The sequence below is a fragment of the Sivoneniella epilithica UHCC 1019 genome, from assembly GCF_040830845.1.
In the GTDB taxonomy this organism is placed as follows: domain Bacteria; phylum Cyanobacteriota; class Cyanobacteriia; order Leptolyngbyales; family Leptolyngbyaceae; genus ULC077BIN1.
The window spans coordinates 1-47,499 of record NZ_JBFPDP010000042.1 but is presented as its reverse complement, the minus strand read 5'-3'; the positions used below and the strand labels follow the sequence as shown (position 1 = coordinate 47,499).

Below are 47,499 nucleotides of genomic sequence, written 5' to 3'. Positions count from 1 at the left end.
ATTGCCATCAGCCAAAGAAGCCTACGATCGCCATTGACTATAATTTGCTGCCTTCGGCTTAACCCGAACTGACGTTAGTTCAGGTATAGCAAGAAGATCCGTCCGTAATGGGTTTTGCTGGAGTGTATCCATAACCGAACCACTGAGTTCAACCAAACTGTGGACAATTTTATACTACAAGTGTAGTCTGTGAATAGTCTTTGTAATACAAGAAACTACAAGCTTTCCATGATACGTCAACCCTCTCTAGCCTTACATCATGCCATGTCATGCCGACCCTGTCTGGGTTTAGGTAAGGCAATCCTGTTGTCAAGATTTGAGATGGATTGTGGCGACAACTACATCAGTGAAAGCAATGGGACAGCGTTTGTCCAGGGGTTCAATCAGTTTCAACACATTCAGAGCGGCAGGTGCAGGGTAATCCTATCACCAACCTAGGGTAAAGCATCATCACCTTTCCCAATCCCCCGCTTCTGTGACCAGAGGTGGGGGTTGTTTTTTGAGGAGTGAATTTTATGCAAACTCATCAGCCACGAATACTACAAAATCAGGTGGTGGTGTTTTCTAAGAACTATCTGCCCCTAGCACGAATCAACATTAAGCGGGCGATCGCGTTGTTGGTTACGGGTCAGGCAGAATCCCTGGAATTTAGCAGTACGCAACAGTGGGAAGTGCGATCGCCCAGCATCGTACTACAAGTTACCGAGCATATTCGCCTGACCAGTGGCAACCCAGGACGGCATTGGAAAGTGCCACCTGTCAACCGTCGGGAGGTCTTCCGCCGCGATAACCACACCTGCCAATACTGCGGCAGCACCAAGCATCTAACCCTGGATCATGTCATCCCTCGTTCAAAAAATGGCCCCCACAGTTGGGATAACGTGGTCACGGCTTGCGAAAAATGCAACTCAAAGAAAGGCGATCGCCTGCTGCATGAAATTGGCATGGTGCTACAAAGCAAGCCCAAAGCACCCATCCATCCGGCTGTTGCCTTCGCAGACCAGTTCTGGAAAGAGCAACAAAGCAGCGTTGAACCCTAAGCATCCAACTTCAGTTCTCTATCTCGCAAAAAAGTTGTAATACCCCCTTGACACTTCGTACTACAAATACTACATTTGTAGTACGAAGCGAAACACAAAGGAGCCAATCCAATGGGTACTCGGTCAATAGAGCGATTCAGTCATCTACCGAGGTCTTTAGAGTTCCCAGAGACTCCCAAACTAAAGGCTTTTGCCCGACTTGACAATAATCTATCCAATCGGGAAACCCAATTTCTGAATACAGCTAACCACAATCAGGCACTTCGCCACCTCAGGCAAACCTATCACCTGGAACGGCGCAGATTTCTCTAGTAGATTTTTCTAACTTTGGCTGACATCAAGCCACCCTGAACCTTGAAAACTGAATTGCCATTTGATTTCTAGGAAGCAAGAACTAGAGGAGGGAAGCAGGCATTTTACCGATGTCCTATTCTCTAGCTCTTTCCTTCCTCTCTTTTTGGGGGTGTAGCTTAGCTGGTTCAAAGCGATCGCCTGTCGAGCGAAAGATCGTGGGTTCAAATCCCATCATCCCCGTGAGAAGTTTTGGTGCCGTAGGCAAATTGGTAAAGCCACAGGACTTTCAATCTTGTGTTTGCGGGTACTGCTCCGCAGAAGCGAGCTACAACTCCCGTCAGCACTGCCTAATAAGTTTTGAGTTCTAAGTTTTGAGTTTTGAGTTGGCAATTCAAAACTTATCATTCAAAACTCTATCTCTTGGGTCGGCTCGCCTACTGGTGTGGGCAACGGTCTGTAAAACCGCCGCGATCGCGTTGCTGGTTCAATTCCAGCCCGACCTACCAAATTTTGGAGAGTAGCCCGATTAGGCGATCGGCGCTGTTTGCTAAACAGATGGAGTTTTGCGCTTGTGGTATCTCCTTCGGAGACGCTACGCGAACGAGTCCACTGCTCTCCGCCTTTGAAAACGTGGTGTAACTGGATAAACAACTCATCGAGTAGCCGGTTTTCGCCACTTTTTGCCACTTATGGAGGTTGTCCGGCATGGACGAGGAAAGCGTCTTGAAAACGCCTACGGGTTAAACCGCCAAGAGTTCGATTCTCTTAGCCTCCGCCTTTTGGGAATGTAGCTGAGATGGTTATAGCGTCAGGTTGTTGGCAAAGCCTGCCGAAGGCATAGACCTGAAGACGTGGGTTCAATTCCTGCCATTCCCATCCCCGTGATTGGGGTTTGTATTGCCTTGTAGCTCAGCGGTAGTAGCGATCGCCTGTTAAGCGAGAGGTCGTGGCTTCGATCCCCACCAAGGCAGCCATTTAATGGAAAGTACGCAAACAGGCAAAGCGACTTGACTTTGAATCAAGTGTTTGAAGGTTCGATTCCTTCCTTTCCAGTCGGGAGGCGTGAGATATCTCTGGGTCGAGATCTCTATCCTCCCGTTTCATTGAGTTTTGAGTTTTAAGTGTTGAATGTTGAGTTGAAAATTCAAAACTAAAAACTAAAAACTCTTTCCGGGTCGTTGGCAGAACGGTTATGCAGCCGCCTTTTAAGCGGAAAGATCAGGGTTCAACCCCCTGGCGACCCACCAATCTAAAATTCTTTGCCCCCGTGACGCAATTGGCAGACGTGGCTTGCTTAAACCAAGCATGGTACAGATACCCTGCGGGAAGCAATCTACGAGTCCTGTTAGGGATATGCGGAGATGGAGCAATAGTGGCTCGGAAGGTTCATACCCTTCACATCAGTGAGTGCAATTCTCACCTCCGTGACTCAATGCTGGTGTAGCTCAATTGGCAGAGCACCTGTTTTGTAAACAGTCGGTTGCAGGTTCGATTCCTGTCTCCAGCCCCATTGATCGCTCTCGTTGACTTCAGCGGCTACTTTCCTTTGAAAGTCACGAAATTAGGGATGCCACCGATGTAGTGATAGTTAGCCTCGCTCTTGCGGTCAGATTGCCAGGGCATATCCATCAGGAGGTTTGTAACAATGACAGTAATGACGATTACAGATGCTCTGGCAGAGTTGACGCTGTTAGAGAAACGAATTGAATCGGCGCAGACTCGCTTGGAAGATGGTGCGTTGATTGCGGTGGTTGAAGTGGGCAAAGTGCCAACGGGGTTTCGCTCTCGCGAGGAGCATACCACTCAGGCGCGGGCTGCGTTGCAACGAGTGGATGCCTTGATTGCTCGGAGACGGGCAATCAAACGAGTGATTGTCCTCTCAAATGCGTCAACTCGGGTCGCGGTTGCAGGTCAGGAGATGACGGTTGCTGAGGCGATCGAAATGAAGAATTTCATTGCTTACTATGAAGCTGTCTTGACCACAATGCATACGGCTTATCACCAAACGCGGCGACAATTTGAAGCAGCCCAGACCCGCGTTAAAGAGCGATTGGATAAATTGGCGCTGGAGGTGCTGGGTCGGCGAGAAGCGGTAACGTCGGAACAGTACCAAGCCCTAGCTGATGGCTTTATGGCACGAGAGGGCGTGGAGTTGCTTGACCCAGTGGGGTTGGCGGCAGAAGTGGAGCGGCGACAGACGTTTATCGAAGAGTTTAAGTCAACCGTGGATCGCGTTCTGTCGATTAGCAACGCTCGCACGATGGTTGAAGTGCCGGATTAAAATTGAAGGGCTGGTCACTCGAAAATTTCTAAATTTATGATTGGAGGAAGGACTAAATCCTTTACTCCAGGGATTTCTAGAACTTCAACGCTTAACGCTTAACGCTTAAGGCTCAAAGTTCAATTGTTAAACCTTAACTTCCAGTTGCGCTGTCAGTCCATCAGACGAAACGGCAACTGTCAACGGTTAAACCTTAATGATTAGCGATCGATCAAATCCAGGATTCCGGTTACAGGCATCATAAAGCCTTGAGATTCCCCACCTGGCTGAGTGGTCAGCCCTCTAAAATTTTTCTCTAAAACGGTTCATGGTTTGCTAAAACGCGGATGTGATGTAGCCGCTAGCATCTAACGTGCGGCACGTTGAGCGTTCGACTCTTGCCATTTGACCTTTTATTATGGGTTCGTAGCTCTAACTGGGAGAGCGCCTGTCTTGCACACAGGAGGCTGTAGGTTCAAAGCCCACCGAATCCACTGTGGCTGAAACCGAAGCGATCGAGGTGCTGGTCTGTGAAACCAGTGTTAGCGAGTTTGAGTCTCGTCAGCCACTCCAAACCCAGCTTCCACCAGAGGCGGATATAGTGACGCGCTGTGCTGATAACGCGGTCGTAGTAGGGGCAGTACCTGCCTGGTGGACTTCCACATCAGTGGAATTTTGGGGAGGTCGCCTAAATGGAATGGCAGCCGTAGAAACTGAACGTAACGGTTCTCACAAGGACGATCGGGAGCTAAAACTCTGGTGACGGGTTGCAGAGGCACTGAAAGGAATTAGTAGTCCGAGATGGGGGAAGTTCCCATTTGCCTACGGGTAGTAAGGAAGCGCGTTTCCTAAAAGTTACCGTCGATCGATGCGGGTTCGATTCCCGTCCTCTCCACTGTCTTGATGCCAACGAATCTGAAACGGATACTACAAACATTGGTTATGTAAGTTTGACATCACTAGAGGCTCAAGAGTATGTATGGGAGTGATAAGTAGGCTGAGTTTTTGGTTTAGTCAATCATCAGTTCAAATAGACGCATTTGTTATGTTGAATCGAATAGAAATTGTCCAAGGTGACATTACAAAACTTCAAGTAGATGCAATTGTTAACGCTGCCAATGACTCTCTTTTAGGAGGAGGTGGTGTAGATGGTGCTATTCACAAAGCCGCAGGTTCTGAACTTGTCCATGAATGTCGTCTACTGGGTGGTTGTAAAACAGGACAAGCCAAGGTCACTCGTGGCTATCGGTTACCTGCCAAGTGGATTATTCATACGGTTGGTCCCGTTTGGCGAGGAGGTTTAGAAGGTGAACCTGAATTACTTGGGTCTTGCTATAGATGTTCTTTGAAATTAGCTGTAGAGCGAGAAGCCAAAACCATTGCATTTCCCGCAATCAGTTGTGGCATTTATGGCTATCCTGTAGAGGCAGCAACCCAAGTCGCAATTATGGAAACAGTGAATTTTCTAAAAAGCGACGATGAAATAGAAAAAGTTATATTTGCCTGTTTCTCTGAAGCAATTTATCAGGCATATGTACAAGCATTGTCACCAGAGATTTAACAATCAGTTGCAGCGGGTAGTATTGAATCTTGGTGTCAATATCAAGGTTATTAACCACTGCTGAATAAGAACGTTATGTTTATCATTGATGTCGATATTACAAAAGGACATTTGATTCATTTTGAGTCAGCTTCCTAAAATCTAAATTCTCACTGACGAGAAACGGCTGAGCAACCGGATAAATACCAGCGCCAAGGAAGATCAACGCCTTGAGTTAAACCAATGCGAGTACTTTGAACCAAAGACAACTCGCCATCCTCTAACTGCTGCTGAAATTGAGAATGGCGATGCTCTAACCATAAAGCTTGACCTGGCTGGAGCGGAGTTCCATTCAAAGTTAGGTCGATTTTGAGCGCACGACAAAGCTTTCCTGGACCCGCTGCCACTCGATGCGGCTTGAGTTGGTGCATTGGATCAATCCAGGGAGGCATTGTTTCTAGCTGAAGCGCCCGAATCAAAACGGCGCTGGGAATATTTACCTGGTCTGTCACCACATTAAGGCAGTGATAAATGCCATAGATGAGATAGATATAGGTGATTCCAGGCTCACCAAACATAATCTGATTTCGAGCGGTGGCACGATGATAAGCGTGCATTGCTGGGTCGTTTAAGCCATAGGCTTCTGTCTCAACAATCAAGCCGCGCAAAAGTGTTTCATCTGGCATCTGACGAACGAGGGTGCAGCCAATCAAGTCCGGTGCAACTAAAGTCGAGTCTCGGTTTAACCAGTGAGCCTCAATAGGGGGTGGTAAATCAAATACTTCCACTAATTCCTTTAGGCGATAGATAGCCAGAGTTAAAACGCCACGAGCTTATCCTTATCCTAAATCCTTCTTTTTAAGGAGAAGGACTTACCCTCATCCTAAATCCTTCTCCCTAAGGAGAAGGACTTTGAATTTGAAGCCTTATTTAGGCTATCAATCTTGGCGATATAGCAACGGATAAAGAGGTTAGGACACAAGATCCTTGAGAGATAAGGAATAACGGATAGTTGTTGTCTTGATCTTTCCTTATACTGCTATATCTCTTCGGGCAGACGGCATGGATGGATTTCACCTTTTATCCTAAATCAGATAGCTTTTGCAGCCGATTTGTTGATGACACCCACTTTTTCGCCCTTGGTTCTAACGCTTAAACTCGATCGCGCTACGTTTGAACGGTTCAATCATCTCCGTCAGCAATATTTTCCACCCGCAAAAAACACTGTCCCGGCACATATCACGCTGTTTCATGCCTTACCCGGCGAACAAGAAGCTACTATTCAATGCGATCTGCAACAGTTTTGTGCGATCGCTCCGCCGCTCTTGCTTGAGTTTCCAAAATTGCGGTTTTTGGGTCGAGGTGTTGCCGTGGAAGTGGATTGTCCTAAGCTAGTTTCATTACATCAACAGTTTGCCCAAACTTGGAGCAACTGGTTAACTCAGCAAGATCGACAAGAGTATCGATCGCACCTGACGATTCAAAACAAAGCACCAGAAGCCGAAGCCCGTTTGCTCTATGAACAACTTACGGCTCGTTGGCAGCCTTGCCATGGATCGGGCGATGGGCTGCTTTTATGGCATTACGAAGGCGGACCATGGAGTTTAGCAAACGAATTTTTGTTTGCTGCCCCAGATACCACTTCATTGTCTTAAACAAGGTTGAATGGTGGCAATGACCGATTGGGCGATCGCATCCAGATCATAGCCACCTTCTAAGCCAAAGAGAATTTTGCGGGTGAGGTGCAAACAGTGTTGCGTCAAAAGGCTGTAATCCGCAGGCTTGAGGCACATTCCAGCCAGGGGATCAGCTTGAGTGGCATCGTAACCCGCACTAACGATCAGTAGATCGGGCTGGAAGTGGGTGAGAAACGGCATCACTTGTTGTTCAAAGGCGGATTGATATTGAGCGATCGCGCTGCCCGATCTCATCGGAATATTCAGCACATTGTTATAAGCTCCTCGTTCATCAGCGGCTCCGGTGCCGGGATATTGGGGCGATTCGTGCAGAGAGCAGTAAGCAATATCGCGACTGGTTTCGACGATCGCCTGAGTGCCATTGCCGTGATGCACATCCCAATCGAGAATCGCCACGCGATTGATACCCGTTTGCTGTAGCGCATAACATGCTGCGATCGCCGCGTTGGAAAACAGGCAAAACCCCATGCCGCGATCGCTGAGGGCATGATGACCGGGCGGACGGGCTAAGACAAACGCCGGATTTTCAGTGTTGATCACTTGATCGATGCCATCTCGCCACGCGCTAACGGCTAATAGAGCGACTTCGTAACTACGGGGTGAAACAGGAGTATCGCCATCTAAATAACCACCGCCGCGATCAGCGAGTTGCTGAACGGTGGTTATATAGCGCGAGGTATGCACTCGTTCAATCTCTGCCATGATTGGACGCTGGGCGATCGCGGTGGGAGTTTGCCAATCTAGCTGATTCGCCCAAGGTGCAGCCAACAGCGCATTTTTGATCGCAGTCAAACGCTCTGGCTTTTCGGGATGGAAATAGCCAGTTTCATGCAGCAAAAATTCGTCGGAATAAAGGACTGGCAGCATAGATGAATGGCGAGGGGCGAATGGGTGTATCTCTAGTTCTATTTGCTAGGCGGTTTTTAAGGGAATGATGCCTTGGTCAAAGACTTGATGATCGGTGGCGATCGCTTGAATCTTGATCCGATCTCTGAACACCTCAAAGGCTGTGAATCCATAGCGTGAGACGGAATATTCTGTCCAAGGCGATCGCCCTACGGGACGCAAATAGGCACCGCCATTTCCAGTAATTAAATAAGTCGTGCCGTTAATCGGGCGAGTGCGTTCATAGCTGTGCTCATGCCCATTAATATAAAGCTGAACGCCATATTTTTTGAAGAGTGGACTCAGATTTTCAATGAAGCCTTGAGTGTTGCCATACACGCCAGAAGAATAAATCGGGTGATGTCCATAAACAATTTTCCAGGTTGCATTACTGCGACTCAATTCTTTTTCTAGCCACGGCTGCTGGACACTCCAATCAACATTCACGTTCGTATCCAGTACAAAAAACTGTACGGCTTTATCTCGAAATGTGTAGTATCGTCCTGGCATATTAAAGCCGGGATATTGCACTTGGGGATCGCCATTGACGCTACGAATATCATGGTTTCCCAGACAGGCGCGGAAAATCACGCCATTTTTCAGCAAAGTTTGATAGGGTCGCTCGAAGGCACTATTAACCTTGCCTATGTCACCATTGTCATAGATGTTGTCGCCTGCTAAAACGGCTAGCTTGTAGGGACTTCGCTGATAGTAGCGGGTCATGGCGGCGGCAACTGCGGCTTGATTTTCGTTACTGCTGCCGCTATCCGCAGTGGCGACGAACCGGAGCAATAGGGGGTTGCGATTGGCTGGGGCGATCGCCCTGCTGGAGTCATTCAGGTTGGGGGCAGGCGCAGTATTGATCGAACTTAAAGCAGCTTTTCCTAACCCAACTGCCGCCGCTGCTCCACCCAAAATTAGAAGATTGCGTCGTTGCATATCAGCCTTTTGTCCCAATTAGAAAAGAATGATATTGCAGCGTAACACTGGGGAAAACATCCTGCAAAGTGCGATCGCTACAACATGCCTTTATGTCGATCGCCATCGCATCACGCCCCACCGGACATGCCCTGTGTTTCCTCTCGTTCAGGTTCTAAGAAGCCTTTTGTCATGCAATCCTCTAAAAGCTGCTGGACAAATTCCCACAATTCCGGCGCACCGATCGCAATCGGAGCCATTCGTTGGAGGACACGATCGCAGGTAATGCCGTTAGCTTTCCAAGTGCCGCCTTGAGTTTGCTGGTTATTCAGCAACGGTTGTAGGCGATCGAGAGAGCAAGCGAATACAGCATCGGCGGTTTGTTGGGCTTCAAATTCTTCCCAGAGCGATCGCAGGTCTGCGGCTTGATCGGCTGGCAACAAACCAAATAGGCGATCGGCGGCTTCAGTTTCGCGATCGCTCTTGCTGTCGTTGTGCTGGAGGTCATAACAAAAGGTGTCGCCTGCGTCGATTTCCACCAGATCATGCACCAGCAGCATTTTGATCACTCGCAGCACATCTACAGGCACTGGCGAATATTCTGCTAGCACGATCGCCATTAGGGCAATGTGCCAGGAATGTTCCGCGCTATTTTCGCGACGAGAGGCATCGGTGAGCAATGTTTGCCGCAGTACGGTTTTGAGTTTGTCTAGCTCGATCACAAACTGAATTTGTTGGGCGAGTCGAGCGGTATTGGTTCTGGGCAGATTATTCACGTATCTTCGCCAGGATAGGGCGTAAGGATTTCTACGCCGCCTTCCACCACGGCGATCGTGTGTTCTGCTTGGGCAGAGAGTTTGCGATCTCGAGTATAAGCAGTCCAGCCATCTTCTTCATCTAAATCAACTTCCCACGTGCCTTCATTAATCATCGGTTCAATGGTAAACACCATGCCGGGACGCAGCCGTAACCCTTTACCGCGATCGCCATAGTGCGGAATTTGTGGAGCGGTATGAAACACATTGCTAATGCCATGCCCAACAAAATCCTGAACTACGGAAAAGCCCTGAGCCTCCGCATATTCTTGAATCACTGCGCCAATATCGCCCACTCTCGCATTGGGTTTTACTGCGGCAATTCCCAGTCGCCGACATTCGTTGGTCACCTCAACTAGCTTTTTGGCAATGGGGGAGGGTTCGCCCACCAAAAACATTTTGGACGTGTCGCCGTGGTAGCCATCCACAATCAGCGTCACATCAATATTGAGAATATCCCCATTTCTTAAAATCTGCTTGGCATTGGGAATCCCGTGACAGACCACTTCGTTGACGCTTGTACAGATTGACCTTGGAAAGGCAGGGCGATCTTTGTCGCCGCCGTAGCCAAGGGGCGCACTTTTCGCGCCATGTGCCTGAGTCCAGCGTTCGGCTTCGTCGTTTAGTTCCAGGGTGCTAATGCCCGGTTTGACAAAGGCGTTGAGGTGATGCAAGAGTTGACCTGCCAAATGCCCTGCTCGGCGCATTTTGTCAATTTCTCGGCTAGATAAAAGAGTAATAAGTTCGCGTGCCATAGACTTTATTTTATCGGGAAAGGTTCATTCTTGCGGAATTTTGGCGGAAACTATGAAAACAGACTGAAGTGGCATTGAGTAGAATATTTTAAGCAACGGTTGTTCCCGCCAAAGGTGAGGTATTGAAGTGGATGAACTGAGGACGGCGTTAGAGTTAGCAACGGATGAAGAATTGCAGGATTTGACGGAGATTCTTTTTCGCCCAAAGTTCAATCCACTGGATTATCTCAGGAAGGCAGATCCATTGGATATTCAAAGCCGCGATCGCGATGGCTGGCTAGATGCGCTGGAGGATCGGTTTCGCTATCTGGCAGCAGATGGGCTGACGGTGATTAGTCAAAAGACCAGTCAACTGAGCTATCGCCAAATTTTGATTCAGGTTTGCCGTCATTTGCGGTTGCCTTACAAAATGTCGATGTCTACGGTGGATTTAGAAGCAGAAGTGTTTCTAGGTTTATTAGAACGGGCATGGAAGCAGTTGCCAGCGGCAGAGAAAGGGGAGTTTACTATTCAGCTTAAACACTCGCTGACAAAGTCGCAACTGTTGCCCCAGTTACCGCTGGCGGTTCAGCAAGATCCGATGAGTTTGGTGGTGAAGGGTAGTACGGCGATCGCGGTTACGTCTGTGTTGCGCCCGATGTTGATGCAGTTGATTGCGAAACAGTTTGCGGTCTATGTCGCTCGATATCAGGTGGCGCAAGCTGCCGCGTTGAGTGGGGCGATCGCGACTCAACTTCACACCGCCTTGGCAGTGCAAACGGCGCGGCAAGGAATGGCGCTGAGTGCTGCTCGATATGCAACGATGCGCGGTGTATTTGCCTGTTTAGGTCCTGCCTTATGGATGTACTTTTTTGCCGATCTGGGCTGGCGATCGGTGTCTACAAACTATGGGCGGGTGATTCCAACGATTTATGCCCTCGCCCAAATTCGCTTAACCCGTGCAGAATGTTTTGAATTTGCTTAGACGTTGGTTCCCAAAAAATTCTCTTTTTCAGGTTCATCCCGATCCAGCCCTGAGATTTTCCTGGACATTGGTGCAAGCTGGTTTGTTGGTATTGCCATTTAGCGCTTTATTTGGCTGTGTGGGAATGATGGTAGCCGCGATCGCGGTTTGGCGGCAGCGATCGAGTCAAATCATGGCATCTCGTGTTAATCAAGGGTTTGCCCTGCTTGCCGGATTGATGGGGGTCAGTGCAGTCGTTGCCGAACATCGTAGCGATGCATTGTTGGGCTTGTTTAATTTTTTACCCTACTTTTTTTGCTTTGCCAGCTTGAGTCCGCTGATCCAAACGCCCACTCAACTCCGCCGCTTAGGGTGGGTGCTGGTGCTGCCATCGGTGGTAGTTTGCTTGATTGGCTATCTTCAGATGTTTTTGGGCTGGTTGGGCTATCAGCAATTTTTACATATTCAAGTACTATGGATTTTGATTGACTGGCAGCTTGACTTGAAAGGAACCCCGCCCGGTCGCATGTCTGCGGTGCTGACCTATGCCAATGTGCTGGCGAGTTATTTGGTGATCACGTTCAGTTTAGGGTTGGGCTTTTGGATTGAGGCGATTGGGCGCAGTCGGCAGGCTGGCGCTGGTGTATGGAATCGGGAAACAGTGGCGTGGGTTGGATTACTGCTGCTGAATGGGGGCGCACTGATTTTGACCAATTCGCGCAATGCTTGGGCGATCGCGGCGGGTGCCTGCTTTGTGTTTGCCCTGTATGTGGGTTGGCGGTGGCTGATTGCAGTCGTCGGGTTTATCGTGGGCGCAATCTTAGCTGCCGCTTTTGCACCCCTTGCTATCCAACAGCCGCTCCGAACTATCATTCCTGCTTTTTTCTGGGCACGGGTCACCGATGATCTCTATCCCAATCGTCCAGTTTCCACCCTCCGCACGACTCAGTGGGAGTTTGCTTGGTCACTGATGCAGCAGCGTCCAATTTTAGGCTGGGGATTACGAAACTTTACGCCACTGTATCAAGCTCAAACAGGTTTCATTTTGGGTCATCCCCATAATTTGCCGCTGATGCTGCTGGCGGAAGTGGGTGTTCCGGCAACGGGGCTGTTTTTAGGCATAGTCGGTTGGGTTCTCGCTAGAGGCATTCAATATTGGCAAAATTTAGGTCGATTAAAGGACTTTGGACAGCCTGAGACAAGCGATCGCCTCATTTATTTCAGCTTCCTCATTACCTTTGGCAGCATTTCCATTTTCAGCCTGTTCGATGTCACCCTGTTTGATGCCCGCGTCAACATCCCTGGCTGGATGTTACTCATCGGCATTTGGGGCAGGGCAAACGTTGAGGAGGCGAAAAGTGAGGGGTGGGAATAGTTTTGAGTTTTGAGTTCTAAATTTTGAGTTCCACATTTTGTTAGCGTAGTGTTTCCGCTGGAAATTTTGTTTGCATTAATCCTCTTGTCCCTATTCCCTATTTCCTACTCCCTGTTCCCTATTCCCTAATCTTCCTTCAGTGCTTGTTTGCCAGTTACAATGATTAAAAATTGTTTTCACTTAAACCTTTAGCTAGTAGGGCGTTTGTGGCGCAGGATCGAGCATATTCAACGGATGGAAGCGGCAGTTCATACCCTCAGGGAATGGCAACCACTCACTATGCCCTGTTGAAAATCCATCCATCGGCATCGGTTAAGGAAATTCGGCAGGCTTACCGTGAGTTGAGTAAGCTTTATCATCCTGATACGACTCAGTTGCCAACCGCGATCGCTACGGCTAAATTTCAGCAGTTGAACGAAGCTTATGCCACGCTAACGAGCGAAGAACGCCGCGCCGCTTACAATCTCAAAATTCGTTATTCTTCCGTATCGGTTGTGCAACCCTTACCGAGTTTGCACCAGCCAGCGGCTCAAAGTCAGCCTGGGTCGTCCTCTGCCTATATCGATGCCACCGATCGCCCCCTGTCGCCCGGTGAACTGTTTGCCCTATTCATCTTAGGATTAACGTTTGTGGGGTGTCTCTGTTTGGCGATCGCGATCGGGCTAACCCGTGGAGATACTCTCATTCAACCGACTACTGCCCAACCTGCGCCCCCTGCTCAGCAAGTCATCACCCAACCTATTCTTGTTAAAGGGGTGACTGATCATGCTACACCTCAAAAAGCCTTAACCTTTACTAACAAAGATCAGTGAGAAACAGTTTTTCCATGTCACTTCCCTCTGCCGATACGCCGCTCTATAACCATCCTTTGCCTGATATTGAGCAGTGGTTAAAAACCCATGATTGCCAGCAAGACCGTGAGGATTTGCACTGTTGGCACATTGAGCGCGCAGGCTGGAAGGCGGAACTGTGGCTGGATGTGGATCAATTAAGTGTGCGCTACTTTGGGTTTGGAGACGGCGATCGCGCCGTGCAGCGATCGTTCAAATACTCCCTCAGCCGCCACGATATTGAAGCAGCGATCTTTGCAGGACCTTAGCAAAAAAGCGCTTTGAAAGGAAATCTGGGAGCCGAAATAAACCCCCATCGGCTCCCATGTGTCTGTACTCTACACAAACCGAGAATAAAACTTTTAGGCGATCGTTGAATTCATCCAATCGGGTCGTTTCAATGAGTAACTTTATAGCCATACGCGAAAAGGGCAAGCCAACAACCATCCGTTATTCCTTATTTCTCAAGGATCTTTGTGTCCTAACCTCTTTATCCGTTGCCATAGCATAAAGACAAGTTCTTGGATTGCCCGTCACAATGATTGATCTTGAAGCATCCCAACCCACAGCGTCACCTTTGCTGGCAGTGACTTATCCAGATATTGAAGCCGCTGCCGCTCGACTTCAGGGATATGCCCATCACACGCCCGTTCTTATTTCAACCACGGTCGATCGACAAGTAGGCGGTCAGGTCTTTTTTAAATGCGAAAACTTTCAGCGAACGGGTTCCTTTAAATTTCGGGGTGCCTATAATGCGTTGGCGCAATTGTCGCCTGAACAACGGCAGCGGGGAGTAATTGCCTATTCATCGGGTAATCACGCCCAAGCGATCGCGCTTGCAGGTCGATTGCTCAACATTCCCGCCACAATTATCATGCCTGCCGATGCTCCAGCGGTAAAACAGGCTGCCACCCGTGATTATGGCGCAGAGGTCTTGCTCTACGATCGCGAAATGACGAACCGGGAAGAACTGGGAAAAACCCTGGCAGACGAGCGCGGCTTAACCTTAATTCCGCCCTATGACTACCCAACTGTGATTGCTGGACAGGGAACCGCTGCCAAAGAATTAATCGATGAAGTGGGGGAATTAGATGTGCTGTTGGTGTGCTGTGGCGGCGGTGGGTTGCTCTCTGGCTGCGCGATCGCGGCGCATACTCTATCACCGCAATGTCAGGTGGTGGGAGTGGAACCCAAGCGGGCGGATGATGCCACGCGATCGTTCTATAGCAAAACCCTACAAACAGTGCATAATCCTGACACGATCGCCGATGGCGCACGAACGCCCTGTTTAGGCACTTATACCTTTCCGCTCGTTTTAAACTATGTCACCGATATGGTCACGGTTTCCGAAGCCGCTATTCTTCGCAGCATGTTTTTCTTATGGGAACGCTTGAAAATTGTCGTAGAACCCACCGGAGCGATCGCCGCCGCCGCGCTACTAGAAGGAGTGCTACGGTTTCCCAATGCGCGGATTGGAGTCATTATCAGTGGCGGTAATGTAGATCTAAAACAAGCCGGAAAACTACTGGGAAAAGCTACTCAATCTAAAAAAGCGGTGCCTGAAAAACCGTTAGCTCAAGAGCTTAGTTAGTTCTGCGGCTTTAATATTATTTTCTCTATTGGAAATTTTCCTTAAGATTTTCCATCCTGTAATTCGGGTAACGCTGTTTTCCTCTATCTTTTGGTAATGTGCTTGACAGCTTGTTTAAGCTAATCTGCATTGTGAATCAAACATTGTGAATCAAAATATTGGGAGATTGCTGGAACTATGGGTTTCTTAGACAGAATTTTTGGTGGAAAGAAGGCTGAGGCGGCTCCTGCTGAAGCGGCTCCTGCAAATGCTCCTACAGGTGATGCTATTCCTGCTGAGCGAGTAGGTTTGAATGGTGAATATGATCAGAGTGGTTTGGCGAAACGGGTTGCTAAAGCCTTTGACGACGATGGACAAATTGATGACGTTGAAACTCTTTGGGTTGCTCAAACAGGCGGCACAGTGGTGTTGAAAGGTAAAGTGCCTAGTCAAGACTTTTTAAATAAGGCAACCTCTGTCGCCTCTGGCGTGAGTGGTGCAACTTCGGTGGATGCAAGTGGCGTAGAAATTGGCTAACAGCGCGGCTAGTTCGTTGGTCGTTTGATCCAAAATTGAAGATCCAAGATTGAAGAACAAAGGCTCAGTGCAAAATGGCTGAGCCTTTTGCGTATGATGATGGCAGTTTAGCAGTGTGAAACGATGGGACTTTTTGACCAAATTATCGGCGCGATCGCCAACCCGAATCAACAGGCAAACCCTGACCAAATGAGCGATATATTAGGCACGGTGCAGCAAATCGCCAGTAGTAATAACCTGGATGCTGGAACGGGCGAAACCATGGTGTCCATGCTAGGCGGACATGTGAGATCGGCGTTACAGCAACAGCAGGCTGAAGGCGGAGACTCTCAAGTCGCGGCGATCGTCAACCAGTTTGGCGGCATTGGCTCCAATCCTGCTGCGGTGAGTGCCCTGTTCTCTCCCGATCAACAAGCTCAGATCGCGACAGAAATTGCCCAGCGTACCGGATTGCCTGCTGGCACTATTCAAGGGCTGCTAGCTTCCCTGGTTCCCATCCTGCTTAATTTACTCGGTTCTGGCAAAACCACCGAAGGCAACTCGAATCCGCTACTCAACAACTTCTTAGACTCGAACAACGACGGCAACGTTGATCTAGGCGATGCCATGCGACTAGCAAGCCGTTTCATGCAATAGGGCAATGTTAGAGTTTTGAGTTTTGAGTTTTGAGTTCTGAGTTCTGAGTTTTTAAGGAGAGTCTTGGGCACAGCGGAATCCTGCAAAGATCTCGCGCACATGGGGATGATACCAATTGCGAAAGGTGTTTCGTAGAGTATACGATCGCGTTGCCCAACTGCCTCCCCGCAACACTCGATGCTGATGATCAAAATAGGTTTGAGAGTAGCCTTGGTAAGGATAGCTAGCGAAATCTGGATAGCCCTTAAACCATGAGCCAGTCCATTCCCACACGTTGCCCAACAGGTCATAGCATCCGTAGGGACTGACTCCTTGGGGGTAAGCATCTACTGAAGTCGTGTGTCCAATCCCGTGACCATAGTTACAGTGCTGCGGCGATGGATCTTCGTCGCCCCAGGGAAAAAGTAAGGATAGTTGGGCGGCACTTTTCCAGGCTGCCGCTTTTTCCCATTCGGCTTCGGTGGGCAATCGCTTGTTGATAAAGTTAGCGTAAGCTTCGGCTTCATACCAACTGATCCCACAAACGGGATACAGATTAAAAGCTGAGTCATCTGACCAATAAAACGGCTGGCTTACTGGATGCTGCTGTAGCCATTGCCAGCCTTCAACCGACCAGTAGGCTTGCGTTTGATAGCCGTCCGCCTGAATAAACAACTGGTATTGCTGGCACGTAACCGGATATTGATCAATCCAGTACGTTTCCAGATAGACCCGATGGGTGGGACGTTCGTTATCCAATGCCGCGATCGCCCCGCTTCCCATCTCAAAAACTCCCGCAGGAATTTGAATCATTGGATCAGGGGTGAGGGGCAAGAGGCAAGAGGTGAGGGCGAAGAGTTGGGGTGTTTCTTGTTGCGCTTTGATTGCCAAGACGATCGCGATCGTTTCACAATGCTGGCTTTCATGCTGCAATAACCATCGCCATAACCGTTCTTGCTGTTCGATTGGCGCAGTTTCCAAGTAGTCAAACACTTGCTCACGAATCGTGCCTAAATAGGCTTCAATTTCCGGCAAGGTCGGCAGTTTAACGCGATCGACTTTGGGTAAAACATCTGCTGCAAACAGGCGACGATATTCGGGAAACTGGGGTGCATATCCAGCAGAGCGTTCTAATAGCCACAGTGATTCAGTATAGGCAATATGCCCCAAATGCCAGCCCACAGGGCTAAAATCTGGATGGGCTTGGTAACAAAGCGTGTCGTAGTTCATGCTTTTAAACAACGACAGCGTGGATTCGCGGCATTCTGTCATGCCTTGGCGCAAGTGAGAAATGAGCAAATCGGTAGCTGAGAGTGAGTGGCTAGAGATTGTGGGTTTCGATGGTGAGGTCATGGGCAACGGTGAGAATGCTGCGATCGCAAAAGGAAATCCAATTGCCGTCAAACAGCGGCTCGGAAGCAATCAGAACGGCATCGGGAAACAAAACATCATCCCTCAGCCAATAGAGACTGGGCACCGGATCTCGGCTGGCATACCGAGCAGCAACCATTTCCTGTCCATTGCTCAGAATCAGATTTGCAGAAAAATCAGTCTGATACTTTTCGCCCAGGTTAGACAGTATATTGAGCGATCGCCCCAACGCATCTGTGATTGAAGCCTGCGGGTTCTCAACCAGTTCATTCACCAGCAGCGCAAAGATATGTTCAGAATCAGTTGTCCCTTGAATGGACTGATAAACTTTATCGCTCAATAGCTCTCGGATTGGACGATAAAGCGATTGGCGAAAATTATTAATAAAGCCATTATGAATGCCTAAAATTTTTTCAGATTGAAACGGTTGGCAGTTACTCAAATCAACCGGGATACCCGCTGTCGCACTCCGAACACTGGCTAACACACAGCCCGATTCAACATATCGGCTCAGGCTAGGCAAATTTATATCATTCCAAATGGGCAGCGTATTTTTGTAGACAAATGGCTCAACATCCCGCTGCGGATGATACCAACCCACTCCAAATCCATCAGCATTAAGTAGCCCCGCAGTCATCTCACGGGGCTGATAGCTTTGCTGAATCAAAGAATGTTCAGGCTTATAAAGAAGCTGGTCGAGGGGCACAGAAGCGCCAAAGTAGCCGAGTAAGCGGCACATAGGTTAAGAATAAAAGTAGGCTTTCCAAATCTTTACATAATTTTCTGAGAACTTGCTTAAACTCCTCCTTTGAAAGCCTCTTCAAGCGATCACCTTCCCCTTAGGAAGCGAGGTCAATCTTGTCAGAGACTCTAAGGAGAGTAGACATCACAAACTTATGTACTCAAACTTATGCACTAAGGATGAAGACAAACAGGTCAAAAATTTTTGATGATGGATCTCAGGTTTGAATTAGGAATTAGTAAACCTAATACGCAAAACGTTTTACTGTAGATCTCCGCTCGTATCTCTTAAGTATTTGTCTTAAGATTTCTGAGTACTTTGCTACAGAAGAAGCCAAATTACGACAAAATTTTCAATAGTCCGAATTTTTTTAAGGAGACCGTTATGAACTCTGTTCGCTGGCGCAAAATTCTTGCCCCATTGTTGATTAGTTTAGTGCTGTTTATCTCAGCCTGCGCGCCGACTCAGCAATCTCGCTATTCTCAGGTTCAAAAAGACACAACTCAACGGGGCGCACCTTCGGCAGTTGCCAAAAAAGCTGAACAAGGCGCGAAATTCAACAAGATTTTTCCCGATGGCGTTCGGGGTTATGAAGTCGTCGCTGCCCAAGAAAAGAAAGGGTTTGCTGAATATAAAGTGAACAAAGATGGCAAAAACGTGGCGATGCTGTCGATTAGCGACACGACTAGCGTCCCTTCTGCGGCTGCAAAATATCAAGCCGCAACCGAAAAAGTGGCGGGTTATCCTGCGGTAGATCAAGGCGCTAACGCCACCGGAATTTTAGTGAACGATCGCTATCAGGTAAAAATCCTTTCCCGCGATCCATCGTTTACTAAGGCAGATCGGGTGCAGTGGCTCCAAAAGTTTGACCTGAAAGCATTGGCAAAAATGAAACCCGCGATTGCGCCAGTTGCCACTCAAAAACCTGTCAATCAAGTCACTAAACTCCCCCCACTTCCGCAAAGAGCGCCTAATCCCTCTTTGGTGCCTCAACCTGCTGGCTAATTCTCCATTTTTTGCATAATTTAAAAGCGTCATGATTGCTACTCCCCGCACATTTCTCGTTCCTGCCTTATTGAGCCTGTCACTGGCTATGGTTGCGTGCGGTGAACAACCGCCCTCTCGCTATGACCAAGTTCAAAAAGAAACCCAAGGTCAATCAGCGGTTTCTAAACAAGCGGTCAACGGCAGTCAACTGAATCGGTATTTTCCTAAATCAGCTAACGGCTTTTCGGTGGTTCCTGCTCAGGAAAAGAAAGGGTTTGCAGAACACAAGGTCAATAAAGGCGGCAAGAACGTAGCGATGTTGTCTATCAGCGACACGATTAGTACGCCAGCGTCTGCCAGTAAATACCAACAAAGTACTACCAAAATTGCGGGTTTTCCTGCCGTTGACCAAGGGCAAAATGGAACTGGCATTCTAGTGGGCGATCGCTTTCAAGTTAAAGCTCAATCTCGTGATCCATCCTTTACCAAGCAAGACCGCGTAAATTGGATCCAAAAATTTAATCTAAACGGTCTGTCTCAAAAGAAATAAGGAGTCCTACCTGTGAGTAAATCGATTTTTGAACTCGTTGACGAACTCCCCACGGGCGGCATCACCGTAATGGCGATGAAGTCCCTTGATACGCTCATTCCCGGACAATGGCAAAATTTGACCGGATTTGATAACACCATTCGGGCGGTCACGGGCGAAACCGATGAAGCCCTGATCCAACAAATTGGGGAGCGTGCCGTTACCCTGTATAACGACAAATCCCAAGGATATCAGCGTGCCTACTGGCTCTATGACACCGTACAAGGGGGTTCTGGCTTGCTAGGAGCGGCTGCCCTTGCCAACCGGATTGGACAAGATACTTTTTTAGGCTTTCTCAAACACGTCAGCCCCAAACCAGAAAAAGCCCAAAGCATTGACCTCTCTGTCAAACTGGTGACGGAGCTAGTTGCCTTTTGCCAAATAAATGGTATTCCCGGCGACAGTATTGGTGACTTTTTAGGAGCTTTGGGCGACTACAGCGGCGAATCACTCATGCGAATGGCAGCTTTAGTATGCTTTGATGGGCTGATTCCACTCGGTCCTGAGTTTGCCGAAAAAGCGCTGGGCAATGTTCAAAGCAGTAATGCTTCAGATTTGGAAGGCAATCAAACCTACAAAAGCGTTAAGGATCTGATTCCCGGCAATAGCTCGGATGACAAGCTGGGCTTTATTGCCCAAAGTTTTGATTCCACAAAAGGGTGGATGAAAAACTTCGTCTCCTCTACTGGCGCGACCCAAAGTGGACTGATGAATAATCTAAAGGGCTTTATTGACTTTACTGACGACAAAGCGGATTATGTCGGTGCCCTGCTGGATATGAATGTGAAGTACTACCGTCATACGGGCATCCAAACGTTAGTACGACGCTTGATTGAGCGTGCTGTTGCTGAAATTTAGACGCTGAAGTTGAACTGTAGATCATCAGTCAGGGGGCTGACTTAGATGAACTCAATCTAAGTCAGTCCAGTTTTCTATTAATTTCCTTTGTGCCAACAAACCCAGTACAATTGTCTAGATTTACATTTATTAACAGTTCTACTGTCCTCAACCCGCAAAGTTTTATAATCCATTCTTAATGATTTGCAGCGATCGCTTTTCTTATCGCCGTTTTTCTAGATGATTGCTGGCAATGCATCACCACTAAGTTAGATATTAATTGGCAGAATCATTGCACTACTGGGGAGTTCGGCATGGCGCGTACCAGAATTTTGGTGGTGGAAGACGAACAACTTGTTGCAGATGATCTCAGAGAAACTCTGGAAATATTAGGATATGAAGTGTCTGGATTGGCGGTTTCTGGCGAAGAAGCGATCGCAAAGGTAGCTGCCACTCAGCCCCAGTTAGTTTTGATGGATATTCGGCTAGAAGGCGCAATGGACGGCATTGAAGCGTCTCACATTATCCAAACAGATTTTCAACTCCCGGTGGTTTACCTAACTGCCAATGCCGATCGCGCCACTTTAGAACGAGTGAAGCAATCTGAGCCGTTTGGCTATGTAATGAAGCCATTTAGCGAACGATCGCTGTCCACGACCATTGAAATTGCGATCGTTCGTCACCAGGCAGAACTAAAAGTGCAGAAAACCTTACAAACCGTTCAAGCTAGGAAAAATGCTGCTGAAGAACTAGCGCATGAAAAATCTGAATATCTCTGTCTGCTTGCTCACGAACTTCGCAATCCCCTAACTGCCATCAAATTTGCCGCAGAAGTGTTGCAAAGCCACAGTGAGCAATTGCCTGATGAAAAAAAAATGCGCTACATTCAGCGAATTCAAACCGCAACGAATAGCCTCAATAAACTTTTAGAAGATGTGCTAACCCTAGAGCATTCAAACGCGAATCCTTTGGAATGGTCACCTTTAGACGTAGAAGTAGTCGGCTTTTGCGAAGAGTTAATAGAAATGCTAAAGGTGAACTGCGACGATCATCACACCCTAGCTTTTTCTACTAATGTTAAGCAATATTATGCGTTTTTAGATGAAAAGCTTTTATGACATCTGTTAAACAATTTACTGAGCAACGCCGTTAAATATTCCCCAGCAGGCGGCACTGTGTCCTTAGAGTTGCACGGCGAACTCGATCGCTTTAGTCTAGGTATATCGGATCAAGGCATTGGCATTCCTCCCCAAACCCTGCCCCATTTGTTCACCCCCTTCTATCGAGCGGCTAATGTGGGGCAAATCCCTGGAACTGGACTTGGCTTAGCGATCGCCAAACAATGTGCAGAACTCCAAGGCGGCAACATCAGCGTTGATAGCACACTTGGACACGGCACTACATTTACAGTAGTCCTACCTAGAAAGAAGCAGTAGCGGAGTACAAAGTTTTGGGTTTCGGATTTTCCTACCCCCTGTTCTCTACTTCCTCATCAACTGCTTCACCCAATATCTCACAGCCCTGATCAATCGTTTAATGGGGCTGAACCAGCGATATTTTGCCTTAGCAGCAGGTAGTATGTCCAACTCGTCGCTGATTGTGGAAGGAATAATGTCCTTAACCTCGTAAAGACTATATTCTCCGCTTTTTCCTGGAATTTCTACCTGAAACGCCTGCCCGACTAAAACATGGTCTTTCGCTTCGGTATAAGCTTCTTTGGAAATCAGAAAGGTTGTTCCTAAAGGCTTATTAGCCGCCTCGATCCGACTTGCCAAATTTACTGCATCCCCGATCGCCGTCATCTTGGGATTTTTAGGATCGCCAATCGTACCAATTACAGTCCAGCCATAGTGAACGCCAATACCTATTTGTAGCCGCCGCTGATATAAGCCTTCTAAAGATGGATTCAACTCCTCCAACGCCGCCAGCATTGCCACGCCTGCTCGAATCGCTCGTTCTGCGGCGCGATCAGGATTATCTACGCCAAATAACGCCATAAAACCATCACCCATGTAGACATTGATCGTGCCACCATAGCGATTGATCACCTCTGCCATCCGCTGAAAGTAGCGGTTCAAAACATAAATCACATCGTAGGGCAGCACGGCTTCGGAGAAGGAAGTAAACCCACGAATATCTGCAAATAAAATAGCCACATGCTTTTCTTGCCCCAGCATGGAAGGCGCAACTTTTTTGGATACCTGATCAAAAAATATCGCTACGTCTTCCACGTCTAGTGACAACCGCCGTAGGGTGATTTTGCCTTCACGAGTAATCATCGTTTGGCACGCCAATCGCACACAAGGTTCAAAGCCTAACTGATCCGCTAAAACCTGTTCTTCTGGAGTGCGCGGCGCACAAAATTCTTGCCCATCCAAAATCAACACGCGACAAGTAGAACAGCGAGCATTGCCGCCACAGGCATGAGTATGAGGGATTCCCGCTTCCAAAGCCGCTGTGAGCAGTGTGTTAGCGTCTTCTGTTTCGATCAGTTTTTGGTCGGGTAAATAAAAAATTTGTGTCATTGTGGGGGCTGGCATCACCGTATGGTTGAATCTACACTGAACCCACTGAGAAGCCCGGATTAAAACACTCCACGCATTAAATGGTTCGTTTCTTCACGATTTATAGTGTCTCAAAACAGACCTTAAAACAAATTAACAGCACCCTATAGATCGCCATTGTAGCGGTTGGAGGCGATCGCGTCCCTCACCTATTCCACTGATCAGTGTGTCTTTATCTTTCCCCAATTCTCGGCTTTTTATTCCCCTGTTTGCTACGGTTCCTAGCCGCGCCGCTCGATACTCCGCGATCGCCTAGTCCAGCTTTTTGCATAGCTGCGTTATAAATCGCCTCATTTGCCGCCGCCGATTGAAACAAATTCACAACTGGATTGGGATAATTCACGCCCAACTTGACGTTAAAGCGCTGTTGCTCCACTGGGAGAAGTAGCCAGGGTTCATGCACTTTGCCTGCGGGAACCTGTGCTAGTTCGGGCAGCCAATATTTTACATAGTCGCCATTGGGATCGTAGTCCTTAGACTGCTTGAGAATGTTGAAAAAGCGAAAGCCACGGGCATCATTGCCAACACCTGCTGTATAGTTCCAGTTGCCCCAATTGCTGCACACGTCGTAATCCACTAGCAGCGACTCAAACCACTCTGCGCCCATTTGCCAGTTAATGCCCAAATTTTTGGTAAGAAAACTAGCAACATTTTGTCGCCCGCGATTAGACATAAATCCGGTAGCAGCAATTTCGCGCATATTAGCATCCACTAGGGGAAAGCCCGTTTGACCGTTGCGCCACAGGTCAAATCGCTGCCAATCTTCTTTCCAGGGAATCGGGATTCCTTGCAGTCCAGACAATCGGAAAATGCGATCACCATGCTTATTGCAAATAAACCGGAAATAATCCCGCCACAGTAGTTCAAAAATCAGCCAGTAGGTCGAATCGTTTTGGACTCGCTGGGTTTCATATTTTTGCACTTGCTCAAAAATATAGCGAGGCGAAAGACAGCCCAACGCCAGCCAGGGAGAGAATTTTGAGGAATAATTGGCACCGATCATCCCGTTTCGAGTTTCTTTATAAGTTTTGAGGCAATCTTGCTGCCAAAAGTAGTGATTCAGCCTAGCTTTACCTGCGGTTTCGCCGCCCTCAAATTTCAGCACCGCGCGATCGTCGAAAGTAGGCAAGTCTAACCCAAAGGTGGATAACGAGGGCAACTCGCCAGGTTCTACAGGGGGCAGTGGCGGCAATTTTTCGGGCGTGGGAAAGGTGGGATTAAGGGTGCTGACTTTTTCAATCTGCTTGCGAAAGTTAGTGAATACTTCTGGCAGTTGGCTCACTTCAAAAGGCAAATCAGCAGGGTGATACAGCGTGTGTCCCCAAAAGCGCTGACACTGAACCCCGATCGCCGCGAGGGCGCGATTCACTGCATTTTCCACCGCAATTTCTTCTGAGGTGACTTCTGGGTGGTAGTAAACCGCTGTGATCCCCCACTGGTCTACCAAAGCAGGGATCACCGTTTCTGGAGTGCCCTGACGAATGATCAAATTGCTGCCAAGGGACTGGAGCGATCGCCGCAAATTTGCCACACTTTCTAGCAAAAACTGCGCCCGAAATGCGCCCGTTTTAGGAAAGCCAAAAGAGGTTTGCCCAAACTGACGCGGCTCAAAACAATAAAGCGGCAGCAAAAAATCAGGGTTTGCTTGAATGGCACGGTGCAAAGGTTCGTGGTCGTGCGATCTCAAATCGTTACGAAACCAAATCAAAATTCGCTGATCAGTCATGGGGGCGGCTTAAGCAACACGTCCCGTTACTCTACCAGTGTCCAATCGATTTTGGATGAGTTCCAGATGGGATAGTCTCGACAAATCTCAGAGTTTTGCTTTTGCAGCGTTAGTGCTTGACTGTAGCTAGACAACGCCGCTTGATATTGCTTTAACTCTTTCAACACCGATCCCCGAAACAGCCACGCTTCACGATTCGTATTCGATAAATCTATGGCGCGGTCAAAACTGGCAAGGGCAGCCTTGTAGTGCTGCAAGTGAACTAACACGACTCCGTGAAATACCCAGGTTTTAGACCGATTAGGTTGAATGCGGAGCGCGGCTTCAAAACTGGCAAGAGCAGCCTCGTAATAGCCTTGCTTGGTCAAAACGGCACCCCGGCTACACCACAAACGATGAAGCGTTTTGGTCGTCAATAGAGTGCTTGCGTTAAGCGACGATCGTTGCGTATAGCGCTTGGATAGAAGACAAGGATTTGAGGAGACAGTAGATAGACCCATAGTATTTCTTGACAAGATCAAAGACTTAAGGTTAGTCAATGCCGCTTTTACACTCTCAATAGGCATAGTTGGCTTGTATATTCTGGCTTTTATAAGCCATATTCCTTATCCGCCATTATGCTCAACTTTTGATATCGGTAAGCAGCGTTTTTAGTGGAAGTAGTTTTATAGCTCTCGCGTTTCAATATATCTGTACTTTGTTGGATTGCACAGGGGGTTTTAACCCTTAATTGCAAGGTTAATTTGTCCTGAAGCAAATTATTTCTTGCGGTAGTCCATCCCCCCTTAGAGGGACTCATGTCCCCAACTCTTGCCTGAGAATGTAAACTATTGCTGCAATTCCTATCAAAGTGGAAGGGGCAATTAGACAATATCGCCAACTTGGATTTTTTTGGAGATGACCTAATGTTAAATATGCCGTTGTTTGCCGTGGCTGAAAGAGCGGTCAATTGGAGTCCTAGCGTTGCAGTGGTGATGATCGTCTGCAATATCATCGCGATCGCGATTGGTCGAGCTACCATCAGTCGGAAAAACGTTGGTCCTGCACCCACTACTTTTGGTGGCATGAGTTTAGCGGCTTTAATCGGCTCAGCTTCTCTGGGGCACATTTTGGGAGCAGGCGCGATTTTAGGGCTGTCTAATCTAGGCGTTTTGTAACTTGCCTTTAAGTCAATAAGTGCCATAAACAAAGAAGCCGGGAAAACATTCCTAGCTTCTTTGTTTTTAATCAATCTCACTTTTGGAGTGGTTGCTGATTGGACTATCGCCTTGAGTAGTCAGAGGCTAAACGCCGTGCTTTTACGGGCGATCGCGGCTGACTCACTTGCAACTGATTGACTCGAACCTGCGGCTCAGTTGCCTGCTTTAAGTGATGAACAATTTCTAAGGTTTGCAATCCATCTAAAACCGCTGCCCGAATAATCGGATCTTCCTCGCGCTGGAGCATGACCCGAAAATAGTCGGCAATTTGACGACGGGAAGGAATTTTGGCGAGATTGGGGTGGCGGTTTGTAGGGAGCGATCGCCGATCCAAACGAGACTGATCATCTAATACAGAAATCGAGTCCGTCAGTTGACGAACTGCCAATAGGCGTTTCAAAGGATCTTCATGCGCCAAATCAAACAGCAGTTGATTGATTTGCAGGGGAGCGTGAGACTCTTGGCGATTGCAGATTTGCCACACCAGCAGCCCTAAGCCAGTCAGCGTTCCCATTCCCTGCAAGATTGCCCCGGATGCAATCCAAGCGCTATCGGATTCCGCCCAAATTGCAGCAGCGAGATAGGTGCTAAAGGTGGCGATCGCCCCAGTACCCGCAGCAACCAGAAAGGGTTGGTTCCACCCTTGTAGCAGTTGACGAAGTGCCACAGCATTGATGGAGGGCTTCCAGTCATGCATCAGATACACCAGCAGCATCGCCACAATGCCGGTGCCTGTGGCAAACACTAACCGACTGTTCCAATACAGCAGGGCGATCGCGCCAGTGGTTACTACCACCCATCCCCCTGATCCGAAGCCATGCCTCGAGGAAAACCGTTTAAGCGTTTGCGTCTTAAGTTTTGCCAACGGTAAATCTTGAATCGCGCTGACTAAAAATCGCCCACGAAATGTATCTTTTGCTGCATGAGATGAAGCTTTTGTCACCGTGCCAAGCCGCCTAAAAAGTATTGCAAGCAAAAATTCAGCTTTACATCTATAGATTCTACAACTGGAATACCTTGCCTGCGGTTAGATCTAGAAATTTGATGATGAGAGTTTGTAATGATTCGGTACAATCGAGGTCATAGGCTTACAGCAAAGGAATTTTGGAGTGGTTACTCTTGGTGTCAATATTGACCATATCGCAACCATTCGGCAAGCGCGACGAACCATAGAACCCGACCCAATCGCGGCGGCGATATTGGCAGAACTAGGCGGCGCGGATGGCATCACCGTCCATTTACGAGAAGATCGACGACATATTCAAGATCGGGATGTGCAATTGTTGCGTCAAACCGTGCGAACCCACTTGAACCTGGAGATGGCAGCAACCGACGAAATGGCGGCGATCGCCCTTGAAGTGAAACCAGATTATGTGACATTGGTTCCAGAACGCCGAGAAGAGGTGACCACAGAAGGCGGATTAGATATCGCCGGACAAGCCGAACGTATGGCTCAAGTGGTTAAGGAACTGCAAGCCGCCGGAATTCCGGTTAGTTTATTCATTGATGCAGATATCGCTCAAATTGAGGCTTCTAGTTTAGCAGGAGCCAAATTTATCGAACTGCACACCGGGCGCTATGCCGAGGCGAAAGGAGAAGCCGCACAACAAAAAGAACTTGAAGTGCTAGAAGATGGGTGCAAACGGGCGATCGCGGCTGGGCTGAGAGTGAATGCAGGACACGGGTTGACCTATTGGAACGCCTACCCGATAGCCTGCCTGCCAGGGATGGAAGAATTGAATATTGGGCACACGATTATCAGTCGAGCGGCGCTGGTTGGCATGGAACTCGCCGTGCGTGATATGAAGCGTGTTATTCACGGTAATTCATAAAAGTTATGATTTTTTTTGCTGTAGGGTTTGAATTCAGCGATCGAATCCATCAGGCTCCTCGGTAAGATCAAATCCTACAATTCAAACTCACAACAAAACTCACAATTTATTAGGTCAAAACGGTTCATCATGCAAACTTATTACTTCACACTGGCGAGTCAAAAATTTCTTGAGGGAGAAGCCCTTGACGAAGTGCTAAAAGAGCGCACCCGATATTATCGAGAGCAAGAAAAAGCAATAGACTTTTGGCTCGTTCATCAACCTGCCTTTTTGGAAGCTCCAGAGATGGCGGATCTTAAAAGTCAGTGTCCTCAGCCTGCTAGCGCCATAATTTCCACCAACCCGCAGTTTATAAACTGGCTAAAACTGCGACTAGAATTTGTTATTACTGGAGAGTTTCAAGCTCCCTCAGATACGATCCCGCAAGCGATCGCTTCTTTAGCCTCTGCACCCTAGGAGAATTTGTTGATTTTCTATATCCAGCAGGCTGGTAACAGAAGTATCGCCCCGTCTTTAACCTCTCATCGCTCAAGGTTATGCACCTTATGATTTCCGCGCACTATCGATGTGGTTTTGCTTTGTTAAGCGGCTCTATTTTGTTGACAGCAGGGACGAAAGTTTACGCTCAAGCTTTGCCTCCTGCCGAAATTCCTGCCCCTCAAACGGCTAGTTATGCAATCTGCCAGCCACCGGCACCGAGTGAGTATCTATTGCTGGTGGTGACTCGTACCCCTGAGAGCCAAACTCAAGTACAACAGCTTTTGCCGCCCAATACCTCTGTGAATACTTGTAACTACTTAGACGACACGGTAACTCGTGTAGGTGGGTTTAGAACTGTTGAACGAGCCAATGCTTGGGCAAAGTATATGACAGAGACGACTGGTTTAGCAGCTTTTGTGGCTCGCCCTGCGGAAAGTCCTCAAACCTCATCGACGACTGCACCGACTGCACCGACTGCGATCGCGCCCCAAAAGCCAGCCCCCGCACCTTCCACGGCACCCAAACCAAATGGCTTATCCCAACCGAATGATGCTAGCTATAGTCCTAAACCCCTAGGGGCGGGCTATGCCGTGTTGGTTGACTACCAAAATCAACCTGAAATGGCAGTCAAAGTCCGGCAAATCCTTGGAAAAGATGTGGGACTGGCTGCTTATGGACAACGTCCCTATCTATTGGCGGTTTACACGGCTGATTCCAATGCGGCAAATGCGGCGCTGCAACAGTTGAGCGATCGCGGCTTTTGGGCAACTCTTGTCGATAGTCGTCGCGTCATTTTACTGCGCCGCAATGTTTCACTTCCCTCTACGGCTGCCACGAGTCGATAATATTTCAAGGCGCGATCGCCATGGGGAACGTTTCTACCAATCGTGGCTCTGCACGGGTTTAAGAAATTTTTTGGTGCTTAACCGCGAGTCTGTAGCGCTGGTTCTTCTTTCACGCAAAGTCGTTCGATCGCCTGATCTGCGGTAATTAGGCGCTTAAGAACCACTTGTCCAATATTTTTACCCTCGGATTCCAGTTGAATGTGTTCACCCGGCTTAACCTCTAACATCAACACCGCCTCTTCAACCCGATAAAGACACAGTTTTGCGTCATTCTCCCAAATAAAAAGCTCCAGTTGCTCAATATAGGGTTTTCGTCGCCAAGCGCTTTCGCTCCATAGTCCGCTGAGTTCCCAAACTCGACCGATTAACCAACCCTCTGATAAAAAAAAGTATTTCACAACCTTTAAAAGTCCTGAAACTCGTGGTTTTACAGCAGTACAAGGAGAAGTTAAGACAACAACTGTCCGTTATTCCTTACCTCTCAAGGATTTTTGTGTCTAACCTATTCATCCGTTGCTATACCTCGCCATCAGTTTAGCTGATACTTTTTGCATCTGGTTCCTTTAAAGCGCAAGATTGGCAAAATGATCCCCGTTAACGCATCAGTTTTCTAAGACGGTCAAGTCCATGTGAGATGATGGAAAATATGCTTTTTGTTCAGTAACAAATTACTCAGAAGATTATGGCTCGAATTCAATTCGCTAAGGGTATGGACGAAGATGTGATTCCCGACGTTCGTTTGACTCGTTCTCGCGATGGCAGCAACGGGACGGCAACGTTTTACTTTGAGAATCCTAAGGCTCTCAGCCCTCAAAATACTGAAGCCGTGACAGGGATGTATCTGATCGATGAAGAAGGTGAACTCACGACCAGAGAAGTAAAAGCTAAGTTTATTAATGGTCAACCAGCAGCGATTGAAGCGCTTTACGTGATTAAATCGGAGGAAGAATGGGATCGCTTTCTGCGATTTATGGATCGGTTTGCTGAGCAAAATGGGCTGGGCTTGACCCAATCTGAATCTGAGTCTAAATCTGAATAACGAGGAGAGGCGATCGCAGAGGCAAGCAACGCTTTTGCCATTGCCTTATCATTACCGTTTCTGTGCGATTTTATGAGCTTTACTCCTCATCCTGATACCGCTCTAATTTCGCTCAATTGTGCGGTTATGACTGTGAGCGATACCCGCACCCCGGTCACCGATCGCAGTGGTCAATTGCTCCAACAGTTATTTATAGAATCCGCTCATCAGGTGACGGCTTATACCATTATTCAAGACGAACCTACCCAAATCGAGCAACAATTACACTGGTTGGCAAACCGATCTGATGTGGATGTGATCATTCTGAATGGAGGCACTGGAATTGCTCCACGAGACACCACCTATGATGTGGTTGAGCGTTTGCTGGAAAAAAGCCTGCCCGGATTTGGAGAGATATTTCGCTGGCTCAGCTATGCAGAAATTGGTTCACGGGCGATCGCTTCACGGGCAATCGCAGGTGTTTTTCTAGAAACATTAATCTTCTCGTTACCAGGTTCAAGCAATGCTGTTTTGTTGGCAATGCAAAAGCTGATTTTGCCAGAAATCCGACATTTGGTTCGCCAACTGAGAACGGGAGATTCCTAAAACTACTAGCTGAAGCACCATCAAAAGCCAAGCCTGTTGCATAGGCTTGGCTTTTGATTATTGACGATTAAATCTAGTGAGTGAGCGCAACTATTGCGGTTTTTGAACACTGGCTTGCTTCCCAGTCGTGGGTCGATTGGGTTGTGCCAAAAGAATTTTCTCTAGAACCGAAACTGCACGTGAATATTGAGGATCTTGTAGGGTTGCCAACAACTTTGGATTAGAAGACAACGTTTGTTTATCGATTTCTGTCAGGTCAATTTTGACATCGGGGGCAATTCCTTTCTGGCTAATATCGGTGCCTTTAGGAGTGTAGTAATGGGCAATGGTCACGGCTAACCCTGACCCATCCGCTAAGTTATGCACCGATTGCACCAACGCCTTACCAAAGGTTTGGCTACCCACCACTGTTGCCCGACCGTTATCTTTCAACGCACCCGTCAAGATTTCGCTAGAGCTTGCAGAATTTCCATCGACTAACACCACTAAGGGCAAATTGGTTAATGCGGTTTGATTTGCAGAAATTTCTTCATTTTTACCCCGGCGATCGACCGTGCGAACGATCGCGCCATCCCCCATCCACATCCGGCTAATCTCAATACTAGACTGCAATAATCCGCCTGGATTGCCGCGCAAATCTAGCACAAATCCATCTGCCTTTTGACCCTGTAAGTTCTTAATCGCCCGCCGCATCTGATCGGCTGCATGGGAACTAAATTCGTTCAAACGAATATACCCAATTTTGCTTTTACCCTCTTGCTTCAGAGAATATCGCACCGTTGCCAACTCAATCCGGGCACGAGTGATAGACACTACAAAAGGCTGTCCTTGATCCCGACGAATTTCTAGGCTAACTTTTGTGCCAACATCACCCCGAATTAAGTTGGAAGCATTTTCTACTGTCATACCCTGCGTTTGCTTGCCGTTGATCGATACAATGCGATCTCCCGACTGAATGCCCGCTTTAAGTGCAGGAGAATTTTCAATCGGTTCTACAACGGTCAATGCCTTTGTCTTCTCACCCACTTCTAAGCGAATACCAATCCCAGAAAGCTCTCCAGACGTTTGATTAGTGAGTGCCTCATACTGCTTTGGATTCATAAAGCGAGTATAGGGATCATCCAATTTTTCTAACTCTTTGCGAAGCGCTGTATAAGCCTGCTCACGAGAGCTATAGCTTTTATCTAAAAGGCGTTGTCGAACCTGTTGCCAATCAACTCGATTGAACGTGTCGTCTACGTATTCCCGATTAACAATTTGCCATGCTTCGTCCAGAACGGCTTTAGGACTATCCTGCAAAGCTGCTTTTACACGACCCAGACCGGGACCAAACAAGGATACTGCGGCAGTAGCCACAACTGCTCCTCCGCAAAGCGCCAACTTTGAGAGTGAAACGTGCTTCAAGGTTCGGTTCATTAGAGATAACTCAGAGAGCTAATGGATTAATTTTCTAGGGTACAGGTAGGTTACATGAGTCTATAAAAAGCAAGCAGCCTTAAAACACATGCAAACTACTACAGGTGCAAACTGACTTTAACCGGAAAATTTGACGGAACTGATGCACCGCCTGGATTCTATGACAACAATAGCGAAATCAAGGACTTGCAATTGATCCAAAAGATGACAGTTCTTCAATTGTCTTACCCGATTAAGCCCAGCTAACAGGTTAGGTGAAGCTTAAAAACTAAATTATAGTCTTTGCGTTAATTTAACTGAAATCGTCTGATTCGACTAGGTTTAAACCGTAAATTTTACTAAAGCTTTCATAATCCCTTGCTATTTTTGCATCGCGATCGCCCGGCGATTCCCAAACGCAACTCAGCAAAATTCGCGATCGCCTGAAAAATCTTGCCAATCACTAACCCTCACCACGCTACAACGTTGCCCTTATTCCCTTGCATCTCTCAGGGCAAACCCATCAAAATCTAACCTCGCTTTCAGGTCTGACGTTGCTTATCACCCGCCGCAGAAGGACTTAAATACTCAACAAGAATTTCTCGACGGTCAGGGGCATAGGCGTTATTAGCTTGTGCTGCTAGTTTCCGCTAATTTCAACTAAGGCTTCACCAGATTGTAAAAGCTCTAATGCTTTTGGTAAAGTAGCACTCAAAATTTCTTGCAACTGAGCATTTGAGGTGTTACCGCAAGTCAGCCAGATTATTTGCGGCGGTGCGCCAAAACGCTCCACTAAATCAACAAAATCACTGTCTTTAGTCATGAAAATAATGCCTTGAGCCTTTGCTACCTCAAAAATCTTAGAATCTTCAGCGTCTCTCAAGCCAATATCTCGTAAAGCTAATGCTGTTACTCCAAAAGTGCTACTAATCCAAGTTGCAATCGCAGGCGACAAGTGCGCATCTACCCAAATTGTCATGCGACCAGCACTGGATGATTAAGCTTACGTGAGGCATATAGAAGTGCTGCTTTCAAATCATTCGCTTCTAAATCAGGCATTTCTTCTAAGATTTGCTCAGCACTCAGTCCAGCCGCAAATAAATCCAGTACATCCGAAACTCTAATTCTCATGCCACGAATGCAAGGGCGACCACCGCACTGTCTTGGATTGACTGTAATTCTTTTAAGCAAATCTGACATAGGGCTTCACTCCATCATAAATTCTGATCCTAATATTTTTTGTAGAGATACTACTTGTCCCAATATTCAATCGAAATTCATCAAATTTCCACTACATTTGCAACCAGTCTGCAATCTCTGAATGACTTTGAAAGAGCTTAGTTGTATCTTCCTCAAACTCAAAACCATTGGGATTAACTACTTTGTAGGTGTAGCAGAACTCTTTACAACCAGGGTAAGGTGCGCCATCGTCATATTCCCGTTCATATTTAATGGATACTCCATCATTAAAATGATGAACTTGCCGCGTTATCTCAATAGTGCTACCTGTAGGATCGTTTTTGGTTTTTGATTGAGAGTCACTGCTCACAATTTTATAAGGGCTGGCTGCGCCCTCAATCGCTTTAACGTATTCAATAAGACGCTTCATTGAATACTTGCTCACCGTTATGTTGCGGACATCTTTTTCTGTTATCCTACATAAACTTTTGGGGTGATGTCACGACGGGGAATTTAGTAAGCTAACTATTGTTAGAGAGAAAGTTTCCGCATAACATCCCTGATCTAGTCTGTAGACAGAATCTTTCCGGACAATATGTCATTTGGGAGGATAGTTTGGGTGGCTCAGAGATCGCCCTACTCTGCTCATTACTTCAACTCTTCCCCACGGGCACCAGCGCAGATTCTCGTCGAGGAATGTTCACTGTCAAAAAATCTGCTGCCATTTCTGTGTTTGGAAAGATCGATCGCGCTTCCAGCAGCAGATCCTTCGGTTCAATCGAATTGCCTGGAGCGTAACGGGGGCTGAGGTGGGTGATAATCAACTGCTGCACTTGGGCTGCTAAGGCAACTTGTGCCGCCATTGTTGAAGTGGAATGTAACCGCTGATAGGCAAGCTCTGCATCTTGATGGGCAAAGGTTGCTTCATGAATTAGCACATCTGCATCTTGCGCCAACGCGATCGCAGAGTCACAAAAAACCGTATCCGTGCAATACACCAGCTTGCGTCCAATCAGAGTTGGTCCACAAAAATCTGCCCCATTCACTTGCTTGCCATCGGGCAGCGTAACCTGTTCTCCCCGCTTCAGTTTGCCGTAAAGCGGACCCGATGGAATACCCAACGCAGCGGCTTTTTCCACATCAAAATGCCCCGTCCGATCTTTTTCGGTCACTCGATAGCCAAAAGCAGGCACCCGATGCTTCAGCAATTCGCAACTGACCGTATACTCTGCGTCTTCATAAATCACGCCTGGACTGACGGTATGCACCTTCACCGGGTAAGAGAAATGAGTTTGAGAATAGCGGCGGCAAGCCTTAAGGTATTCCTCTAAATCTGGTGGTCCGTAGATATCAACATGTTCCATATTTCCCGCTAGCCCGCAGCTTGCCAACAAACCCATCAACCCAAAAATGTGATCACCATGCATGTGGGTGACAAAAATACGGGTCAGTTGACTAACTTTGAGATCACTACGCAACACTTGATGCTGGGTGCCTTCGCCACAGTCAAACAGCCATAGTTCTGCCCGTTGCGGTAATCGCAGTGCCACGCTTGACACGTTACGGCTGCGTGTCGGCACTCCAGAACTGGTTCCAAGAAAAGTAATCTGCACTGAGCCTCGTTCCTTATTCAATGCCGACTTAACTTATAGTGACATTTTTGCAATGGTTGGGAGCAAATTAGGTCAATTTGCGTCTGATTCGTTGAGTCGGATAGGGATACAGCGAACATTCCGTACAGCTTCAAGAAATTTCACAAAGCTGGTTGGAACGCTAAATAAGGTGAACTCAACTGACCCAATCTGATATGTCACCACACATCTAGCGAATTAGTCTAGCTCTAAGTATGGCTGAATGCCAAATCTTCCGGTGAATCAAGAGGCTCCTGTGTAAAGAAATTGAGTTACATTAAGCAACGTTGCTGTGAAGGTTGGGTGAAGCAGCCTGAGTTCAACAAAGCAAATAAAGCAAATTTTTGAGTGACGGTTGGTTGTGAGTATGCAGCCTATTGTTTGAGTTTTAGGGTGTAACAAGCCTGCAAGCAGCCAATTTATGGGATATGAGGAGAATGAAAGAGATGCAGCTAAAGGGGTTTTCCCAAACTTTTCTATCTTACAAAGCCTCACTGATTCAATTTGGTAAACAGACCTGGTGGTTCTCTGCGCTCTGCTGTGTGGCGATCGCGACTCCTGTTCAAGCGAGCGTCGAAATGCGAGTTGGCATTGAAGAATCGGTATCCCAGGTAACGGTGGGCAGTTCTACACGAGCCTTGGTGCGAGATAGCGCAGGGCGGGATCTGGGCGAAATTGCGGCAATGAATGCTTTTGTTGCCCAACCTGCCAATGGCAAAGTGAAAGTCGATCGCTGGCAATCGACCCAAATTTGGATTGAGCCGACGGCAGGGGGCTATGTGTTCATTGGCGATCGCTGGTATCGCGGCAGAACCCGTGTGGTTCCTACTGCCAAAGGGCTAACCGCAGTGAACTATGTGGATTTAGAACAATATCTTTACAGTGTTTTGGGCGGCGAAATGTATCCCTCTTGGCCAATTGAAGCCTTAAAAGCCCAGGCAGTCGTTGCCCGTTCCTATGCGTTATATCAGCGGCAAAGTACCGCAAATAACTTGTACGATGTCGGCGATACAACTCGATCGCAGGTGTATAAAGGCATTTTAGATGAAGCGGCTTCTACGCAAACAGCAGTGAATGCTACAGCAGGACAAGTGCTAATTCACCAGGGGAAAATCATTGAGGCAGTGTTTCACTCGGCTTCAGGTGGACATACCGAAAACGTCGAAAACGTCTGGATGCGTCCTTTACCTTATCTCAAAGCGGTTCCAGATTTTGACCAGGGTTCCCCAGAATTTGAATGGGTTAAAACCTTTTCCCGTAGTGAATTGAGTGCCCGAATTACGGGAGTCGGGAATATTATTTCGATGGAGCCGGAGAAAACTACGCCTCATGGACGAGTTAGAACGATGCGAATTGTAGGGGATGCTGGGACTCGCACGATGACGGGAGACGCTTTACGCAATGCTTTAAATTTGAAAAGCACTAAATTTAAAGTGCAACCCGCGTATGATGAGGCATCTGGAAAAGGCAAACAACAGGCGATCTCGACCTTTAAAGTGAAAGGTGGGGGATATGGTCATGGGCTGGGGATGAGTCAATGGGGCGCTCACAATTTGGCACAGAAAGGAATTGGCTATCAGCAAATCGTTCTGCACTACTACAAAAATACAATCCTTGCCAAAATCGATCCTAAGTAAAGCGCTTCAAAAAAGCTGCGTAGTTTTAACTTCTAGGGGTGCTGTAGCAAAATTAGGTAAATTGTTTTAGCAGCGAGAGTGTGAGGTGGACGAGCAAGAAGTTCAGTTAGAGGCGATCGTTCAGCAAATTGGAGAAGCCGTTTTAGCAACTGTGGAAACGGTTGACCGATTATCGGAGCGGGTAGATTCTTTGGCAAATCAAGTGCAGCAGCAGGGCTACCAGATTTTTGCCCTGAGTGATACGGTGCAAACTTTGGCTGAAGCGCAGGAAGAGTCTCTAAAGCGCTTAGATCGGCTAACGGATAATTTAGAACGATTGGTGAATGCGTTTGAACAACCAGACGAAGGGTCAACTTAAAGCATCTACCATTGCTTGAACGATCGCCAATAGGGACGACCGTACCAAAAGATGCCGACCAACAATCCACCAATCTGAAGTTGCTCGACGTTAAACAAACCATTACCGAGCGGCGACCAGCCTTTGATTAAAAACGCGACTACCATGCATAGGACTAATCCCCAAAGGCTGCCTGCGCGAATACTGGCGCGATCGATGTGTTCTAATATCATCACGGATAGAACTCCTAGCCCGAAGGCGATCGCGCATTCTGTCAGCAACCCTAATGGGGGATTAAACAAGAGTTGTAAGGCGGCGTTGACTTGGGGAAATTGCAGCCCAAAGGCGATACTAAACTCCAACAGTGTCACAAACAACACTATAAGAATGGTGGCTTGAGCCAGCGATCGCCAGGGTAAGCGCTTGAACTGCTCGATTGGATCTCCCATTTATTTCAACCTTTACCCAAAGTGGGTCATACCGTTTTGAGTTTTGAGTTTTGAGTTTTGAATTGTAGAAGCTTTACTCAGTCACGGTCTCAATCTAAAATCTGTCGCATTCTTTATTTAATTGGTGTCAATTTTATGCATCACAGGAAGCCTATTTACGCTTAAATGCTTCCTGTGATGCTCTTTACGTGTGATGCTCCGTATGAAATTGAAACTAGCTCTGTGCTGGAACTGTTTCCGCAACTTGGGCTGACTCTACAGGAATTTCGCTTTTCTGCGCCGAAATCGGTTCTTCTTGTTGCAGTGCAGCAAATAAGCGATTAAGCGCATTGACATAGGCTTGGGCGGAGGCAACCACAATATCAGTGTTGGCGGAGTGCCCAGAGAAAATGCGATCGCCATTCCGGAGGCGAATTGTGACTTCCCCGATCGCGTCAATTCCCGCAGTCACGGACTGCACCGAAAACTCAATCAGTTCATTCGGCACCGTCACCACACGATTGATTGCTTTATAGATTGCATCAACAGGTCCCGTTCCGATCGCGGCATCGGTCAACTCTTGACCATCAGGCATTCTCAGAGTCACGGTTGCCGTGGGGGAAGCATGATCGCCGCAGGATACTTGAACTCGCTCTAGCCGGAATAAATCTGGCGCTTGCTGAGTTTCATCATGGACGATCGCCTCTAGATCCCAATCGGTGATTTCCTTTTTCTTGTCCGCCAATTCTTTAAAGCGCACAAAGGCTTTGTTGAGATCTTGATCCGTCAAATCAAAGCCCAATTCTTTCAGCCGAGTCCGAAAGGCATTGCGACCCGACAACTTGCCCAACACAATTTGATTATCGGTTAAGCCAATCGACTGAGCATCCATAATTTCGTAGGTCAGCTTGTTTTTCAACACGCCATCTTGATGAATGCCAGATTCGTGGGCAAACGCATTGGCACCGACGATCGCCTTATTCGGCTGCACCAACATTCCGGTTAGCGTGGAAACCAATCGAGAGGTTTTGTAAAGTTGGCGCGTGTCGATTTTCGTCAGGGGTGCTTCAGAATCGGCAGGGCGACCTAAAAACGGGTTAAAGTACTGCCGCCGGACGTGCAGCGCCATGACCAATTCTTCCAGTGCGGCATTTCCAGCCCGTTCGCCAATGCCGTTGATCGTGCATTCCAGTTGGCGGGCACCGTTTTTCACTGCTTCCAAAAAGTTAGCCACTGCCAAGCCCAAATCGTTGTGTCCGTGGACGGAAATAATCGCTTGGTCGATGTTTGGGACATTCTCCTTAATGCCGCGAATCAGTGCGCCAAATTCTGTGGGAGTGGTGTAGCCGACGGTATCGGGAATATTGATGGTAGTGGCACCGGCAGCGATCGCCTGCTCCAATACTTCATAGAGAAAATCGGGATCGCTACGAATCGCATCTTCCGGGGAAAACTCGACATCGTTGACGAAGGATTTTGCATAGGCAACCATATCAGCGGCGATCGCCTTCACTTCAGCGCGGGTTTTCCGCAGTTTATATTCCAAATGAATATCAGAGGTAGCAATGAAGGTATGAATCCGGTGATGAGCCGCTGGCTTTACCGCTTCGGCGGCTGCTTTAATATCCGGTCGATTGGCACGAGCTAACCCGCAAATAATTGGACCATCAGCAGTGCCAACGGTGTGAGAAATTTTCTGAACCGCTTCAAAGTCGCCAGGGCTGGAGTAGGGAAACCCGGCTTCAATCACATCCACACCCAGCCTTGCCAGTTGCCGTGCGATCGCCAGCTTTTCGTCCACGTTAAGCGTTGCACCGGGAGATTGTTCGCCATCCCGTAGTGTGGTGTCAAAGATGATAATCCGGTCAGACTGAGACGGAGTGTTCATAAGTTAAACAAGAATCCTATACAAAACAATTGTTCTGATTACTAGCCTACCGCTTGTTTTAAACAGGTTGGCAATAATTCAACGATTTTTATCACATTTTCAATACATTAGAACTCTGTCTAAGTATTTTGGATGATCTACTCTAAATAGTTTGCTTAGACTGCCTGTGTCTCCAGGATCAACTTTTTAAGTTAGATGAAATAATTTTTTTAGTAATCAGTTTTTTCGATTTCTTTGCGAATATCGTTTAAATCGATGTAGTGATCAGTGGCGTTCCGAAGTTCACGAGCAATCATTCCTTCAGTAGAAACTACGATGATGTGTGTGCTTTTACCCCGAAGTAATTCGATCGCCCGCTCAAAATCGCCATCGCCGCTAAATAAAATCACGCGATCGTATTGATCAACGGTATTAAACATATCCACGACAATTTCAATATCCAGGTTTGCTTTTTGTGAGTAGCGCCCCGAATTATCATCGTAATATTCTTTCAAAATCTTGGTTCTCACAGTGTAACCCAAGCTGATTAGGGCATCGCGAAATCCCCGTTGATCCTGTAAATCTTTCAGCCCTGTATACCAAAACGCATTCACTAAAACGGTATCAGCTTCACGAGTAAAGTGTTCTAAAACGCGCTTTGGATCAAAGAACCACCCATTTTTTTGCTGAGCATAAAACATATTGTTGCCGTCTACAAAAATAGAAAGACGGTTCATCGAATACTGCATAAAGAATCAAAACCTAAAAGTTAAATATTTTAATAGCTAATTGTAACAAGTTACTTTAGAGTAACCAGAATTGCACATTAGCCACTTGTAGAGCGATTCATACCTATAAAAGCTAGAAAGTGTGTGCTTTGTAACTAAACTAAGCTTGCGAGAATGCTGGACTCCAAGCTCTAAGGAGCCAGCATTGTTGAATAATCTTTAATGGCAAGTCATTCACTAAATAATGCTTATTTCAGGGGATTTGATGTGTAATTATTTCCTCAACGAATTCAAATTAGTTCGATTTGTAAAAATAGACTGATCGCTTTCAATTGGGTCAATTAGCAACGTAGGAAGTTTCTAATGATTACTAAAGATTCTACTGAGTAAATTTAGAGAAGTGTATCGCGATCGCAAAAAATAAAATTTTTACTGATGAAATAGCAATGTGAAATAGCAGTGGATCAGCATCCTTCAATTCTGATAGCCCTTTTGCTACTTTAAAGAATTTCGGACAAGAGCTAGCGAGTTGTCTGTGAATCGGCTCTAATAGTATAGGCTTCGTGGCAGGGGTGAAGGATCAAAACAGCCGCTAGAAATAATAGAGTACTTTCAAAATGCTTCTATCAAGTAGGAAAAGAATGCAAGATGAGAGGAGTGATTCAGGGAATCGGTTAATTTAGAATTGCGATCGCTCTACTACTGCCACTTTACTTGTGACAGGTTCACCTCCTTACAGTTTAAGCATGGCAGCCCCTTGTGTGAGTTTTAATTATGCCGCCCGAATCATCACATCCTCAAGCAGAAACGCTGGTTGCTGATTCAACAAAATTTAAGCATCATTGGCGAAATTTTGTTCGCAGTCATTTTGCTGCGTGGCAGCAGATTAACATTTTGAAGGTTTCTACCGTGGGTCATGGACTGCTCACTATCTGCGCCGTTACCGCCGGTTTATCAGTTGTAACTGGCTCAACCCTTTCCCACCTATTAGAGCGGCAGGTGCAATCCTGGTTTTTCAATATTCGTGGCGCTGTTGTCCCGCCTAGTGAAGTCATCATCGTGAAAATCGATGAATATTCTAATTCGCAGGCGAGTAACTATACAGCCGATCCTAAAAAGTATGCTTATTTAGAACCACTGACTACTTCTCCTTGGAAACGAACCGCCTATGCCCAAGCGATCGATCGCCTAATGAGCGCTGGCGCAAAATCTGTTGCAGTGGATCTGATTTTTGACCTGCCTAGCAGTCATGGCACCCAAGATGATCTGCGGCTTCAAAAAACCTTGCAGCGCTATGCGGGGCGCGTCACTTTGCCCATTCAGTATGCTGAAGACAACTTGCCGACGGGCATAGTGCAGCGGGTCATACTCCCTCAAGACCTATTTCAGACGCAGCCTAGCTCAATTGGATCGATTAATTATCCGGTTGAAGCAAATGAGGCAATCCATACGTTTGCTAGTGAATATCCTCGACGAGTGGAGAGCAACTTAGCCCGTGCAGGAAATTTTCAAGATGCCAAAATTTTTGCGCGCATGGCAAACCAGTATCCAACGTTTGCCGAAGCAGCGCTAGATGCAGCTAAGCTCACCTATCAGGCACCCAAGGGCGAAAATATCTTTTTTTATGGTTCTCCAGAAACCTTTACTCAGATTTCCTTTTGGGAATTGCTAGACCCAGAAACTTGGGAGAATCACCGCCGCCAAAAAACGTTTGAGGGGAAGATTGTTTTAATTGGTCCAACAGCCGCATCCTACCAAGATTTTCACTTTACGCCCTTCGGCAAAATGTCTGGGGTAGAAGTGAATGCTAATGCGATCGCCACCCTGCTAGAAAATCGATCCATCTCCACCGCAATTCCCAGTTTGCCCGCCCAAGGGGTCTTTGTAGCAGTATTGGTGTTAGTCGCGGGCTATATGCAAAATCGTGGTCGTAAGATTAGCCCCCTAAGCCGTTTTGCGATCGCGATCGCTTTGGCTTTAGGCTGGGTCAGCATCAGCTATAGCCTGTTTGTCGCGGGACGATTGATTTTACCGACTGCGATTCCAGTTGGGGCGATCGTCCTTAGTGGAGTCTCCTACCTGGTTGTAGGCATTAGGAACGAGAGACTGCAACAACAGCAGGCTGATCAGCAACGGCAGCTTGTTGAGCAGCAACGTCGTCAAGCCCTTCAGCAATACAGTGAATCTCCAGAGGTACAGAATTTTATCCGCGCCAGTGGAGACAGCGATTTGCAAACGGTCATTGATGGGCAAAACCAAGGAATTATTGGCAGAAAGCTAGATGGACGATATGAAGTCTTAGCAGAGCTTGGCTCTGGTGGATTTGGTAAAACCTATAAAGCACGCGATACGTATCAACCGAGTAACCCGCTTTGTGTCGTTAAACAATTGCGCCCCGTCAATACAAAGCCTAGGGCTTTAAAGTTGGCAACAAATTTATTTGCACGCGAGGCTAAAACTCTGGAATTTTTAGGAGAACACGACCAAATTCCGAGGCTCTTAGCCTATCGAGAAGATGAACTTTACCTTGTGCAGGATTATATTGAGGGTCAATCTCTTCAACGGGAACTGATTTTAGGCAAACTACCTGTGCGATTGCCCGAACGCAAAGTGGTTGATATTCTACAAGACCTATTGCAAGTTCTAGAATTTGTTCATGAAGAGGGAGTGATTCATCGAGACATCAAACCTGCCAACATCATTCGACGACAATCAGATGGCAAACTAGTTTTGATCGACTTTGGTGCCGTTAAGGAAATTGAGCGACAACTGGAGCAGGTAGGCGATGCTCAGCTCGTGTATCAAGCAACGGTTGCGATCGGGACTGATGGATTTATGGCACCTGAACAAGCCCATGGACACCCTCGTTTTAACAGTGATGTTTATTCGGTTGGCATTATTGGTATCTTGGCGCTCACTGGCATATCTGCCCAAGATTTGAATCAGACGCGAGACTCTCAAACTTCCGAACTTTGTTGGAAGGAAAATGTCCATGTTAGTCATGCCCTTGCCGAAATCTTAGATAAGATGGTGCGGTTTAACTTTTCAGCCCGTTATCAATCGGCAACTGAGGCTCTAGCTGACTTAGAACCGCTTGCTAGTTTAACCAAGAAATTATGGGAACAGACCAATGCTACGGAGCCTCCCACACCAGAAAATTCACAACTAACTTTAGAAGAAACGAAGGCTTGGCCCCAAACTTTTAGCGCTGATCTTCCTCAGTCTGATGTTGATCTCACTGGTGAATAAATGAATCAACCGATGAGTTACAAAAATCTTTGAGGTATCTGTTAATACTGATGGTCACTTGCTTTAATCATGTAGAGTATCCTGGTCATCCATCCACAAGGCTTCTGTTTGCGAGAGTTCTATTGGTTCTTCTGCGATCGCCCCATTAGGATCACGACGAGTAATAAACGGCAGATAGGCTCCCTTCAAGCCTCGCTTAATGCGCTCCGGGGTGCCTTCAAAAATCACAAATAGGGGATAGGTGCTATCTGCTCCTTCGCTCAAAATATGGCGGTAGCGAAAGGGCATATTCCACTCATAGCCATAACTTAAATGAACTTGGGTCTGTCGCCAACGTCCCAGCAGATCGGAAAAATCTTCGTCTGGACGATGGATAAACACAAAAATTTCGACCCCTGTCTTGATCTTCCACTCTGGATCGCACATCAGAATGGCAACATCACATGGTAAGCCCAGGGTTTTGCCAGATTGCTTGCTACTAGTTCCGCTGAAAGATGCTGCGGAAGCTTGAAGGCGCACGATCGGCAAGGGAATGGTGATTAGGCTTTCGTCGAGGCGGCGCATACTGGGAATCATTTCCAGGTATGGGCGATATTGCCTTAAAAGGGCGATCGCTGCCGTGGCATCGCTATATTCTGCCAAAGCTTCTTCATAGAACACTTTTTGAGTCACCATAATCTCAGTTGCGATTAGCCCAATTTCTCAAACACAGCGAACATCGGTAGATACATCGCTAGCAAAATCGACCCAACCATTCCGCCCAGTAACACAATCATGATGGGTTCCATAATGCTGGTTAGGGCTTTCACCGCTTGCTCCACTTCATCTTCATAAAAGTCGGCGACTTTAGAAAGCATCTTATCCAGTTCTCCTGTTTCTTCCCCAATGCTAATCATCTGAATTGCCATTAGGGGGAAAACCTGTTCTTTCTGCAAGGCGATGCTAATCATGCCACCAGTTTGAATCTCGCGACGGGCTTCGTCGATCGCATTTGCAATAATTTGGTTTCCTGAAGTGTCGCGCACAATTTCCAGACAGGTGAGAATGGGAACTCCAGAGCGAGTTAGCGCTCCAAAAGTGCGGCAAAAACGGGCAGTGGCACTTTTTTGGATCAGGTCTCCAAATAAAGGCATTTTCAACATCATGCGATCAACGGTTTCTCGACCAACCCGCGTTTTGTAATATTGCTTAAAAGCAAACACCAGACCCGCCACTACTGCGATCGTCATTGCAACATTGAAAATATTCTGCACAAAATCGCTGATACCCATCATTGCTTGGGTAAAGGCTGGCAACTCAACGCCAATGTCCTTAAAAATCGTGGCGAAAATTGGCAGTAAGAAACGCACCATGCCGAAAAAGATCAAAATTGCCAACGATCCCACCGTCACAGGATAGGACATTGCCGCTTTAATTTGATTCTGCAAACGGGCTACATCTTCTAAAAGTTTTGCTAAACGGTTCAGAACCTCATCCAGAACCCCGCCCACTTCTCCTGCCTGAATCATGGCGACGTACAGATCATCAAAACACTCAGGATATTTACGCATGGAATCTGATAGACTTACCCCTTGCTGCACATCCGCACTCACCCCCAACAGCGCTCTTTTTAACTTCGGATTTTCGCATTGCTCCGATAAAACTCCCAAACCTCTCACCATTGCTACGCCTGCATTGACTAACGCGGCAAACTGCCGAGAAAACACGGCCTTATCTTTAACCGTCACCTTTGCCATAGAGTCACTCAGACTCTTGAGGCTAAAGTTAAACGACAGTTTTTCCTGCTGCTTGAGTTCTTTGACTAGCAACCCTCTTTCCCTAAAAGAAGCACGGGCTTCTCGAAGAGACTCAGCGACAATTCTTTCGGTTCGGCTGCCGCTACCGTCTTGAACACGAGCAACAAAAGTCGGCATAGCTAAGTACCTGTGAGGTTTGATGGGATGGGTGGATTACAGTGCTATTATGCCGCTTTTGCATGAGATAGCTTGATAAATCCTCATTTTAAGCGGCGTAATTTGTCTAACGTCGTGCGGCACCCGCTTGGGCAGGAGCCGGAGAGTTGCCGATAAGTCGTTGCAATTCATCGGGGCGAGATGTTTTAGACATTGCGGCTTCAAAGGTAATAATATTTTGTTTGTATTGGTTTGCTAGCACCGTTTCCAATGTTTGCATCCCTAATTTACCGCCCGTTTGAATGGCGGAGTAAATTTGGGCAGTTTTTCCTTCTCGAATCAGGTTAGAGATGGCTGGAGTAATAATCATGATCTCCTGTGCCATCTGCCGACCATATTCGTTGGGTTTGGGGCTTTTCTTAGGAACTAAGGTTTGACTGAAAACAGCTACCAAAGAGTTAGAAAGCTGCACTCTTATTTGAGTTTGTTTATCAGCCGGAAATACATCAATGATCCGGTCAATGGTTTGGGAGGCAGAACTGGTGTGGAGGGTGCCAAAAACAAGGTGACCTGTTTCTGCGGCGGTGATGGCGAGAGAAATCGTTTCTAAGTCGCGCATTTCACCCACAAGAATGATGTCTGGATCTTCCCGCAGGGCTGCTTTGAGTGCATTTGCAAAACTTTTGGTATCTTCTCCCAGTTGACGTTGGTGAATCAAACTTTTGATTGGTTCATAAACAAATTCGATCGGGTCTTCAATGGTGAGGATGTGTTCGGCGCGGGTGCGATTGATCAGATCAATCATGGCTGCAAGGGTGGTAGTTTTGCCAGATCCGGTAGGACCGGTCACCAAAATCAGTCCTCTTGGTTTTTCTGCCATTTCTCGCACTACATCAGGCAGTCCTAATTTGTCGAAGTTGGGAATTTTGGAACTGAGCGCTCGAAGGCAAGCGGCATAGGTGCCTCGGTCTTTGTAAACGTTGACTCGAAAGCGGGCGAGTCCTCGTACACCATAGGAGCAATCTAGTTCCCAGTTTTGTTCAAGGTTTTTCCGCTGGGTATTGTTTAACATACTGAAAATAAGGCGTTGGCATTCTTCAGCGGTGAGAGCTTGATCGCCGATGGGCTGGAGGTGACCACTAATTCGGAAGTAGGGGGGCAATCCAGCGGTGAGGTGCAGGTCAGAGCCGCCCATTTCGACTAGCTGTTCCATCAAGTCTTCAATCATTAATTCCATCAGGCTACTCCTTTTCGCGGATGATGTTCTATTGACTGTCTATGAGGTTGTGAGGGTTGTGTGCGATCGCGCAGTTTGAACCGCTTAACATTTTGTCTTCCGATCTGATTGGTCAGGTATTGCAAGTTTCTAGAATACCCACAATCCGGATCAAGTTTTCATCGCTACTCTTGGAAGCGAGGAGTGAGACAATAGGGACAATCTAGCCATTCTTGCTTAAGTTCCGCGCTACAGGTGCGGCAACTCAAAGAACTCTTACGTTTGGTTTTGAGTTCTGATTCCAATCCAGAATCCGTGAAAGTCACCCGTTCGATTTCTTCTAGTGTGGTTTCTCCTTGCCGCACCAAGTTTAAGCTATAGGCGAGTAAGGTTGTCATGCCTTCCTCCACCGCTACTTCTTTTAAGGTGCTAGTGGGTGCGCCTTGGTTAATCAGTGTTTGAACTCGCTCGGTAACCCGCATTACTTCATAAACACCGCACCGTCCTTTATAACCAACCCCATGACATTTCTGGCAAAGTTGCCCTTTCGTGCTTGCCTCTTGTATTTCTTGAGGCTGTAGGGTATTTGCTTTATAAAGCGTCAGTTCACTGTCCCCAGAACTCCTTAAGCCAAACCGAGACAGTTCGTCTTGGCTGGGAATATAGGGAATCCGGCACTCGCTACAAACTCTCTGCACCAACCGTTGAGCAACGACTCCCAGCAGTGCGCCAGAAACCATGAATGGTTCAACGCCCATTTCATCAAGTCGAGCGATCGCGCCAGCCGCATCATTGGTATGCAGAGTCGTTAAAACCAAGTGCCCCGTTAAAGCTGCTTCAATCGCCGCCTTTGCAGTTTCGCGATCGCGCGTCTCACCCACCAGAATTACATCAGGATCTTGTCGCAAAAACGCCCGGAGAATCATCGCAAAATCCATGCCCTTCTCACGAATCACCTGCACCTGGGTTAACCCCGCCAAAGTATATTCAATCCAGGGCGGTTTTATTGTGAGGGTAGGAAAGTGAGGATGGACTGAAATCCTATATCAGTATCAGTCCATGACCCTCAT

At 47.4% G+C, this 47,499-nt stretch carries 50 protein-coding genes and 11 tRNA genes; 37 read left to right on the top strand and 24 right to left on the bottom strand.

The window, feature by feature from the left end; genetic code table 11:
- Positions 1-515: 515 nt before the first annotated feature.
- The 15 genes from AB3R30_RS20770 (at position 516) to AB3R30_RS20700 (ending at position 5,155) form a co-directional block, all read left to right on the top strand.
- Positions 516-1,040: an HNH endonuclease gene (locus AB3R30_RS20770; protein ID WP_458651115.1), complete on the top strand. Its 525-nt coding sequence runs from the start codon at positions 516-518 to the stop codon at positions 1,038-1,040.
- 459 nt (positions 1,041-1,499) lie between these two features.
- Positions 1,500-1,574, top strand: a tRNA-Asp gene (locus AB3R30_RS20765).
- 11 nt (positions 1,575-1,585) lie between these two features.
- Positions 1,586-1,680: transfer RNA gene (locus tag AB3R30_RS20760), tRNA-Glu, on the top strand.
- 76 nt (positions 1,681-1,756) lie between these two features.
- Positions 1,757-1,840: transfer RNA gene (locus AB3R30_RS20755), tRNA-Tyr, on the top strand.
- A gap of 185 nt (positions 1,841-2,025) precedes the next feature.
- Positions 2,026-2,109 (top strand) — tRNA-Ser (locus tag AB3R30_RS20750).
- Positions 2,110-2,115: 6 nt separating this feature from the next.
- A tRNA-OTHER gene (locus AB3R30_RS20745) sits at positions 2,116-2,210 on the top strand.
- Positions 2,211-2,232: 22 nt separating this feature from the next.
- Positions 2,233-2,308: transfer RNA gene (locus AB3R30_RS20740), tRNA-Asn, on the top strand.
- A gap of 5 nt (positions 2,309-2,313) precedes the next feature.
- A tRNA-Gln gene (locus tag AB3R30_RS20735) sits at positions 2,314-2,387 on the top strand.
- A 119-nt stretch (positions 2,388-2,506) separates the two neighbouring features.
- Positions 2,507-2,581 (top strand) — tRNA-Lys (locus AB3R30_RS20730).
- 187 nt (positions 2,582-2,768) lie between these two features.
- Positions 2,769-2,844 (top strand) — tRNA-Thr (locus AB3R30_RS20725).
- 135 nt (positions 2,845-2,979) lie between these two features.
- Positions 2,980-3,615: a hypothetical protein gene (locus AB3R30_RS20720; RefSeq protein ID WP_458651114.1), complete on the top strand. Its 636-nt coding sequence runs from the start codon at positions 2,980-2,982 to the stop codon at positions 3,613-3,615.
- Between the two features lie 399 nt (positions 3,616-4,014).
- Positions 4,015-4,088 (top strand) — tRNA-Ala (locus AB3R30_RS20715).
- 2 nt (positions 4,089-4,090) lie between these two features.
- Positions 4,091-4,167: transfer RNA gene (locus tag AB3R30_RS20710), tRNA-His, on the top strand.
- A 28-nt stretch (positions 4,168-4,195) separates the two neighbouring features.
- Positions 4,196-4,357: a hypothetical protein gene (locus AB3R30_RS20705; protein WP_458651113.1), complete on the top strand. Its 162-nt coding sequence runs from the start codon at positions 4,196-4,198 to the stop codon at positions 4,355-4,357.
- 216 nt (positions 4,358-4,573) lie between these two features.
- On the top strand, positions 4,574-5,155 hold the full coding sequence (locus tag AB3R30_RS20700; RefSeq protein WP_458651112.1) for an O-acetyl-ADP-ribose deacetylase: 582 nt from the start codon (positions 4,574-4,576) through the stop codon (positions 5,153-5,155).
- A 149-nt stretch (positions 5,156-5,304) separates the two neighbouring features.
- On the opposite strand, the gene AB3R30_RS20695 is transcribed toward AB3R30_RS20700, so the two are convergent.
- The gene (locus AB3R30_RS20695) at positions 5,305-5,922 is read right to left on the bottom strand and encodes a DNA-3-methyladenine glycosylase (RefSeq protein ID WP_458651111.1); all 618 of its coding nucleotides are present in this window, start codon (positions 5,920-5,922) and stop codon (positions 5,305-5,307) included.
- Between the two features lie 330 nt (positions 5,923-6,252).
- On the opposite strand from AB3R30_RS20695, the gene AB3R30_RS20690 reads away from it, so the two are divergent.
- Entirely contained in the window at positions 6,253-6,789 is a 537-nt protein-coding gene (locus AB3R30_RS20690) for a 2'-5' RNA ligase family protein (RefSeq protein ID WP_458651110.1), read from the top strand.
- On the opposite strand, the gene AB3R30_RS20685 is transcribed toward AB3R30_RS20690, so the two are convergent.
- From AB3R30_RS20685 to map, 4 genes are all read right to left on the bottom strand, one after another.
- Positions 6,778-7,698 (bottom strand): histone deacetylase family protein, encoded by a 921-nt coding sequence (locus tag AB3R30_RS20685; RefSeq protein ID WP_458651109.1) that lies wholly within the window; start codon positions 7,696-7,698, stop codon positions 6,778-6,780. The genes AB3R30_RS20690 and AB3R30_RS20685 overlap by 12 nt on opposite strands.
- Before the next feature lie 45 nt (positions 7,699-7,743).
- Positions 7,744-8,655, bottom strand: coding sequence for a metallophosphoesterase (locus tag AB3R30_RS20680; protein ID WP_458651108.1), 912 nt, complete (start codon positions 8,653-8,655; stop codon positions 7,744-7,746).
- A 110-nt stretch (positions 8,656-8,765) separates the two neighbouring features.
- Positions 8,766-9,410, bottom strand: a complete 645-nt coding sequence (locus AB3R30_RS20675) for an HD domain-containing protein (protein ID WP_458651107.1) — start codon at positions 9,408-9,410, stop codon at positions 8,766-8,768.
- Complete coding sequence (gene map, locus AB3R30_RS20670) at positions 9,407-10,204, bottom strand: type I methionyl aminopeptidase (RefSeq protein WP_458651106.1); 798 nt, start codon at positions 10,202-10,204, stop codon at positions 9,407-9,409. The genes AB3R30_RS20675 and map overlap by 4 nt, the downstream gene beginning before the upstream one ends.
- A 127-nt stretch (positions 10,205-10,331) precedes the next feature.
- Between map and AB3R30_RS20665 the strand changes: the two genes are divergently transcribed.
- The 7 genes from AB3R30_RS20665 to AB3R30_RS20635 all read left to right on the top strand — a co-directional run bounded on the left by AB3R30_RS20665 (position 10,332) and on the right by AB3R30_RS20635 (position 16,095).
- Positions 10,332-11,168 (top strand): YaaW family protein, encoded by an 837-nt coding sequence (locus AB3R30_RS20665; RefSeq protein WP_458651105.1) that lies wholly within the window; start codon positions 10,332-10,334, stop codon positions 11,166-11,168.
- Positions 11,143-12,522: an O-antigen ligase family protein gene (locus tag AB3R30_RS20660; protein WP_458651104.1), complete on the top strand. Its 1,380-nt coding sequence runs from the start codon at positions 11,143-11,145 to the stop codon at positions 12,520-12,522. Before AB3R30_RS20665 ends, AB3R30_RS20660 begins: the two co-directional genes overlap by 26 nt.
- 206 nt (positions 12,523-12,728) lie before the next feature.
- On the top strand, positions 12,729-13,334 hold the full coding sequence (locus AB3R30_RS20655) for a J domain-containing protein (RefSeq protein ID WP_458651103.1): 606 nt from the start codon (positions 12,729-12,731) through the stop codon (positions 13,332-13,334).
- 14 nt (positions 13,335-13,348) lie between these two features.
- On the top strand, positions 13,349-13,621 hold the full coding sequence (locus AB3R30_RS20650) for a DUF3143 domain-containing protein (protein ID WP_458651102.1): 273 nt from the start codon (positions 13,349-13,351) through the stop codon (positions 13,619-13,621).
- Positions 13,622-13,890: 269 nt separating this feature from the next.
- Complete coding sequence (locus AB3R30_RS20645; RefSeq protein WP_458651101.1) at positions 13,891-14,943, top strand: threo-3-hydroxy-L-aspartate ammonia-lyase; 1,053 nt, start codon at positions 13,891-13,893, stop codon at positions 14,941-14,943.
- Between the two features lie 177 nt (positions 14,944-15,120).
- Positions 15,121-15,459, top strand: a complete 339-nt coding sequence (locus tag AB3R30_RS20640; RefSeq protein ID WP_458651100.1) for a BON domain-containing protein — start codon at positions 15,121-15,123, stop codon at positions 15,457-15,459.
- Positions 15,460-15,582: 123 nt separating this feature from the next.
- Positions 15,583-16,095: a hypothetical protein gene (locus AB3R30_RS20635; protein ID WP_458651099.1), complete on the top strand. Its 513-nt coding sequence runs from the start codon at positions 15,583-15,585 to the stop codon at positions 16,093-16,095.
- A 51-nt stretch (positions 16,096-16,146) separates the two neighbouring features.
- On the opposite strand, the gene egtB is transcribed toward AB3R30_RS20635, so the two are convergent.
- Together egtB and egtC are read right to left on the bottom strand one after the other, a co-directional pair.
- A complete protein-coding gene (egtB, locus tag AB3R30_RS20630; RefSeq protein ID WP_458651098.1) occupies positions 16,147-17,427 on the bottom strand; it encodes an ergothioneine biosynthesis protein EgtB in 1,281 nt (426 codons plus the stop codon).
- The gene (egtC, locus tag AB3R30_RS20625; RefSeq protein ID WP_458651097.1) at positions 17,396-18,184 is read right to left on the bottom strand and encodes an ergothioneine biosynthesis protein EgtC; all 789 of its coding nucleotides are present in this window, start codon (positions 18,182-18,184) and stop codon (positions 17,396-17,398) included. Before egtC ends, egtB begins: the two co-directional genes overlap by 32 nt.
- Positions 18,185-18,571: 387 nt before the next feature.
- Here egtC and AB3R30_RS20620 point away from each other — a divergent pair, with 387 nt between their 5' ends.
- The 5 genes from AB3R30_RS20620 (at position 18,572) to AB3R30_RS20600 (ending at position 22,036) form a co-directional block, all read left to right on the top strand.
- The gene (locus AB3R30_RS20620) at positions 18,572-19,192 is read left to right on the top strand and encodes a hypothetical protein (protein ID WP_458651096.1); all 621 of its coding nucleotides are present in this window, start codon (positions 18,572-18,574) and stop codon (positions 19,190-19,192) included.
- A 31-nt stretch (positions 19,193-19,223) separates the two neighbouring features.
- Positions 19,224-19,724, top strand: coding sequence for a hypothetical protein (locus AB3R30_RS20615; RefSeq protein ID WP_458651095.1), 501 nt, complete (start codon positions 19,224-19,226; stop codon positions 19,722-19,724).
- Between the two features lie 12 nt (positions 19,725-19,736).
- Positions 19,737-20,621: a hypothetical protein gene (locus AB3R30_RS20610; RefSeq protein ID WP_458651094.1), complete on the top strand. Its 885-nt coding sequence runs from the start codon at positions 19,737-19,739 to the stop codon at positions 20,619-20,621.
- Positions 20,622-20,914: 293 nt separating this feature from the next.
- Positions 20,915-21,718 carry a hybrid sensor histidine kinase/response regulator gene (locus AB3R30_RS20605; protein WP_458651093.1) on the top strand — a complete coding sequence of 268 codons (804 nt, stop codon included), beginning with the start codon at positions 20,915-20,917 and terminating at the stop codon, positions 21,716-21,718.
- 3 nt (positions 21,719-21,721) lie between these two features.
- Complete coding sequence (locus tag AB3R30_RS20600; protein ID WP_458651116.1) at positions 21,722-22,036, top strand: sensor histidine kinase; 315 nt, start codon at positions 21,722-21,724, stop codon at positions 22,034-22,036.
- 45 nt (positions 22,037-22,081) lie between these two features.
- Here the strand turns inward: AB3R30_RS20600 and AB3R30_RS20595 are convergent, their stop codons facing one another.
- From AB3R30_RS20595 to AB3R30_RS20585, 3 genes are all read right to left on the bottom strand, one after another.
- Positions 22,082-23,125: an adenylate/guanylate cyclase domain-containing protein gene (locus tag AB3R30_RS20595; protein WP_458651092.1), complete on the bottom strand. Its 1,044-nt coding sequence runs from the start codon at positions 23,123-23,125 to the stop codon at positions 22,082-22,084.
- Positions 23,126-23,336: 211 nt separating this feature from the next.
- Positions 23,337-24,890: a DASH family cryptochrome gene (locus AB3R30_RS20590; RefSeq protein WP_458651091.1), complete on the bottom strand. Its 1,554-nt coding sequence runs from the start codon at positions 24,888-24,890 to the stop codon at positions 23,337-23,339.
- Between the two features lie 26 nt (positions 24,891-24,916).
- Positions 24,917-25,390 (bottom strand): tetratricopeptide repeat protein, encoded by a 474-nt coding sequence (locus AB3R30_RS20585; RefSeq protein WP_458651090.1) that lies wholly within the window; start codon positions 25,388-25,390, stop codon positions 24,917-24,919.
- A gap of 405 nt (positions 25,391-25,795) precedes the next feature.
- Between AB3R30_RS20585 and psaK the strand changes: the two genes are divergently transcribed.
- Positions 25,796-26,047 carry a photosystem I reaction center subunit PsaK gene (psaK, locus tag AB3R30_RS20580; RefSeq protein WP_458651089.1) on the top strand — a complete coding sequence of 84 codons (252 nt, stop codon included), beginning with the start codon at positions 25,796-25,798 and terminating at the stop codon, positions 26,045-26,047.
- A 103-nt stretch (positions 26,048-26,150) separates the two neighbouring features.
- Here psaK and AB3R30_RS20575 read toward each other — a convergent pair whose 3' ends face one another.
- A complete protein-coding gene (locus tag AB3R30_RS20575) occupies positions 26,151-27,032 on the bottom strand; it encodes a hypothetical protein (RefSeq protein WP_458651088.1) in 882 nt (293 codons plus the stop codon).
- Positions 27,033-27,198: 166 nt separating this feature from the next.
- Here AB3R30_RS20575 and AB3R30_RS20570 point away from each other — a divergent pair, with 166 nt between their 5' ends.
- From AB3R30_RS20570 to AB3R30_RS20560, 3 genes are all read left to right on the top strand, one after another.
- Positions 27,199-27,921: a pyridoxine 5'-phosphate synthase gene (locus AB3R30_RS20570; protein WP_458651087.1), complete on the top strand. Its 723-nt coding sequence runs from the start codon at positions 27,199-27,201 to the stop codon at positions 27,919-27,921.
- A 129-nt stretch (positions 27,922-28,050) separates the two neighbouring features.
- Complete coding sequence (locus AB3R30_RS20565; protein WP_458651086.1) at positions 28,051-28,377, top strand: MgPME-cyclase complex family protein; 327 nt, start codon at positions 28,051-28,053, stop codon at positions 28,375-28,377.
- Between the two features lie 89 nt (positions 28,378-28,466).
- On the top strand, positions 28,467-29,246 hold the full coding sequence (locus AB3R30_RS20560; protein ID WP_458651085.1) for a hypothetical protein: 780 nt from the start codon (positions 28,467-28,469) through the stop codon (positions 29,244-29,246).
- Between the two features lie 77 nt (positions 29,247-29,323).
- On the opposite strand, the gene AB3R30_RS20555 is transcribed toward AB3R30_RS20560, so the two are convergent.
- A complete protein-coding gene (locus AB3R30_RS20555) occupies positions 29,324-29,644 on the bottom strand; it encodes a hypothetical protein (protein ID WP_458651084.1) in 321 nt (106 codons plus the stop codon).
- A 284-nt stretch (positions 29,645-29,928) separates the two neighbouring features.
- Between AB3R30_RS20555 and psb28 the strand changes: the two genes are divergently transcribed.
- On the top strand, positions 29,929-30,285 hold the full coding sequence (gene psb28 / locus AB3R30_RS20550) for a photosystem II reaction center protein Psb28 (RefSeq protein ID WP_458651083.1): 357 nt from the start codon (positions 29,929-29,931) through the stop codon (positions 30,283-30,285).
- 72 nt (positions 30,286-30,357) lie between these two features.
- Positions 30,358-30,870, top strand: a complete 513-nt coding sequence (locus AB3R30_RS20545; RefSeq protein WP_458651082.1) for a MogA/MoaB family molybdenum cofactor biosynthesis protein — start codon at positions 30,358-30,360, stop codon at positions 30,868-30,870.
- Between the two features lie 90 nt (positions 30,871-30,960).
- On the opposite strand, the gene ctpB is transcribed toward AB3R30_RS20545, so the two are convergent.
- The 5 genes from ctpB to AB3R30_RS20520 form a co-directional block, all read right to left on the bottom strand.
- Complete coding sequence (ctpB, locus tag AB3R30_RS20540; RefSeq protein ID WP_458651081.1) at positions 30,961-32,226, bottom strand: carboxyl-terminal processing protease CtpB; 1,266 nt, start codon at positions 32,224-32,226, stop codon at positions 30,961-30,963.
- Between the two features lie 679 nt (positions 32,227-32,905).
- Positions 32,906-33,244 (bottom strand): DUF5615 family PIN-like protein, encoded by a 339-nt coding sequence (locus AB3R30_RS20535; protein WP_458651080.1) that lies wholly within the window; start codon positions 33,242-33,244, stop codon positions 32,906-32,908.
- A complete protein-coding gene (locus AB3R30_RS20530) occupies positions 33,241-33,465 on the bottom strand; it encodes a DUF433 domain-containing protein (protein WP_458651079.1) in 225 nt (74 codons plus the stop codon). The genes AB3R30_RS20535 and AB3R30_RS20530 overlap by 4 nt, the downstream gene beginning before the upstream one ends.
- Before the next feature lie 91 nt (positions 33,466-33,556).
- Positions 33,557-33,874 (bottom strand): hypothetical protein, encoded by a 318-nt coding sequence (locus AB3R30_RS20525; RefSeq protein ID WP_458651078.1) that lies wholly within the window; start codon positions 33,872-33,874, stop codon positions 33,557-33,559.
- 223 nt (positions 33,875-34,097) lie between these two features.
- Positions 34,098-35,057, bottom strand: a complete 960-nt coding sequence (locus AB3R30_RS20520) for a ribonuclease Z (RefSeq protein WP_458651077.1) — start codon at positions 35,055-35,057, stop codon at positions 34,098-34,100.
- Positions 35,058-35,512: 455 nt separating this feature from the next.
- Here AB3R30_RS20520 and AB3R30_RS20515 point away from each other — a divergent pair, with 455 nt between their 5' ends.
- Together AB3R30_RS20515 and AB3R30_RS20510 are read left to right on the top strand one after the other, a co-directional pair.
- Complete coding sequence (locus tag AB3R30_RS20515; protein ID WP_458651076.1) at positions 35,513-36,712, top strand: SpoIID/LytB domain-containing protein; 1,200 nt, start codon at positions 35,513-35,515, stop codon at positions 36,710-36,712.
- Between the two features lie 85 nt (positions 36,713-36,797).
- Positions 36,798-37,070 carry a hypothetical protein gene (locus tag AB3R30_RS20510; RefSeq protein ID WP_458651075.1) on the top strand — a complete coding sequence of 91 codons (273 nt, stop codon included), beginning with the start codon at positions 36,798-36,800 and terminating at the stop codon, positions 37,068-37,070.
- A 5-nt stretch (positions 37,071-37,075) separates the two neighbouring features.
- On the opposite strand, the gene AB3R30_RS20505 is transcribed toward AB3R30_RS20510, so the two are convergent.
- From AB3R30_RS20505 to AB3R30_RS20495, 3 genes are all read right to left on the bottom strand, one after another.
- Positions 37,076-37,498 carry a hypothetical protein gene (locus AB3R30_RS20505; RefSeq protein ID WP_458651074.1) on the bottom strand — a complete coding sequence of 141 codons (423 nt, stop codon included), beginning with the start codon at positions 37,496-37,498 and terminating at the stop codon, positions 37,076-37,078.
- A 214-nt stretch (positions 37,499-37,712) separates the two neighbouring features.
- Entirely contained in the window at positions 37,713-39,365 is a 1,653-nt protein-coding gene (locus tag AB3R30_RS20500; RefSeq protein WP_458651073.1) for a 2-isopropylmalate synthase, read from the bottom strand.
- 209 nt (positions 39,366-39,574) lie between these two features.
- Positions 39,575-40,081, bottom strand: a complete 507-nt coding sequence (locus tag AB3R30_RS20495; RefSeq protein WP_458651072.1) for a LabA-like NYN domain-containing protein — start codon at positions 40,079-40,081, stop codon at positions 39,575-39,577.
- Positions 40,082-40,846: 765 nt separating this feature from the next.
- On the opposite strand from AB3R30_RS20495, the gene AB3R30_RS20490 reads away from it, so the two are divergent.
- A complete protein-coding gene (locus AB3R30_RS20490; RefSeq protein WP_458651071.1) occupies positions 40,847-43,321 on the top strand; it encodes a CHASE2 domain-containing protein in 2,475 nt (824 codons plus the stop codon).
- A 63-nt stretch (positions 43,322-43,384) separates the two neighbouring features.
- Here AB3R30_RS20490 and AB3R30_RS20485 read toward each other — a convergent pair whose 3' ends face one another.
- The 4 genes from AB3R30_RS20485 to AB3R30_RS20470 form a co-directional block, all read right to left on the bottom strand.
- On the bottom strand, positions 43,385-43,996 hold the full coding sequence (locus AB3R30_RS20485) for a hypothetical protein (protein ID WP_458651070.1): 612 nt from the start codon (positions 43,994-43,996) through the stop codon (positions 43,385-43,387).
- 14 nt (positions 43,997-44,010) lie between these two features.
- Complete coding sequence (locus AB3R30_RS20480) at positions 44,011-45,234, bottom strand: type II secretion system F family protein (RefSeq protein WP_458651069.1); 1,224 nt, start codon at positions 45,232-45,234, stop codon at positions 44,011-44,013.
- A 106-nt stretch (positions 45,235-45,340) separates the two neighbouring features.
- The gene (locus AB3R30_RS20475; RefSeq protein WP_458651068.1) at positions 45,341-46,450 is read right to left on the bottom strand and encodes a type IV pilus twitching motility protein PilT; all 1,110 of its coding nucleotides are present in this window, start codon (positions 46,448-46,450) and stop codon (positions 45,341-45,343) included.
- Between the two features lie 164 nt (positions 46,451-46,614).
- Positions 46,615-47,409, bottom strand: a complete 795-nt coding sequence (locus AB3R30_RS20470) for a GspE/PulE family protein (RefSeq protein WP_458651067.1) — start codon at positions 47,407-47,409, stop codon at positions 46,615-46,617.
- Positions 47,410-47,499 lie beyond the last annotated feature (90 nt).

What these genes read in the sequence shown, in the direction of transcription:
- AB3R30_RS20770 (WP_458651115.1), top strand. Translation starts at nt 516, where the DNA reads ATGCAAACTCATCAGCCACGAATACTACAAAATCAGGTGGTGGTGTTT.
- AB3R30_RS20720 (WP_458651114.1), top strand. Translation starts at nt 2,980, where the DNA reads ATGACAGTAATGACGATTACAGATGCTCTGGCAGAGTTGACGCTGTTA.
- AB3R30_RS20700 (WP_458651112.1), top strand. Translation starts at nt 4,574, where the DNA reads ATGGGAGTGATAAGTAGGCTGAGTTTTTGGTTTAGTCAATCATCAGTT.
- AB3R30_RS20690 (WP_458651110.1), top strand. Translation starts at nt 6,253, where the DNA reads ATGACACCCACTTTTTCGCCCTTGGTTCTAACGCTTAAACTCGATCGC.
- AB3R30_RS20685 (WP_458651109.1), bottom strand. Translation starts at nt 7,698, where the DNA reads ATGCTGCCAGTCCTTTATTCCGACGAATTTTTGCTGCATGAAACTGGC.
- AB3R30_RS20680 (WP_458651108.1), bottom strand. Translation starts at nt 8,655, where the DNA reads ATGCAACGACGCAATCTTCTAATTTTGGGTGGAGCAGCGGCGGCAGTT.
- map (WP_458651106.1), bottom strand. Translation starts at nt 10,204, where the DNA reads ATGGCACGCGAACTTATTACTCTTTTATCTAGCCGAGAAATTGACAAA.
- AB3R30_RS20650 (WP_458651102.1), top strand. Translation starts at nt 13,349, where the DNA reads ATGTCACTTCCCTCTGCCGATACGCCGCTCTATAACCATCCTTTGCCT.
- AB3R30_RS20645 (WP_458651101.1), top strand. Translation starts at nt 13,891, where the DNA reads ATGATTGATCTTGAAGCATCCCAACCCACAGCGTCACCTTTGCTGGCA.
- AB3R30_RS20640 (WP_458651100.1), top strand. Translation starts at nt 15,121, where the DNA reads ATGGGTTTCTTAGACAGAATTTTTGGTGGAAAGAAGGCTGAGGCGGCT.
- AB3R30_RS20635 (WP_458651099.1), top strand. Translation starts at nt 15,583, where the DNA reads ATGGGACTTTTTGACCAAATTATCGGCGCGATCGCCAACCCGAATCAA.
- egtB (WP_458651098.1), bottom strand. Translation starts at nt 17,427, where the DNA reads ATGACCTCACCATCGAAACCCACAATCTCTAGCCACTCACTCTCAGCT.
- egtC (WP_458651097.1), bottom strand. Translation starts at nt 18,184, where the DNA reads ATGTGCCGCTTACTCGGCTACTTTGGCGCTTCTGTGCCCCTCGACCAG.
- AB3R30_RS20620 (WP_458651096.1), top strand. Translation starts at nt 18,572, where the DNA reads ATGAACTCTGTTCGCTGGCGCAAAATTCTTGCCCCATTGTTGATTAGT.
- AB3R30_RS20615 (WP_458651095.1), top strand. Translation starts at nt 19,224, where the DNA reads ATGATTGCTACTCCCCGCACATTTCTCGTTCCTGCCTTATTGAGCCTG.
- AB3R30_RS20605 (WP_458651093.1), top strand. Translation starts at nt 20,915, where the DNA reads ATGGCGCGTACCAGAATTTTGGTGGTGGAAGACGAACAACTTGTTGCA.
- AB3R30_RS20595 (WP_458651092.1), bottom strand. Translation starts at nt 23,125, where the DNA reads ATGACACAAATTTTTTATTTACCCGACCAAAAACTGATCGAAACAGAA.
- AB3R30_RS20590 (WP_458651091.1), bottom strand. Translation starts at nt 24,890, where the DNA reads ATGACTGATCAGCGAATTTTGATTTGGTTTCGTAACGATTTGAGATCG.
- AB3R30_RS20585 (WP_458651090.1), bottom strand. Translation starts at nt 25,390, where the DNA reads ATGGGTCTATCTACTGTCTCCTCAAATCCTTGTCTTCTATCCAAGCGC.
- psaK (WP_458651089.1), top strand. Translation starts at nt 25,796, where the DNA reads ATGTTAAATATGCCGTTGTTTGCCGTGGCTGAAAGAGCGGTCAATTGG.
- AB3R30_RS20565 (WP_458651086.1), top strand. Translation starts at nt 28,051, where the DNA reads ATGCAAACTTATTACTTCACACTGGCGAGTCAAAAATTTCTTGAGGGA.
- AB3R30_RS20560 (WP_458651085.1), top strand. Translation starts at nt 28,467, where the DNA reads ATGATTTCCGCGCACTATCGATGTGGTTTTGCTTTGTTAAGCGGCTCT.
- psb28 (WP_458651083.1), top strand. Translation starts at nt 29,929, where the DNA reads ATGGCTCGAATTCAATTCGCTAAGGGTATGGACGAAGATGTGATTCCC.
- AB3R30_RS20545 (WP_458651082.1), top strand. Translation starts at nt 30,358, where the DNA reads ATGAGCTTTACTCCTCATCCTGATACCGCTCTAATTTCGCTCAATTGT.
- AB3R30_RS20535 (WP_458651080.1), bottom strand. Translation starts at nt 33,244, where the DNA reads ATGACAATTTGGGTAGATGCGCACTTGTCGCCTGCGATTGCAACTTGG.
- AB3R30_RS20530 (WP_458651079.1), bottom strand. Translation starts at nt 33,465, where the DNA reads ATGTCAGATTTGCTTAAAAGAATTACAGTCAATCCAAGACAGTGCGGT.
- AB3R30_RS20525 (WP_458651078.1), bottom strand. Translation starts at nt 33,874, where the DNA reads ATGAAGCGTCTTATTGAATACGTTAAAGCGATTGAGGGCGCAGCCAGC.
- AB3R30_RS20515 (WP_458651076.1), top strand. Translation starts at nt 35,513, where the DNA reads ATGAAAGAGATGCAGCTAAAGGGGTTTTCCCAAACTTTTCTATCTTAC.
- AB3R30_RS20505 (WP_458651074.1), bottom strand. Translation starts at nt 37,498, where the DNA reads ATGGGAGATCCAATCGAGCAGTTCAAGCGCTTACCCTGGCGATCGCTG.
- AB3R30_RS20500 (WP_458651073.1), bottom strand. Translation starts at nt 39,365, where the DNA reads ATGAACACTCCGTCTCAGTCTGACCGGATTATCATCTTTGACACCACA.
- AB3R30_RS20495 (WP_458651072.1), bottom strand. Translation starts at nt 40,081, where the DNA reads ATGAACCGTCTTTCTATTTTTGTAGACGGCAACAATATGTTTTATGCT.
- AB3R30_RS20490 (WP_458651071.1), top strand. Translation starts at nt 40,847, where the DNA reads ATGCCGCCCGAATCATCACATCCTCAAGCAGAAACGCTGGTTGCTGAT.
- AB3R30_RS20485 (WP_458651070.1), bottom strand. Translation starts at nt 43,996, where the DNA reads ATGGTGACTCAAAAAGTGTTCTATGAAGAAGCTTTGGCAGAATATAGC.
- AB3R30_RS20480 (WP_458651069.1), bottom strand. Translation starts at nt 45,234, where the DNA reads ATGCCGACTTTTGTTGCTCGTGTTCAAGACGGTAGCGGCAGCCGAACC.
- AB3R30_RS20475 (WP_458651068.1), bottom strand. Translation starts at nt 46,450, where the DNA reads ATGGAATTAATGATTGAAGACTTGATGGAACAGCTAGTCGAAATGGGC.